At 49.2% G+C, this 57,671-nt stretch carries 47 protein-coding genes, 3 tRNA genes and 2 pseudogenes (1 of these 52 running past the window's edge); 42 read left to right on the top strand and 10 right to left on the bottom strand.

The window, feature by feature from the left end:
- Positions 1-200 precede the first annotated feature (200 nt).
- Positions 201-272, top strand: a tRNA-Asn gene (locus DW915_RS08365).
- Between the two features lie 158 nt (positions 273-430).
- Here DW915_RS08365 and DW915_RS08370 read toward each other — a convergent pair.
- Positions 431-1,288 (bottom strand): AraC family transcriptional regulator, encoded by an 858-nt coding sequence (locus tag DW915_RS08370; RefSeq protein WP_118741937.1) that lies wholly within the window; start codon positions 1,286-1,288, stop codon positions 431-433.
- 245 nt (positions 1,289-1,533) lie between these two features.
- Here DW915_RS08370 and DW915_RS08375 point away from each other — a divergent pair, with 245 nt between their 5' ends.
- Both DW915_RS08375 and DW915_RS08380 read left to right on the top strand, forming a co-directional pair.
- Positions 1,534-3,729 carry an alpha-galactosidase gene (locus tag DW915_RS08375; protein ID WP_118741938.1) on the top strand — a complete coding sequence of 732 codons (2,196 nt, stop codon included), beginning with the start codon at positions 1,534-1,536 and terminating at the stop codon, positions 3,727-3,729.
- Between the two features lie 170 nt (positions 3,730-3,899).
- Positions 3,900-4,784 (top strand): SH3 domain-containing protein, encoded by an 885-nt coding sequence (locus DW915_RS08380; RefSeq protein ID WP_118741939.1) that lies wholly within the window; start codon positions 3,900-3,902, stop codon positions 4,782-4,784.
- A gap of 108 nt (positions 4,785-4,892) precedes the next feature.
- Here the strand turns inward: DW915_RS08380 and DW915_RS08385 are convergent.
- The 3 genes from DW915_RS08385 to DW915_RS08395 form a co-directional block, all read right to left on the bottom strand.
- Positions 4,893-4,964 (bottom strand) — tRNA-Cys (locus DW915_RS08385).
- A 3-nt stretch (positions 4,965-4,967) separates the two neighbouring features.
- Positions 4,968-5,039 (bottom strand) — tRNA-Glu (locus tag DW915_RS08390).
- 150 nt (positions 5,040-5,189) lie between these two features.
- Positions 5,190-6,152, bottom strand: a complete 963-nt coding sequence (locus tag DW915_RS08395; RefSeq protein WP_055220149.1) for an AraC family transcriptional regulator — start codon at positions 6,150-6,152, stop codon at positions 5,190-5,192.
- Between the two features lie 101 nt (positions 6,153-6,253).
- Between DW915_RS08395 and DW915_RS08400 the strand changes: the two genes are divergently transcribed.
- The 7 genes from DW915_RS08400 to DW915_RS08430 all read left to right on the top strand — a co-directional run bounded on the left by DW915_RS08400 (position 6,254) and on the right by DW915_RS08430 (position 16,994).
- Positions 6,254-7,885 carry a glycoside hydrolase family 13 protein gene (locus DW915_RS08400; protein WP_022461722.1) on the top strand — a complete coding sequence of 544 codons (1,632 nt, stop codon included), beginning with the start codon at positions 6,254-6,256 and terminating at the stop codon, positions 7,883-7,885.
- A 66-nt stretch (positions 7,886-7,951) separates the two neighbouring features.
- Positions 7,952-9,448 (top strand): response regulator transcription factor, encoded by a 1,497-nt coding sequence (locus DW915_RS08405; protein ID WP_118741940.1) that lies wholly within the window; start codon positions 7,952-7,954, stop codon positions 9,446-9,448.
- Positions 9,426-11,138, top strand: coding sequence for a sensor histidine kinase (locus DW915_RS08410; protein ID WP_118600998.1), 1,713 nt, complete (start codon positions 9,426-9,428; stop codon positions 11,136-11,138). The genes DW915_RS08405 and DW915_RS08410 overlap by 23 nt, the downstream gene beginning before the upstream one ends.
- Before the next feature lie 253 nt (positions 11,139-11,391).
- Entirely contained in the window at positions 11,392-12,378 is a 987-nt protein-coding gene (locus DW915_RS08415) for an ABC transporter permease (RefSeq protein WP_243004588.1), read from the top strand.
- Positions 12,379-12,389: 11 nt separating this feature from the next.
- Positions 12,390-13,289, top strand: a complete 900-nt coding sequence (locus DW915_RS08420; protein WP_022461726.1) for a carbohydrate ABC transporter permease — start codon at positions 12,390-12,392, stop codon at positions 13,287-13,289.
- 21 nt (positions 13,290-13,310) lie between these two features.
- The gene (locus DW915_RS08425; RefSeq protein ID WP_118741941.1) at positions 13,311-14,933 is read left to right on the top strand and encodes an extracellular solute-binding protein; all 1,623 of its coding nucleotides are present in this window, start codon (positions 13,311-13,313) and stop codon (positions 14,931-14,933) included.
- Between the two features lie 177 nt (positions 14,934-15,110).
- On the top strand, positions 15,111-16,994 hold the full coding sequence (locus DW915_RS08430) for a serine hydrolase domain-containing protein (protein ID WP_158581047.1): 1,884 nt from the start codon (positions 15,111-15,113) through the stop codon (positions 16,992-16,994).
- A gap of 87 nt (positions 16,995-17,081) precedes the next feature.
- On the opposite strand, the gene DW915_RS08435 is transcribed toward DW915_RS08430, so the two are convergent.
- Positions 17,082-18,146, bottom strand: a complete 1,065-nt coding sequence (locus DW915_RS08435; protein WP_117509767.1) for a PTS transporter subunit IIC — start codon at positions 18,144-18,146, stop codon at positions 17,082-17,084.
- Positions 18,147-18,353: 207 nt separating this feature from the next.
- Between DW915_RS08435 and srtB the strand changes: the two genes are divergently transcribed.
- The 10 genes from srtB to DW915_RS08485 all read left to right on the top strand — a co-directional run bounded on the left by srtB (position 18,354) and on the right by DW915_RS08485 (position 26,426).
- Positions 18,354-19,205: a class B sortase gene (gene srtB / locus DW915_RS08440; protein ID WP_118741943.1), complete on the top strand. Its 852-nt coding sequence runs from the start codon at positions 18,354-18,356 to the stop codon at positions 19,203-19,205.
- A 107-nt stretch (positions 19,206-19,312) separates the two neighbouring features.
- On the top strand, positions 19,313-20,044 hold the full coding sequence (locus DW915_RS08445) for an NAD-dependent protein deacylase (protein WP_118741944.1): 732 nt from the start codon (positions 19,313-19,315) through the stop codon (positions 20,042-20,044).
- Positions 20,045-20,151: 107 nt separating this feature from the next.
- Positions 20,152-20,343: a DUF951 domain-containing protein gene (locus DW915_RS08450; RefSeq protein WP_022461609.1), complete on the top strand. Its 192-nt coding sequence runs from the start codon at positions 20,152-20,154 to the stop codon at positions 20,341-20,343.
- A 147-nt stretch (positions 20,344-20,490) separates the two neighbouring features.
- Positions 20,491-20,778 (top strand): 30S ribosomal protein S6, encoded by a 288-nt coding sequence (rpsF, locus tag DW915_RS08455; protein WP_118741945.1) that lies wholly within the window; start codon positions 20,491-20,493, stop codon positions 20,776-20,778.
- Between the two features lie 11 nt (positions 20,779-20,789).
- Positions 20,790-21,251 carry a single-stranded DNA-binding protein gene (locus tag DW915_RS08460; protein ID WP_118741946.1) on the top strand — a complete coding sequence of 154 codons (462 nt, stop codon included), beginning with the start codon at positions 20,790-20,792 and terminating at the stop codon, positions 21,249-21,251.
- Between the two features lie 20 nt (positions 21,252-21,271).
- Positions 21,272-21,520, top strand: a complete 249-nt coding sequence (gene rpsR / locus DW915_RS08465; protein WP_022461611.1) for a 30S ribosomal protein S18 — start codon at positions 21,272-21,274, stop codon at positions 21,518-21,520.
- A 189-nt stretch (positions 21,521-21,709) separates the two neighbouring features.
- Positions 21,710-23,755 (top strand): DHH family phosphoesterase, encoded by a 2,046-nt coding sequence (locus DW915_RS08470; RefSeq protein WP_022461612.1) that lies wholly within the window; start codon positions 21,710-21,712, stop codon positions 23,753-23,755.
- A gap of 1 nt (position 23,756) precedes the next feature.
- Positions 23,757-24,203 (top strand): 50S ribosomal protein L9, encoded by a 447-nt coding sequence (gene rplI, locus DW915_RS08475; RefSeq protein ID WP_022461613.1) that lies wholly within the window; start codon positions 23,757-23,759, stop codon positions 24,201-24,203.
- Positions 24,204-24,207: 4 nt separating this feature from the next.
- Entirely contained in the window at positions 24,208-25,542 is a 1,335-nt protein-coding gene (gene dnaB / locus DW915_RS08480) for a replicative DNA helicase (RefSeq protein ID WP_022461614.1), read from the top strand.
- 299 nt (positions 25,543-25,841) lie between these two features.
- Positions 25,842-26,426, top strand: coding sequence for a MerR family transcriptional regulator (locus tag DW915_RS08485; protein WP_118741947.1), 585 nt, complete (start codon positions 25,842-25,844; stop codon positions 26,424-26,426).
- 75 nt (positions 26,427-26,501) lie between these two features.
- On the opposite strand, the gene DW915_RS08490 is transcribed toward DW915_RS08485, so the two are convergent.
- Positions 26,502-26,705, bottom strand: a complete 204-nt coding sequence (locus DW915_RS08490; RefSeq protein ID WP_022461615.1) for a DUF1858 domain-containing protein — start codon at positions 26,703-26,705, stop codon at positions 26,502-26,504.
- Positions 26,706-26,911: 206 nt separating this feature from the next.
- Here DW915_RS08490 and DW915_RS08495 point away from each other — a divergent pair, with 206 nt between their 5' ends.
- Positions 26,912-27,082, top strand: a complete 171-nt coding sequence (locus DW915_RS08495) for a DUF362 domain-containing protein (protein ID WP_022461616.1) — start codon at positions 26,912-26,914, stop codon at positions 27,080-27,082.
- 68 nt (positions 27,083-27,150) lie between these two features.
- Here the strand turns inward: DW915_RS08495 and DW915_RS08500 are convergent, their stop codons facing one another.
- Entirely contained in the window at positions 27,151-27,900 is a 750-nt protein-coding gene (locus tag DW915_RS08500) for an adaptor protein MecA (RefSeq protein WP_022461617.1), read from the bottom strand.
- Positions 27,901-28,595: 695 nt separating this feature from the next.
- Between DW915_RS08500 and DW915_RS08505 the strand changes: the two genes are divergently transcribed.
- From DW915_RS08505 to DW915_RS08520, 4 genes are all read left to right on the top strand, one after another.
- Entirely contained in the window at positions 28,596-30,296 is a 1,701-nt protein-coding gene (locus DW915_RS08505; RefSeq protein WP_158581048.1) for a glycosyl hydrolase family 18 protein, read from the top strand.
- Between the two features lie 60 nt (positions 30,297-30,356).
- On the top strand, positions 30,357-31,439 hold the full coding sequence (locus tag DW915_RS08510) for a hypothetical protein (RefSeq protein WP_118741949.1): 1,083 nt from the start codon (positions 30,357-30,359) through the stop codon (positions 31,437-31,439).
- Between the two features lie 82 nt (positions 31,440-31,521).
- Positions 31,522-32,313: an N-acetylmuramoyl-L-alanine amidase gene (locus DW915_RS08515; protein WP_330422677.1), complete on the top strand. Its 792-nt coding sequence runs from the start codon at positions 31,522-31,524 to the stop codon at positions 32,311-32,313.
- Positions 32,210-33,484, top strand: a complete 1,275-nt coding sequence (locus DW915_RS08520) for a transglutaminase domain-containing protein (RefSeq protein ID WP_118741950.1) — start codon at positions 32,210-32,212, stop codon at positions 33,482-33,484. The genes DW915_RS08515 and DW915_RS08520 overlap by 104 nt, the downstream gene beginning before the upstream one ends.
- Before the next feature lie 52 nt (positions 33,485-33,536).
- On the opposite strand, the pseudogene DW915_RS16430 reads toward DW915_RS08520, so the two are convergent.
- Positions 33,537-33,728: pseudogene (locus tag DW915_RS16430) on the bottom strand (electron transfer flavoprotein subunit beta); the annotation flags it as partial.
- A 311-nt stretch (positions 33,729-34,039) separates the two neighbouring features.
- On the opposite strand from DW915_RS16430, the gene DW915_RS08530 reads away from it, so the two are divergent.
- The 8 genes from DW915_RS08530 to DW915_RS08565 all read left to right on the top strand — a co-directional run bounded on the left by DW915_RS08530 (position 34,040) and on the right by DW915_RS08565 (position 43,746).
- On the top strand, positions 34,040-36,508 hold the full coding sequence (locus tag DW915_RS08530) for a methyltransferase domain-containing protein (protein WP_118741951.1): 2,469 nt from the start codon (positions 34,040-34,042) through the stop codon (positions 36,506-36,508).
- A gap of 10 nt (positions 36,509-36,518) precedes the next feature.
- A complete protein-coding gene (locus DW915_RS08535; protein WP_118741952.1) occupies positions 36,519-37,460 on the top strand; it encodes an ABC transporter permease in 942 nt (313 codons plus the stop codon).
- Positions 37,457-38,263 (top strand): nickel transporter permease, encoded by an 807-nt coding sequence (gene nikC / locus DW915_RS08540; RefSeq protein ID WP_117761943.1) that lies wholly within the window; start codon positions 37,457-37,459, stop codon positions 38,261-38,263. The genes DW915_RS08535 and nikC overlap by 4 nt, the downstream gene beginning before the upstream one ends.
- Before the next feature lie 36 nt (positions 38,264-38,299).
- Entirely contained in the window at positions 38,300-39,136 is an 837-nt protein-coding gene (locus DW915_RS08545) for an ABC transporter ATP-binding protein (RefSeq protein ID WP_118741953.1), read from the top strand.
- Positions 39,129-39,896: an ABC transporter ATP-binding protein gene (locus DW915_RS08550; protein ID WP_022461627.1), complete on the top strand. Its 768-nt coding sequence runs from the start codon at positions 39,129-39,131 to the stop codon at positions 39,894-39,896. Before DW915_RS08545 ends, DW915_RS08550 begins: the two co-directional genes overlap by 8 nt.
- 71 nt (positions 39,897-39,967) lie before the next feature.
- Positions 39,968-41,530, top strand: a complete 1,563-nt coding sequence (locus DW915_RS08555; protein ID WP_118741954.1) for an ABC transporter substrate-binding protein — start codon at positions 39,968-39,970, stop codon at positions 41,528-41,530.
- A gap of 107 nt (positions 41,531-41,637) precedes the next feature.
- Complete coding sequence (locus DW915_RS08560) at positions 41,638-43,047, top strand: Sapep family Mn(2+)-dependent dipeptidase (protein WP_118741955.1); 1,410 nt, start codon at positions 41,638-41,640, stop codon at positions 43,045-43,047.
- Between the two features lie 423 nt (positions 43,048-43,470).
- Complete coding sequence (locus DW915_RS08565; RefSeq protein ID WP_118741956.1) at positions 43,471-43,746, top strand: hypothetical protein; 276 nt, start codon at positions 43,471-43,473, stop codon at positions 43,744-43,746.
- A gap of 161 nt (positions 43,747-43,907) precedes the next feature.
- On the opposite strand, the gene DW915_RS08570 is transcribed toward DW915_RS08565, so the two are convergent.
- Complete coding sequence (locus DW915_RS08570; protein WP_118741957.1) at positions 43,908-45,608, bottom strand: ABC-ATPase domain-containing protein; 1,701 nt, start codon at positions 45,606-45,608, stop codon at positions 43,908-43,910.
- Positions 45,609-45,749: 141 nt separating this feature from the next.
- Complete coding sequence (locus DW915_RS08575; RefSeq protein ID WP_022462682.1) at positions 45,750-46,763, bottom strand: LacI family DNA-binding transcriptional regulator; 1,014 nt, start codon at positions 46,761-46,763, stop codon at positions 45,750-45,752.
- Positions 46,764-47,114: 351 nt separating this feature from the next.
- Here DW915_RS08575 and DW915_RS08580 point away from each other — a divergent pair, with 351 nt between their 5' ends.
- From DW915_RS08580 to DW915_RS08625, 9 genes and pseudogenes are all read left to right on the top strand, one after another.
- Positions 47,115-48,515 (top strand): L-fucose/L-arabinose isomerase family protein, encoded by a 1,401-nt coding sequence (locus DW915_RS08580; protein ID WP_118741958.1) that lies wholly within the window; start codon positions 47,115-47,117, stop codon positions 48,513-48,515.
- Positions 48,516-48,520: 5 nt separating this feature from the next.
- On the top strand, positions 48,521-49,354 hold the full coding sequence (locus DW915_RS08585) for a transketolase (protein ID WP_118741959.1): 834 nt from the start codon (positions 48,521-48,523) through the stop codon (positions 49,352-49,354).
- Complete coding sequence (locus DW915_RS08590) at positions 49,351-50,283, top strand: transketolase family protein (RefSeq protein WP_118741960.1); 933 nt, start codon at positions 49,351-49,353, stop codon at positions 50,281-50,283. Before DW915_RS08585 ends, DW915_RS08590 begins: the two co-directional genes overlap by 4 nt.
- 319 nt (positions 50,284-50,602) lie before the next feature.
- A pseudogene (locus DW915_RS08595) lies at positions 50,603-52,089 on the top strand (FGGY family carbohydrate kinase).
- A 517-nt stretch (positions 52,090-52,606) separates the two neighbouring features.
- Entirely contained in the window at positions 52,607-53,326 is a 720-nt protein-coding gene (locus tag DW915_RS08600; RefSeq protein ID WP_055220179.1) for a metallophosphoesterase, read from the top strand.
- Between the two features lie 195 nt (positions 53,327-53,521).
- Positions 53,522-54,178: a metallophosphoesterase gene (locus DW915_RS08610; protein WP_055220101.1), complete on the top strand. Its 657-nt coding sequence runs from the start codon at positions 53,522-53,524 to the stop codon at positions 54,176-54,178.
- Positions 54,179-54,196: 18 nt separating this feature from the next.
- Positions 54,197-54,979, top strand: coding sequence for a metallophosphoesterase (locus DW915_RS08615; protein WP_055220098.1), 783 nt, complete (start codon positions 54,197-54,199; stop codon positions 54,977-54,979).
- A gap of 136 nt (positions 54,980-55,115) precedes the next feature.
- Positions 55,116-56,171, top strand: coding sequence for an AAA family ATPase (locus DW915_RS08620; protein ID WP_118741961.1), 1,056 nt, complete (start codon positions 55,116-55,118; stop codon positions 56,169-56,171).
- A 110-nt stretch (positions 56,172-56,281) separates the two neighbouring features.
- Positions 56,282-57,671: the 5' portion of a vWA domain-containing protein gene (locus DW915_RS08625; RefSeq protein ID WP_055220094.1), read on the top strand. It continues 440 nt past the right edge of the window; the window shows 1,390 of its 1,830 coding nt (coding positions 1-1,390); it begins with the start codon at positions 56,282-56,284; the stop codon falls past the right edge of the window.

Genomic DNA, 57,671 nt, shown 5'->3' on the forward strand with positions numbered 1-57,671 from the left:
CTAATCGGTCGAGGGCTTGACCTGAATGGTTGTGTTCACAAAAATGGAATGATAGATGTAAAGTGTATGCGGTTTTGAAGGTATATCGGAAAGCCATCAGAGAAATCTGGTGGTTTTTTATGTTATTTTTTGAAAAAGTATTGTTTTTCGAAAAAGATTGTGCTATAGTAACGATTGTTAGGAAAAAGTTCCTGCGGTATTCCTCGATAGCTCAATGGTAGAGCATTCGGCTGTTAACCGAAGGGTTGTTGGTTCGAGCCCAACTCGGGGAGCTAAGATGAAGAAGCGATACAGAAATGAGAAATCATAGCTGTATCGCTTTTTTGCTGTCTATAGTCATTAAGAAACGCCATCTAACATTTTGACGGTTTTCCATAACATTTCTTCCTGTTCATGGAAGAAAGATTTCGTTATAATAAAATCAGACAGATCACGGAACATGTGCAGAGTCCGGAGTCGTGTCCAGGCGGAACTTTTTCCGATAGGCGCTTGGCGTCATGTCCTGCTTCTGGCGGAAGGCTTTGGTAAAAACTTCGGCATTCCGGTAACCACAGGAAAAAGCGACCGTTTCGATGGAGAGATCCGTATACGATAAAAGCTCGAGCGCACGCGTGATCCGGCAGGAAGAAAGATAGTCCTGCGGTGAGGTATGGAGATATTTTTGAAACAGGGTATAAAGGTAACTTCGGTTGATGCAGACATATCTGGCAATATCCGAGACAAGGATTTCATTGGAATAATTATTTCGGATAAACTCAACGGCTTTTTCTACGTAAAGATTGCCGCTCTCCCGTGCAGAAGGATCGGCAAGCGTGATTTCGCGGGAAAGAATTGAGAAAAACTGGTACAGACAGCCTTCTAGAAGATACTGGTCAGAGGTGTCATATGTATTGTGCTTCTGCATCTGAAACAAGAGGGACTGCAGTTCACCGGAAAAGTTGCACTGGTAGACAGGGTGCTCCTCGGAAAGACCAAGTTCCTGTACATAAGAGGCAGCTTTTTCGCCGTCAAAACCGATCCAGAGATATGTCCAGGGATCATCCGCATCGGCTTCGTAGTAGGTGCGGACATTTGGCATCAGGAAAAAGCCCTGCCCAGCGGTTAAGCGGTAAGTGCGGTTTCCGATGGTAAAAGTGCCTTTCCCGGAAATAATGTAGTGGATCACATAATTGGGGCGTACAGCAGGGCCGTAGCTGTGGAGTGGCTGGCAGGCTTCGTAGCCGCAGAAGCAGAGATAAAGATCCGAAAATTTATGCTTTGGGACGGGAAGTGTCCAGGAAGTTTCCATAAGTATACCTCACAAAATGAATCATCAGAAAAGCCGGAATGTCACAAAAGGATAAGATTCCGAAATGTCAGTAAAATTATATCGTGTTTTGCAGGATACTGCAAGCCGCTGTAGGAAATCAAAGGCCCGGAGTAGCAGCCGTTGCGGTTCACACAGCACCGGAACACTTGCTGTTCGGGTATGTAAGAAAGTGATTTTGGTGTGAGCAGCCCGAAAAAATGCGATAAGATAAAGGAGAAAAAACCATGGCAATCAAAGTAAGTGAAAATGGACGGTTATTTACCCTCCAGACAAAAGACAGCAGTTACCAGATGTTCGCAGATGACAAAAATGTGCTTCTGCATCTCTACTATGGAGAAAAAATCGGTGAGGAAAATCTTTCCGGTCTGATTTTCTGTACGGATATGGGATTTGCAGGAAATCCGGAGGAAGCAGGCCCTAACCGGAAATATTCTCTTGATGCACTTCCGCAGGAAATTCCGGGAAGTGGTGTCGGTGATTTCCGTGATGATATGATTGATATCCGCCACGCGGACGGCAGCTTTGCAGCAGATTTTCGTTTCGATTCGTTCGAAATTCTGGATCATTCCTATGCCATTCCGGGAATGCCGGCGCTGTACGATACAGAGAAAGAAAAAGGCGAGACTCTTGTTATTACAATGACGGAGAAGGCTTCCGATATTGTGCTGAAGCTGTTTTACGGTGTATTTGAAAATGAAAATGTAATTACGAGAGCGGCAAGACTCGAAAATCACGGAGAAACGGCGATTGAGCTGGAAAAAATGCTGTCATTCAGCATGGATCTGATGTATGAAAATTATGAGATGATTTATTTCTCGGGTCGTCATGCGATGGAGCGCACGGCAGAGCGGATTCCGGTGCAGCATGCAAAAGTCGAGATCGGCAGCACCCGCGGTACATCGAGCCATCATTACAATCCGGCTGTGATCCTCTGCGAGGAGGGTGCGGGTGAGACACACGGTTCCTGCATCGGCGCATGCCTCGTTTACAGCGGAAACTTTGTTGCGGCAGCACAGAAGGATCAGAAAAATCAGACCCGTTTTCAGATGGGTATTCATCCGACCAATTTCTGCTTCCATCTGGAAAAAGGAGAGGCGTTCGATACCCCGCAGGCAATCTTAAGCTATTCCGGAACCGGCCTTACCAAACTGTCACAGCAGTATCATGAGATCATCCGCGAGCATATCTGCCGCGGCGCATACAAGCATGCCAAACGACCGATTCTGATCAACAACTGGGAAGCAACCTATTTTGATTTCAACGAAGAAAAAATTCTGAAAATTGCAGAGCAGGCGCAAAAGCTTGGCATTGAGATGCTGGTGCTTGACGATGGCTGGTTTGGAAAACGAGAGGATGATAACAGTGGCCTCGGCGACTGGTTCGTCAACGAGAAAAAGATGAACGGCTCCATGGCGCAGCTTGCAGAAAAAATCCATAGGATGGGCATGAAATTCGGTCTCTGGTTTGAGCCGGAGATGATTTCCGAGGACAGTGATCTTTACCGTGCACATCCGGACTGGGCATTTGCAATTCCTGGCCGTGTGCCGAACCACAGCAGAAATCAGCTTGTACTTGATATGACGCGTGAGGATGTGCGTGAGTATCTGCTGGAGCGTCTGACAACCATTGTTCATGATGCAAAGATCGATTATGTCAAATGGGATATGAACCGCAGCGTCTGCGATGTTTACAGCCATGTGGCAGCTCAGAACAGAAACGGGGAGCTGTATCACCGCTACGTACTCGGCGTTTATGATCTGCTCGAGCGTTTCCTTGCCGCATGCCCGGATCTGCTGCTTGAGGGCTGCAGCGGAGGCGGCGGACGATATGATGCCGGTATGATGTATTACTCCCCGCAGATCTGGTGCAGTGATAATACCGATGCGATCAACCGTCTTTCCATCCAGTACGGAAGCTCGTTCTTCTATCCGATCAGCACCGTCGGCTCCCACGTTTCGGTATGCCCGAACCATCAGACAGGCCGCGTGACACCGTTCTGGACAAGGGGCGATGTAGCGCTGGCAGGAAGCTTCGGCTATGAGATGGATCTGAATAAGATTTCGGATGAAGAGAAAGAGATGGTAAAAGAGCAGGTTGCTGCGATGCATACATATTATGACCTCACACATGAGGGACTGTATTACCGCTTGACCGGACTGAAAAAACAGGATTTCATGGCATGGGAGTTTGTGGCAAAAGATCAGAGCCGTGCACTGCTCACGATCGTAAAAACCGACGCAGAAGGAAATATGCTTCCGGTTCACACGAAAGTGTGCGGACTGGCAGAGAACAAGCTGTATCGCTGCAGTCTGGACGGTGAAATCCGCTCGGGCCGTACCTGGAACCGTGCGGGTCTGACCCTGCATCAGGTGCTGAAAGAGTATGAGAGTATCCGTGTGGAGTTTACAGAAGCAGAATAATAAAAGATAAGAAAAATCTTCAACCGGGTTTGCGGGGGAACCTCAATCTGGTTGGAGATTTTTTATACTAAAAAATCAAAGTAGAAGGGAAGGAACGCACTCTTTACAGTGGAAAAATGGTTATGATATAATAAACGCAAGAAATTTTTTGACAGGAAAGGAAATCGTACATGAGAAACAGAAAAAACTGTTTAGCCGTTCTTCTGATGACAGCTATCGTGATAACGGGATGTGGAAATCAGCAGGCGGAAAAAGAGAATCCATCGGTTGTCGCTCAAAAGACATCCAGTGTTCAGAATGAGTCAGAAGATGGTGAAAAAAATTTTCTTTCTACCTATCAAAACATTGCAGTCACCCTTCCAGAAGGCTGGAATGTAACAAAAGATGAGAAAATCCAGTGTAGTTTTGTATCGGAAGATGGTGAAAGCCTTGAAATATCGTACCGGGAAGGAATGGCAAAAGTGGTGCTGATGGATTTTCCGGAGAATGAAGAGAGTGCTGAAAAACTGCTCTATCCAAATGAAATAACCGGGGAAAACAGCATCAGTGATTTTGTGGTGAAAACAGTTAACGAAGGAAAAAGTAAAGAGAGTTTCTTTTATCGTTTCTGGGTTAAAAATTCCCTGCAGATTCCGATTGCATTTTTCTGCGGGGTGAAAACGGAGAATGAAGGGTATCAGATCATATGGAAAAAAGGAAGCGGCAGCAACGATACACAGCAAATCGTGCCGGAAATACTGGAGTCTCTGCAGTTCCCGGACAATGAGCTGCTGACAGAAACATTTCAGACGGCCTGCCAGGAGCAGAAAAGAGCGCTGGAAGCAGAAAATAATTCGGATGGCGTGAAAAAGCAGAAGGGTAAGAAAACCGTCACCTGTATCTCACCGGTCAATGTACGTACAGAACCCAACGTCAGCACAAGCCAGGTTATCGGAGCTCTGACGACAGGGGAAGAAGTGGAAATGCTCGGAAAAGAGAACGGATGGTACAAGATTTCGTATGAGGGAAAAACGGCGTATGTGTATGAAGACTATGTGAAAGAAAAAGAAAATTAAAAAAATGATATTTTCAAAAAAGCTGCCGAAGCAAACAGAACCGGCAGCTTTTTTGAAATAATTTTGAAAAAGAAAAATCCCGGAAACTATCTGTTTCCGGGAAAGAAGAGGCGTCGACCGGATTTGAACCGGTGGATACTGGTGTTGCAGACCATTGCCTTACCACTTGGCTACGACGCCATATGACTCCGACGGGAATCGAACCCGTGTTACCGCCGTGAAAGGGCGATGTCTTAACCGCTTGACCACGGAGCCGAAGTTTTTGTTTTGTCTGCCGTGATTTTTGCTCAGCGACAAGTAGTATATTATCATAAGAAAACGAGTTTGGCAAGTGTTTTTTGAAAAAAAATCAAAAATTTTTGAGATTTGTGTTGCCGTGCATTCAGAAGGAAAAAATTTGCCGGGTCAGGGCATGGCTTTTCGATATTCTTCCGGTGACATACCAAAAGTCCGGCGGAAAATGCTGGCAAAATAGCTGGGGCTTTCAAATCCGGTATGCAGAGCAATTTCCAAGATAGAAAGCGAGCTGCCGGTAAGAAGATCTGCGGCTTGGGTTACGCGGTACTGGTTGATATAGGAAATAGGCGTTGTGTGAAAGTGCGTTTTGAAGAAACGACAAAAATATTGTGGATTCATATTGAGTATAGCAGCAAGATCTGAAAGACGGATTTTAGAATCATAGTTATCCTGAATATAACGTAAGAGTTTTTTACACTGATCAGATCTTTCTTTTTTACGAGTGCAGAGGGGTTCCGGATGAAGAAAAAGCTGGTATTGCGCCAGAAGTGCAAGAATCCGATACATGTCACTTTTGATCAGAAGAAACCAGCCGATGGGTTTGGTATCGTATGCATACAGGATTTCCTGGAAAAGCTCAGATAATGTCAGTACAAATGTTTTCTGTGTCTGAGAGGAGGCTTCAGCAGCAGAAAGCTCTTCCAATGGAAAAGCCGGAAGAAGCAGTTGATGAGAGAGCAGCGGACGAATCCAGTCTGCTTCACAGGAATCCAGATAGGCACATGAGAGAATTTCTGGAAGAAATACAAGGGCATGGTGAACCGAAGGGGTAGTTCCAATGCTGCAGAGCTGATGCAGTTCGTGACTGTTGATGAAAAGAAAAGTACCTTCGGAAATTGTCCGGGTTTCAGTTTTCAGTGTCAGAGTGAGAGTACCTTTTTCAACCCAGATCCATTCTAATTCTTTATGCCAGTGAAAAGGAACAGAGAGCCCGCCATGCGCATAATCCTGATGATAGATATGGAGCGGAACAGGTTCGGTTCCATGCACGGTAAAATCCCGGATTCCGCCAGAAAGAACAGGGGAACAAGATTCAGGAGAAAAGAGCTCTTTTGAACGTTCTTTTTTCATAAAAGTCAAAATCCTTTCATTAAATACGAAAATCAGGTTAGAAAATATAAGATAATATCATTATACTGCTCTTATAGGAAAAAAGAAAGAGAGGACAGAAAATGAAAAGAGAGTGGTGGCATAGCTTAACCGTATATCAGATTTACACCAGAAGCTTCTGTGACAGCAACGGAGACGGCATCGGCGATTTTGGAGGGATTCTGCAGAAGCTGGACTATCTGCAGGAGCTTGGTGTTGGAGCCATCTGGCTTTCGCCTTTTAACGATTCTCCTAATTACGACAATGGATATGATGTCAGTGACTATTATAAAGTAATGGAAGAAGCGGGCACAATGGAAGAGCTGGAAGAACTGATCGCAGCCTGTGAAAAGCGGGAAATTGTGGTCATGATGGATCTTGTTTTAAATCATAGTTCCCATCTGCACCCATGGTTCCTGGAAGCCAGAAAGGATCGAAACAGTAAATACCATGATTTTTACATCTGGAAGGAAGGAACGAAGGAGCAGCCGCCAGAAGGCGGCGGAGCATTCTTTGGAGGAAGCACCTGGGAATGGGTGCCGGAGGTTCAGGAATATTATTATCACAGTTTCAGTGTAATGCAGCCGGATCTGAACTGGAAAAATCCGTCGCTTCGGAAAGAGCTGTACCGGATGATCCAGTTCTGGATGGATAAAGGGATCCGTGGTTTCCGGCTGGATGCAATTGACAATATTGTAAAAGATGGACATGGAGGAAATGATACTCATTCAGAGCAGATTCATACATACTTAATGGAAATGAATCAGAATACGTATGGAAAATCAGAACAGATCCTGACAGTGGGGGAAACCGGAGGTGCTACGGTAGAAATGGCACAGCAGTATTCTGATCCGGAAAGCCAGGAGCTCAGTATGATTTTTCAGTTTGAACTGATGGGAATCGACGGCATCCGAAGTGGAAACTGGGATCCGAAACCGTATACGCTGCCGCAACTGAAGCAGCTCTTTGAAAAATGGCAGACGGGACTGGAAGAAAAAGGATGGAACAGCCTGTTCTGGGGAAACCATGATTTTCCGCGTGTCGTATCGCGCTTTGGAAATGACAGGGAACCGTATCGGGAAAAATCAGCAAAAATGTTGGCTGTCCTTCTCCATGGGATGAAAGGAACTCCTTATATTTACCAGGGGGAAGAAATCGGTATGACAAATGTGTCAGGGCTTCGGATCGAGGACTATCAGGATATCGAGTCTGTAAATTTTGCCGAAGACCGTAAAAAAGAAGGCTGGGAGGAAGAAAAAATTCGTACCTATCTTGCACGGAACAGCCGGGACCATGCGCGGACGCCAATGCAGTGGAATGCGGAAAAACACGCCGGATTTACAGCGGGAACACCGTGGATGGCGGAAAATCAGAATTACGAGGAGATCAATGTGGAAAACAGCAGAAAAAATCCGGATTCCCTCTTTTATTTCTATCAAAAACTAATTGCGCTGCGTAGGAAAAATGACACTCTTGTTTATGGGGATTTCCGTCTGATTGAGGAAGAAAATCCGGATATTTTTGCTTATGAGAGAAATCTGGGAGAGAAAAAGCTGATTGTGCTCTGTAATTTCCGGGATACCGCGGCAGAGATGAAAGCCCGATATGATTTGACAAAAGGAACGGTTCTGATTCATAATGATACAGAAAGTCTCACAAAAGAAGTGTGGAAGTTACAGCCGTATGAGGCGTATATGATTGAACTTCTGCAGTAAAAAGACAGAAATGAAAAGCAGCAGGAGAAGAAAACTGCAGGAGCAACTGGAAACAGGAGGGAGAAAATGTATCGCGTTCTTCTTGTAGAAGATGAAGAAATTGAACTGGAGACATTGCGGGATTATATTGACTGGAAAAAGAACGGGATTTCCAGAGTATTTACCGCGCGCAATGGCAGAAGGGCACTGGAGTGCCTGGAAGAAAATATGGCAGATATTGTGATTACGGATATTCAGATGCCAGGAATGAGTGGAATTGAACTGGCAGAGACGATCGTACGCCGGGGATATCCATGCAAAATTGTTTTTCTGACAGGATATGATGATTTTTCCTATATCCATTCCGCTTTTCAGGTGAATGCCGTGGATTACCTTTTAAAGCCATTTACGATTGAAGAAGTAGAAGCATGTCTGAAAAAAGTGAGAAGTGAACTGGAGAAAAGTGAGATAGCAGACTGGTCGCGGAAAACGGCGGCGAAGCAGTTGCTGGAAATGGCTTTGCGGGAAAAACAGGAAACAGAGCTTTTACGGAAAAATTTCCGTGGTGTATTTGGAGAAGAACTGGAAGAGTGCAGGTTTGGAATCATAGCGGTTTATGGAAAAACGGAAGAAAACATCTGTAGCCAAATTCAGGAAAAATACAAGGGCATCCGTTACATCAGCAAAACGGAACGGATCAGCATTCTGCTGCTGGCGGGGTATCTGTCGGTGAAAGATACGGCATTTCAGATCTGGAATGATTTGAAAGAAGACGCACCGAGAGCCGTTGGATGGTGCAGTGGAGCATGGACAGCTGACTGCCTGTACGAAAAGGCGGAAAAACTTCGGAACTGTTGTGTTCTGGCATTTCATATGGATCCACCGGAACTTTTCTGTGCAGATGAAAAAGAAACGGAAGAGGAAAAAGCATATCATTTCCGGGAACAGAAGGAGCGGAGAGAAGAAATCTGTCGTCTGGTCAGCAACGGGAAAAAGCAGGAAACGCTGCAGACCATGAAAGATTATTTTCAACAGCTAAAGGGGCTTGCGCCGAAAACATTTGCGGGAGAAGTTTACAATCTCTATATGTATCTATGGAACCGTCTTGTTTTGAGCGATGAACTGCTGGAAAACTGGATGGAAGCAGAAAAAATTTTGAGAGAAAATGAAATTTTTGAAGCAAACAACAGTTATCAGATGCGGGAAAAGATGAAGCAGTATCTGGAACGGATGTTGGCATTTTTTGAAGAACAGAATCAAAATCCAAATTACTATGCCGTTTATCAGGTAAAAACATATCTTCAGGAGCACTGCTCGGAAAGCGCAGATATCGAGAAGCTGGCTACGGAGGTCGGTTTGTCTCCGAATTATCTGAGGAGCCTGTTTAAAGAGGCAACAGGAAAAACGATTTTGGAATACAATACGGAAATGCGTCTGCAGAGGGCGGCGGAACTGTTAAAGAATAAGAAAAATAAAGTACGGGAAGTGAGTCTGGCGGTTGGATATGAAAATGTTTCTTACTTTGGCGTTGTTTTTCAGAAAAGATTTGGAGTGACACCAAATGAATATCGTAAAATGGTATAAAAATCGGAGTTTTCAGTTTAAACTGGTGATCGGCTATCTGGTACTGGCACTGATTCCAATGCTGTGTGTTACCTGGTACAGTTATGGAAAAACAAGGAATGTGCTTCTTACTGAAGCATATCAGAGTGCAGAACAGGAAGCAGAACGAATTGAAAAAAATTTTTCTACGATGGTCGAGCCTTACGAAACAATTCTGGATGTGCTGTATGTGGATCAGATGCTGAGCGGATATTTGTTTCAGGATTACAGCAACGATTCTTATGAAGATATGTTTTACTATATTGATAAGAAGCTCAGCGAAATCTGTCTGATGAATGCAGGAATTTACAAAATCTGTTTTTACAGCAACAATGAAACGCTTCCGCAGGATAATTATTATTTTTATTCCATGCAGGATCTAGATCGGAGGGAATGTGTGCTGACATTTGATGCGATAGGGGAAACGGTATTCTGTGGGACATCTGGAGACGGAAAAGCATTTCATATGAATCGTCTGATGAATTTTTATCCACAGGGCGGGATGAAGGGCGTACTGTCGTTACAGATTGAAAATCAGCAGATACAGCCCCTCCTCGAAACAATAAATTCCACCGATGAAATTTATCTGGTGGATCAAAAAGGATATATTCTGGCTGCTTCCGAACCGGAAATGGCAGGCCTTCCGATCCGGACCAGAATGCCGGAAGAGGATCTGGAGCAGAAAGCGCAGATTGAGTTTGAGCGTGACGGCATTTCAAAAATCGGAAATATCCAGAGCGGAGTTTTCGGAACAAAAATTCTTGTGATTTCGGATAAGGAGACGGTTTTAAAAGACGCAAAAGCTGTTTCAAGAAGGATGATGTTCCTGATCCTCTGCAGCGCGGCTATGGTATTTCTCTGCATTATCTGTTACACAAGATGGATTTCCGCGCGGGTGCAGAAAGTGGTGTATGCAGCAAAACGGATGGGACAGGGAGAATTTGATTACCGTCTGGAAAATATGGGAGAAGACGAGATCGGACAGATCGGGCTGGCGTTTAATCAGCTCAGTGATCAGATTCAGGAGCTAATTCGGGAAAATTACGAAAAGAAAATCCGGATTCAGACGAGCGAACTGAATCTGTTGCAGGAACAGATCAATCCGCACTTTCTTTACAATGCACTTGCGGTTATTTCAGCACTGGCGATGCGGGAAGGTGGAAAACAGACGATGCAGGCGGTCAAAAATTTGTCCAGCTTCTACCGGATTTCCCTGAATAAGGGAAAACAGGTGCTTTCCATCCAGGAAGAAGTGGAACTGCTGCAGAGCTATCTGAAAATCCAGCAGATGCGTTTTCGGGACAGCGTACAGGTGGAGTATGAGATTGCAAGAGAAGTACTGACATATCGAACCATTAAACTTCTTCTGCAGCCGCTGGTTGAAAATGCCATTCACCATGCGAGAAAAGAGGAAGAAGTTCTCCACATTGCGGTCAGAATTCAAAAAGAAGAAAGGGATGTGGTATTCCAGGTGACAGATGATGGATGTGGAATCGAGGCGGAAAAACTGATTAAACTGCGAAGTTCTCTGCGGCGCTCAGAGGAAGGATACGGACTGAGAAATGTTGCAAACAGGGTTCGTCTGGCTTATGGAGAGAATTATGGTGTCCGAATAGAAAGCCAGGAAGGATATGGAACGACAGTTTCTGTCAGAATTCCAGTAAACGAATAAAAAATCAAACAAAGCAGAAATAACTTCGTATTGTTTGCATAGAAGAGGAAACAGAAACCGGCTGATAAAGGTGATTTTGCCCGTCAGCCGGTTTCTGTTTCGTTAGATATTGACAGAAATCGTAAGAAAACAACAGAATAAAAAAGAGAATTATAAAACTCCGTTAAATCGAGATAGAAATCATAAAAAAGTGAGATTGTTGCAGGACAGACTATCCATTAGAATGGAAACATAGACAGCAAGAGTGTACAAGATGAACAAAAAGAAGAAAGAAGGAGAAGGCATGAAAAAAGAAAACGTGCATGCAAAGCACAAAAAAAGCCTCGCGGAACGGTTCTGGAAACAGAAATATCTGTTTTTACTGCTGCTTCCATCGTTGGTATGGGTCATTCTGATCTGCTATGCACCAATGACAGGACTGTATATGTCCTTCATCAACTACACGCCGCAGGGCAGCGGCTATTTTGCGGATATGGTGAATTCGCAGTTTGTCGGTCTTGACTGGTTCAAGTATTTCTTTTCCACAGATTTCACAAAAATCATGAGAAATACACTGGCAACCAGCTTACTGACACTGTTATTCTCATTCCCGCTGCCAATCATTCTGGCGCTTTGCCTGAATGAAGTTCGAAACCAGAAGGCAAAGAAATTTGTACAGACCGCATCTTATATTCCCTATTTTATTTCCTGGGTTATTGCGGCAAACATTTTCCTTACATTCCTTTCTTCAGACGGCGTCATCAACAATCTGTTAAAATTCCTCGGATTAACCGATGAGTCGATTCTGTTTTTCCAGAAAGGACCATATTTCTGGTGGATCATCGCGATCGCAAATGCGTGGAAGGTACTTGGATACAATGCGATTATCTATATGGCGGCAATCTCCGGCATCAGCCAGGATATGTATGAAGCAGCGGATGTGGATGGTGCGACGAGAATGCAGAAGATTCTGCATATCACACTTCCGGCATTAAAGCCGACCATTATGATTCTTCTGATTCTGGCAATCGGAGGTGTTCTGAATACAGGATATGAGCAGCAGCTGTTGATGTCTAATGATGCTATTTTAAATTATTCTGATGTACTTGATACGTATGCATACCGCTATGGTCTGAAAAACGGAATGTATTCTTACGGTACTGCAGTAGGATTCTTTAAATCCGCAGTCTCCTTCATTCTGGTCATCAGTGCAAATGCACTTTCGAAGAAATTCAGTGATGATAATACGGCACTGTTTTAGGAGGAAGGAAAATGAGAGAAAAAGCAATTAAAATCAAAAGAAAACGTTGTGCCAGTGACTGGTTTCTTGATATTTTCAAAGTGGTTTTTCTGGTGTTAGTTACTGTGATCTGTGTGTATCCGTTCTGGAACATTTTTGTGGTATCCATTAACGATGCAACCGATGCACTGCGCGGCGGGCTCTACTTTCTGCCGAGAAAACTGAGTCTGGCAAGTTATAAAGATATTCTGGGACGTGCCACATTTTTGCATGGCATTCTGATCACTGTACTTCGTACTGCAATTGGTACACCGCTGGCGGTCCTTGTCACGACAGCACTTGCCTATGTGCTTTCCAGAAAAGAGCTGCTGTTCCGGAAACAGCTGAACCTGTTCTTTATCTTCACCATGTATTTTGGCGGCGGAATGGTTCCGTATTATATGGTATTAAAGAGCCTTGGAATGCTGAATAATTTCATTGTATTTATTTTCCCGAACCTGGTAAGTGTTTATAATATGATTCTGGTAAAGAATTATATAGAGGGAATGCCGGCAGAGATTTTTGAATCGGCGAAAATTGACGGAGCAAACGATCTGACAGTTTTCTTTAAAATGGTAATTCCATTGTCCAAGCCGATTATTATGACCATTGCACTGTTTGTTGCAATTACACATTGGAATTCTTGGTTCGATGCATATTTGTTTACGAATGCACAGTCTTTAAAAACAATGCAGTCCATTTTGGTTGAAATTCTGAATCAGTATCAGACTTCATCAGCGAACCAGGCGGCAAATCAGGCGTCACAGACCATTACACCGGACAGCATTCGAATGGCTGCTACGATGATTGCGACCATTCCGATTATCATGGTTTATCCGTTTATTCAGAAATATTTTGTTAAAGGAATCATGCTCGGATCTGTAAAGAGCTGATGATAGAAGGAGGAAAAGAAAATGAAGTTCAAAAAAAGTATCGCAATGGCGATGAGTGTCCTGATGGCAGCGGGAATGCTTGCAGGATGCGGATCAAATGGCAGTACATCATCAAGTACTGCATCCGGCAGTGCATCATCTGCATCGGGCGAGGTATCAACAGACGGAGTTACGATTTCTATCTTTGACAAAAACTCCGGAAGCAATACCTTTGATGATCCAGTTGCAAAAGCAATTGAGGAAAAAACAGGTGTCAAAATTCAGGTAGAAAATCCAACCGGAGATCCGCTGGAAAAATTGAACCTGATGCTGACCGGTCAGAATTACCCGGATATCGTCCTGATGGATCGTGGAAATGATATTGTAAACCGTTACATTGAGGCAGGCGCACTGCTTCCGTTGAATGATCTGATCGATGAGTATGGCCCGGATGTAAAAGAGATGTACGGGGAAACCTTAAACAAGAGTCGTTATACCGATGGAAAAAATTACTATCTGAATAACTGGTACGGAGAAGATCCGGATCCGGTAGCCGGTGTTCTGATGCGCTATGATTATCTGTGCGAAATCGTTGGAAAAGACCGCGCAGACAGCGATGAGCCATTTACACAGGAAGAGTATATTGACATTTGTAAGAAATTCAAAGAACTTCATCCGACCATTGACGGAAAAGAGAGTATTGCCATTACCTTTGATGCAGAATCCAAAAACTACGATGGAACATTAAAAGGAATGTATGGTCTGAAAACATATTATCAGGATGGGGACAATCTGGAACATGTTGCCAAAGCACCAAACTTCAAAGAGATGATGTCCTTTGCCAATGAACTGTATACCGAAGGCCTTCTGGACAAAGAGTGGGTTGTCAACAAGAAAAATCAGTGGACGCAGAAACTGTCTGCAGGCAACGTATTCAGTACCTTTGCTTCCTACTGGGATACCGATGCAGCAAATACAGCACTTGCTTCTTCGGTAGGAGAAGATGCAAAATTCTATTCCTATAAAATCCTTGGAAACGGAATCAGTGCAGATGAAACTACTTACTGCGGAAGAAGTACACTTGGCTGGGATGCAATCGCGATCACCAAGAATTGTAAAAATCCGGAAGCAGCCATGAAGATGATCAACTACCTTGCAAGCGAAGAAGGACAGTATCTTCTGATGTGGGGTATTGAGGGAACCAACTGGAATATGGAAGATGGAAAACACGTTCCGAACGATGATCTGATTGAAGGATTCCAGACGGATTTTGACAAAACAAAACTGGATACCGGCGTCCGCAAATGGACCTGGTTTGTAAAGAACGGAAATGGTACAGACGGAACTCCATACGATGTAACACAGTATAAAGTAAAAGAGACCCGGCAGGTGGCTATGAATCACTTTGGTGAGAACGACAGATGGGATACCGCAGAGTTTACAGGCCTTACCCCGGCAGGAAGCACTCCGGATGGCTTGAAATGGCAGAAAATCCAGGATATCTACGATCAGGAATATCCGAAGATTGTGAATGCAGACAGCCACGATGCGGCAATGGAAGAGTACGACAAGATGATTTCCGAAATGAATGACGCAGGACTGGAAGATGTAGAAAAAGTTATCACACAGAATTATCAGGAGCGTATGAAACTCTGGAATGAGTAAGCTAAAGTAAAATAAAAAAATCACACACGGAAAAGAACCGGCAGAAATTGAAATACAGATTTCTATGTCGGTTCTTTTTTATCAGAAGAAGCATTGCGATTTTCAAGGAATCTGGATATAATGAGGAAAACTGGAAAAACAGGGAAATCCAACCGCATGAGACAGGAGGCATCGTACATGGCAGCGAAAGAACAGTTAACCGCAATGGAAATGATCTGGGGATTTATGAGTGGGACGACAGGACATATGGGAAAGACGGACTTTGCGCCGCAGAAGGAAGCGTTCGGGGATTTTGCCTCTCCGGAAACGTATTTTCCGCGCGTGGTGCCGGAGAGCGAGGGCATCTCATCGGAAAAGCTGACGCAGATGCTTCGTGAGCTCGCCGCTGCGCGCCATACGGACATGCATCATCTGCTGGTCCTGCGGAATGGACATGTCATCTGCGAATGCAATTTCGCCCCATACCGCAGCGGCATCTGGCATGCGACGTATTCTATGTGTAAGAGCATCACTGGCATGGCGGCTGGTTTTCTGATCAGTGAAGGAAAACTTTCCCTGGACGAGAACGTCTATGATATTTTTGAAAAACGAAACGGTCTGCTGCAGAAGATCCTGCGCCCGAATCTGACCGTGAAGCATCTTCTGACGATGAAGAGCGGCGTACAGTTCAACGAGATGGGCGTTGTTTCCGGCAACGACTGGGTGGACAGCTTCTTAAATGCGCCGGTCAAGGGAACGCCGGGCGAAGCGTTTGAGTACAACAGTATGAACACGTATCTGCTGTCTGCAATCATACAGGAGCGCGCCGGCATGAAAATGGTAGATTACCTGCGGCCGCGTCTGTTTGAGCCTCTCGGCATCCGGAAAGTTTTCTGGGAGAGCTGCCCGGCAGGGATTACGAAAGGCGGCTGGGGCCTCTTCCTGTGCCCGGAGGACGCGGCCAAGCTCGGGGTGATGTACGTGAACGGCGGAAAATTCGAAGGAAAACAGATCGTCCCGGCGGAATGGGTCGCAGCGTCCACCTCCGTTCATGCGACACCGCCGGAAAAGATGGGAAAATATGGCTATGGTTACCAGGTCTGGATGGAGGAGCGGCCGGGCAGCTTTGCGTTCAATGGCATGCTGGGGCAGAACGTGCTCGGTTATCCGGATACCGGCGTGGTGATTGTGACGAATGCTGGCAGCAATGAGCTGTTCCAGACGTGTGAGATGCTTGACATTGTGCGGAAGTATTTCGGTGCGGAATTTGGTGCAGAGCTGAAATCCGGCGAGGCGGAAAGCCCGATGGCATATCAGAAGCTGGTGCAGACCTGCCGTGATCTGGAGGGCGCGAAAGAGACACCGGGAAGAATCCTGCGCGGCGGCTGGAAGCGGAGAACACCGGGGCCGCGGAACAGCGGAACACCGCGTCAGATCGACATGGCGCAGCTTCTGCACGGAAAAGAATATAAAATGGAGGACACGCATGTCGGCATGTTTCCGCTGACGCTGCAGGTCTTCCACAACAACTTTTCCGACGGCATCCGCCGCATCGGTTTCTTCTATGAAAAAGGCCGTTTCTTTGTCGAGCTGACCGAGGGAGAAAAAACACAGCGCATTGAGATCGGTCTTACGGGGTCCAAAGTTGTAGAATGGGTGGAAAACGAGGAATCGTATCTGCTCGGAACGATGGGACAGTTTGCGGAGAATGAAGACGGCGAACTGGTGCTGAAGCTTGAGTTTGCATTTCTGGAAGAGGCCGCAAGACGGAGGGTCAAAATCATTTTCCAGCGTGATTTCGAGCGGATCAGACTGGAGTGGGATGAGACGCCGGGCAAGGATCTGATTATCGAGGGCCTTGAATCCCTCGTGACGGATGTGGCGATCGCACCGCTTCTGCCGTCGCGGTTCCGCGAGCGGAGCCTTGACATGATCCATCTGCTGATGGCACAGACCATTGAGCCAATGGTAGAGGCACACCGTGTGCGGCCGGGGGAAGAAACGGGGACAGAAGAAGCGGCAGCGGAAGCTGAATCGGCCGCGGCAGTGGAAAATGCGGAAAACGCAGAAGAAACGGTGTAAAAACAGAAAAAATCAGAAGAGAAATGTGGATAAAAAAGGGAATGGAGCTGCCGGATGCGCAGTTCCATTCCCTTTTAAAAATACAGATTACAGATTCAAAGCCATATCGCCGGATTTGATCAGGTTTGCCTTGCGGAATACCTCTGAGAAGAACAAGGTGATCACAGCCGGAAGCACGAAGTGGAGCAGAATGATTTTGATGATGACGAGCTTCGGATCATCGTAAGCGATCATCGTCTGATACGTTGTGATCTGTCCGACAAGACCTGCGGAACCCATGCCGCTTCCCGTTGCATTATTCTGCATATTGGCGAGGATTGTGGAGACGGGTCCTAAAATCGCACTCGAGAAGATGACGGGCAGCCAGATCAGCGGATGACGCATGATGTTCGGCACCTGAAGCATCGAGGTTCCAAGACCCTGTGCGACAAGGCCGCCGAATTTGTTTTCCCGATAACTTGCAACCGCGAATCCGACCATGTTGCAGCAGCAGCCGATCGTTGCGGCACCGGCGGCAAGACCGGAAAGATTCAGAATGATGCCGAGTGCAGCGGAGCTGATCGGCAGTGTCAGAACCATACCCATGACGACCGAAACAACGATGCCCATGATGAACGGCCGCTGTTCCGTTGCCCAGTTGATGATGCTTCCAAGGCCTGTCATCATCTGGGAGATCGGCGGTCCGACGAGCAGTCCGACAACGGAACCGGCTCCGATGGTGATGACCGGTGTCACGATGATATCAACCTTGGTCTTGCCGGAAACCAGATGGCCGCAGGTGATGCCTGCGAAAGCTGCGATGAAAGCGCCGAGCGGTTCGCCAGGTCCTGCCAGAACGGCATTTCCGTCCACAAAGAATGTGCCGCCGGTGATCTTGCCGGCATAACCGCCGACCATGGCGGCGACGGCTGCAGAAACCGTGACAAGCGGGCTTTCCCCATATTTCACTGCCACGCCGACACCGATACCGGCACTTGTCAGGGCTGCGGCAGCTTTTCCAAGCAGATAGATCACATTTCCAGTCGAACCGCCGATCAGAAGACCGATCTGCTGAATCATTGTACCGATAATCAGGGTTGCAAAAAGACCCTGCGTCATGCCGCCGAAGCCATCAATGAAGATGTGCGAGGCGACTTTTTTGATTGTTCGCATATGGAATTCCTCCTCATGTATGTGGTGTGTTACTGTATTCACAAGTGACTTGTCAGTCGACTTTTAGTCTATCATAAGATGGGGGCGGGTGCAATCCTTTTCCGGGGGCATAAGTTGACAAAAGAAAGGGGCACGCTTATAATTGAGACAAATTCAGAGCGCTTCCAGAAAACAGCGCAGACAGTAAAAAAGTGATAAAGGAGACGCATGGGAAAACAGAAAAAGAAACAGAAAAAACGCGGCAATCCGCTTTGGACTCTGGTATTTTTAGCGGCACTTGCTGTTTTCTGCTTTTCCGGGTATAAGCTGATCGGCATTTACCTGGATTACAAGACCGGTACGGATGAATACCGGGATCTGCAGCAGTATACGACGGAAATTACAAAAACACCGGAGACACCGGCACCGACGAAAACAGAGGAGCCGCAGGCGGAATCCGAACCGGCGGAGCCTTCCGAACCGGAGCCGGAACCACTGTCGTATCCGACAGAACCGCCGCTTGCCGTCGATTTTGAATCCTTAAAAGCGATTAACCCGGATGTGAAGGGATGGCTTTATATCGAAGCTCTCGACATCAGTTACCCGGTCGTACAGGGGCCGGACAACGATGCGTATCTTCATACGACGTACGAGGGAACGAGCAACTTTGCGGGTTCCATTTTCCTCGATTACCAGAATCAGGGTGATTTCAGTGATGGAAACACAATCGTTTATGGTCATAATATGAAGAATCTCTCCATGTTCGGAAAATTGAAACAGATGAAGGAGCAGGAAAAATATAGGGACAGCGTCTATTTCTGGATGCTGACGCCGGAATCAAACGATGTGTACCAGATTTTTTCTGCTTTCTATACCGAGGCAGACAGTGATGTCTACACATTGTATTCCGGCGGAGGCGAAGCGTTTGTACAGTATTTGAATACGATGGCGGCGCGTTCGGAGATCCCGGTGGAGCAGCTGCCGATGGATGAAAACAGCCATATCATTGTGCTGTCTACCTGTGCGGCGAGTGATACGACCGGCCGATTTGTTGTACTGGGAGTACGACGGAACCGGTAAAGTTGTGAAAAAGCTTTTTTGAAGGCTGCATACAGGCCGCAGGTTTTAATCTGCGGAAAGAATTCGGCAACGATTTTCTGATCTTACTATAGAAGGAGGAAGGCCAGATGGAAGAGGAAAGAAAAATCGAAACATTGCAGAGAATGATTGACACGCATGAAAACATCGTATTTTTTGGCGGCGCGGGTGTATCTACGGAGAGCGGAATCCCGGATTTCCGGAGCGTGGATGGTCTTTACCATCAGAAATACGATGTTCCGCCGGAGACGATTTTAAGCCACAGCTATTTCCTTCGCTATCCGGAAAAGTTTTATGCTTTTTACCGCGACAAAATGCTTCCGGTCGGCGCGAAACCGAACGCGGCGCACAAAAAGCTTGCAGAGCTGGAAGCGGCGGGAAAATTAAAAGCGATTGTGACGCAGAACATTGACGGACTGCATCAGGCGGCGGGAAGTAAAGTAGTGTATGAACTGCATGGAAGCACACATCGCAATTATTGTATGAAATGCGGGGCATCCTGCGATGCAGAGCTGGTGAGAAGGAGCAGCGGAGTTCCAAGATGTGAAAAATGCGGAGGCATGATCAAACCGGATGTCGTACTCTACGAGGAGAGTCTGAATGAGAAAGTGCTCGACGGTGCGATCCGCGCGATTGCGGCCGCCGATCTTCTGATCGTCGGCGGAACGTCGCTTGCTGTGTATCCGGCAGCAGGTCTTCTCCAGTATTTTCGGGGCGATGCACTGGTCCTGATTAATAAAGGTGCAACACCGATGGACAACAACGCAGATCTTCTGATCCAGCAGCCGATCGGACAGGTGCTCGGCAGTATCCGGGTGTGAAAATTCAGAGCTGTGAAAAATGGAGGTGCGGCTCTGATGATACAGAGAGAACCTTGAGAAAAAATCTCGGAAAGTGTCAGGAAATATAAAAATAAGGCGGAAAAAACATGGCAGAACATTACGAAGTAGGCGATATTGTAAAACTGAAAAAGCCGCATCCGTGCGGCAGCAGCGAGTGGGAAATCCTGCGTGTCGGCGCAGATTTCCGTCTCAAATGCACCGGCTGCGGCCACCAGATCATGGTAGCACGCAAGCTGGTCGAGAAAAACACCCGCGGATTACGAAAAAAAGATGCGTAATATCGTGAAAAAAACAAGAAAACACGCGAAAAAGGGCTTGCTATAAGCCCTTTTTTATGTTAAAATAACAAATTGTGACGTATAAAAATAATTCCTTGCTCCCCATAATGAAAATGGGGTGCCAAAAAGTCCAAAAGGAGGTAAAGCATGAACAAGTACGAATTAGCACTGGTTGTGAATGCAAAACTTGAAGAAGAGGAACGCGCAGCTGTAGTTGAGAAAGCCAAAGGTTATGTAACCCGTTACGGCGGAACAGTTGGCGAAGTAGAAGAGTGGGGCAAAAAACGCCTTGCATACGAAATTCAGCATATGCGTGAAGCATATTACTACTTTATTCAGTTTGAAGCAGACGCAGCAGCTCCGGCAGAGATCGAGAGCCATATGCGTATTATGGATAACGTACTGAGATACTTAGTCGTTAAAAAGGAAGCTTAAGAGGTAAGCGAATGAATAAAGTTATATTGATGGGAAGATTGACCCGAGATCCCGATGTCAGATACTCTGCTGGAGAGAACTCCACAGCGGTAGCCCGTTATACACTGGCTGTTGACCGCAGATTCCGCAGAGACGGCGATTCCGCAACCGCAGACTTTATCGGATGCGTTGCTTTCGGCCGCCAGGCAGAATTTGCAGAGAAATATCTGCGTCAGGGAACGAAGATCGCCATCACCGGCCGCATTCAGACCGGAAGCTACACCAACCGTGAAGGCCAGAAGGTCTACACGACAGACGTAGTTGTAGAAGAGCAGGAGTTTGCAGAGAGCAAAAATGCAGGCGGAAACAACGGAGGATACTCCGCACCGCAGCATAACAATCCGGCTCCGTCCGCAAATGCATCTGACCTGGGCAGCGCCGATGGTTTTATGAATATTCCCGATGGCATTGACGAAGAATTGCCATTTAATTGATAGAAAAGGAGAGATTGATCATGGCTTATAATAATAGTGAAAGACCAGCTTCCAGAAGACCGGCCCGCAGAAGAAGAAAAGTTTGTGTTTTCTGTGGTGGAGAAGAGATCAGCTACAAGGATGCAGCTAAACTGAAAAAATATGTATCCGAGCGTGGTAAAATCCTGCCGAGACGTGTAACTGGAACCTGCGCAAAACATCAGAGAGCAGTAACAGTAGCCGTTAAGAGAGCAAGACATATGGCTATTATGCCGTACGTAGATGATTGATTCTGACTTGCGCTAAGCACTGTCCGAACGTTCATTTTGAATCGGTAAATAAATGGAGGTATCTGCCCGAAAAGGGCGGGTACCTTTTTTGTATCCAGAAGTATCTTGTTGCCAAAGTACAGGTCAAAGTGGTATAATCGGAAGGACAGGAGCGAAATACAACACGCAACGTTGGAAAGGTGTTAGGAAATGAAAAGCAAAATGAAGTTGAGCGGCCAATTGCGGAGCTATCTTCGATGGCCGCTGATTTTGTCCATCCTGATGCTTGTGATGAATATCGGCATGTATTTTGTGGATGTGATGGCAGGAATGTGGTTCACGCTGTTTTTTGCAGTCTATGTGATCGCAGCCGCAGTTCTCTATTACAGACAGCGTCCGCAGGTGATCAACGAGCTGATTACCTTTGCGACCGAATACGGCCAGGTTCAGAAGCATCTGATCCAGGAACTGGCGCTGCCCTATGCCGTTATGGATTCGCAGGGAAAACTTCTCTGGGTCAATAAAGAGTTTACAAAAATCACAGGGAAGGATACACAGTATCATAAATGTATCGCCACCATTTTTCCGGAGCTGACGGTCGAGCGGCTGCCGAAAAATGAGGAGGAGACCGACATCGACGTGGCTTACGGCGAAAAGAATTTCCGTGCCCATGTAAAAAGCGTCTGCATCGACGAGCTGATCCAGAATTCGGAGATGATCAATACAGATATCAAAGGCTATTTTATTCAGGCACTGTATCTGTTCGATGAGACGGAGCTCCGCAAGTATATGCGGAAATTCGAGGACGAAACGATGGTCACCGGTCTTCTGTATCTGGACAACTACGACGAGGCGCTGGAGAGCGTCGAGGAGGTCCGCCGTTCCCTTCTGACCGCACTGGTCGAGCGGAAGATCAACAAATATTTCAACGATCTTGACGGACTGGTGAAGCGGTATGAGAACGACAAATACATCGTGGTCATGCGCCGGAGTTCGTTAAATGAACTGAAAGAGAAAAAGTTCGATATCCTCGAGGACGTCAAGACCATCAACATCGGAAACGAGATGGCGGTCACAATCAGTATGGGTATCGGAGCAGATGCTGGATCGTTTGCGAAAAACTCCGAGTATGCGAAAATCGCGATCGACCTGGCTCTTGGCCGGGGCGGCGATCAGGTCGTTTTAAAGGACGGTTCGAAGATTCAGTATTTCGGCGGAAAAACGCAGGCTGTGGAAAAGAATACGAGAGTCAAAGCCCGCGTCAAGGCGCACGCGCTGAAAGAATTTATGAACACGAAAGAGAAGGTCGTTGTCATGGGACACCGCCTGCCGGATGCCGATTCGTTCGGTGCGGCCATCGGTATCTACCGTGCGGCGAAAACGCTGAATAAAAAAGCGTACATCGTCATCGACAACCCGACCAGCTCGATCATTCCGCTGATGAATACGTTCCGCGACAACCAGGATTATGAGGCGGACATGTTTGTCAACAACCATGAGGCGAAAGAGATCATGGACGACAACACGCTGCTCGTTGTGGTCGATACGAACAAGCCGAGCATCACACAGTGTGAGGATCTGCTGTACATGGCGAAAATGATCGTCGTGCTGGATCATCACCGGCAGGGAAGCGATACGATCCGCAACTCGGTGCTTTCCTATATTGAGCCGTATGCATCATCCGCGAGCGAGATGGTTGCCGAGATTCTCCAGTATTTTACCGAGGGAATCCGCATCCGGAACGTGGAGGCGGACAGCATCTATGCCGGCATCATGATCGATACCGACAACTTTATGCAGAAAACAGGTGTCCGCACGTTCGAGGCGGCAGCGTTCCTGCGCCGCTGCGGTGCGGATGTGACGCGTGTGCGCAAGCTGTTCCGTGAGGATATGAACGATTACAAGGCAAGAGGAGAGACGATCCGCAATGCGGAGCTGTTCCGCGGCCAGTTCGCGATTTCCGAATGCCCGAGCGACTATGTGGACAGCCCTACGGTGGTCGGAGCACAAGCGGCGAACGAGCTGCTGAACATTGTCGGTGTCAAGGCGTCCTTTGTACTGACCGAGTATAAAGGCGTGATCTATATCAGCGCCCGCGCGATCGATGAGGTCAATGTACAGATCATCATGGAGCGGATGGGCGGCGGCGGTCATCTGAATATGGCGGGATGCCAGCTCGAGACCGTCAACATGGAGGGGGCGAGAAACCTTCTGAAATCAACCTTAACAGAAATGCAGGATGGAGGAGAAATCTGATATGAAAGTTATCTTACTGGAAGACGTAAAAGCACTTGGTAAAAAAGGACAGACTGTAAACGTAAGTGACGGATATGCAAGAAACATGCTTCTGCCGAAAAAACTCGGCATCGAGGCAACCGCAAAAAACCTGAATGAGCTGAAACTCCAGAAAGCACACGAGGACAAAGTGGCAGCAGAGCAGCTCGCTGAGGCACAGGCTTTCGCGAAAGAGATTGAGGACAAACAGGTTACCGTAGCAATCAAAGTCGGCGAGGGCGGAAAAGTATTCGGAAGCGTATCGGCAAAAGAGATCGCTGAGGCAGCAAAAGAGCAGCTCGGATACGACATCGACAAAAAGAAAATGCAGCTTCCGAACCCGATCAAGGTTCTTGGAACGACAGAAGTGCCGATCCGCCTGCATACCAAAGTAACTGCAAAGCTGAAAGTTATCGTAAAAGAAGCATAATTCTATGGAAGAAGCACTGATTAAACGAATCCTTCCGCACAGCATCGAGGCGGAGCAGTCGGTCATCGGTTCCATGCTGATGGGGCGCGAAGCCATCATGGCGGCATCGGAAATCCTGACGAGCGACGATTTTTACCAGCACCAGTACGGCGTCATTTTTGATGCCATGGTGGAGCTGTTCAATGAGGGAAAACCGGTCGATCTGGTCACCCTGCAGAACCGCCTGCGTGAAAAGGATGTTCCGCCGGAGATCAGTTCGATGGAGTTTGTCCGCGATCTTTTAAATGCGGTGCCGACTTCGGCGAATGTGCGCCATTATGCGAACATCGTCAGCGAGAAAGCGGTGCTGCGCCGTCTCATTAAGCTGACAGAAGAGATAGAGAATGACTGCTATCTGAACAAAGAGCCGGTGGAAGTCATCATGGAGGAGACGGAAAAGAAGATGTTCCAGTTATTGGGCCAGCGGAATTCCGGAGACTTCATGCCGATCCGCCAGGTTGTCATCAATACGCTGGAGAACATCGAGCGTGCATCGAAGACGAAGGGAAATGTCACGGGTATTCCGACCGGATTCACGGATCTGGACTACAAGACATCGGGTCTGCAGAACTCTGACTTTATCCTGATTGCGGCACGTCCGTCTATGGGTAAAACGGCGTTTGTCCTCAATATTGCGCAGTATATGGCGTTTAAGAAAGACAAAGCCGTTGCGATTTTCAGTCTCGAGATGTCGCGGGAGCAGCTGATGAACCGTCTGCTCTCGATGGAGTCGAAAGTAGATTCCCAGCATCTGAGAACCGGAAACCTGAAAGACGACGAATGGAGCAAGCTGATCGAGAGCGCCGGCATGATCGGTGAATCCCGACTGATGATCGACGATACACCTGGTATCTCGATCGGAGAGATGCGGTCGAAATGCCGCAAATACAAGCTGGAGCACGGTCTTGATATCATCATCATTGACTACCTGCAGCTGATGTCGGGAAGCGGAAAGAGCTCCTCGGAATCGCGTCAGCAGGAGATTTCGGATATCAGCCGTTCCTTAAAAGCACTCGCGAGAGAGCTGAATGTGCCGGTTGTTGCACTGTCCCAGCTTTCCCGGGCTGTTGAGCAGCGTACCGACCACCGTCCGATGCTTTCCGACCTGCGTGAGTCGGGAGCGATCGAGCAGGATGCCGACGTTGTTATGTTTATCTATCGAGATGATTACTATAATAAGGATTCCGAGAATAAGGGAATCGCGGAAATCATCATCGCAAAACAGCGAAACGGCCCGATCGGAACCGTCAATCTGGTCTGGCTGCCGGATTATACGAAATTTGCGAATGCAGAGAGATAAAAGAAAATATTTGTAACTATTCAGAGCCATGCGAAATTGAGGGGAAAAGTGCGACTCATGCTTGCATGAATGAGCACTTTTCCCCTCAATTTCATATGGCGAGAAGCCACATCGAGATGTAGCGTAGCGGAATCGAGATGGGGCTCTGAATAGTATGGTGTCAGAACGTGTCGTGGGATAGTCCTGCGGCACGTTTTTTGTGTATAATTGTATAAAATTGTCGGAATATTACGATGAGATTTTCTTGCGGCGGGGTGGGGACGCTCTTATAATAAAGGGAAGAAGGGAGTGGCTGCCGTATGGAAAATAGAACGTATCTGGTCACGGAGGCGGAGAAGCTGACCGGGGAGAAAGCGCATGTGCTCCGGTACTGGGAGGACGAGCTCGGCATGGAAATTCACCGCAATTCGCTGGGACACCGCTGCTATACTGCGCAGGACATTCAGATTTTTCTGGGAATCCGGGAACTGAAGAAAAAGGGGCTTCACCTGAAAGCGATCCGCGAGCTGATGCCGAAGCTGGTGCAGGCAACGGCGGAGATCAAAGCGTTTCCGGCGGAAGCGGCAGAGACGGCAAAGGAGAAGCCGGATCCGGCAATACCGGGAAAAGCGGACGAAGTGCCGGAGGTGGTTGTCGATCTTCTGCCCGAGCGGGAAGCAGAACAGCTGGCGGACACCGTGATGCGGCAGGAAGAGGAGGAGCGTCAGACGGAATTTTACCGCGTGCTCGGCCGTCTGCTTGACCAGATGATACAGAAGAGGCGTCAGGAGGAACGGAGCCGCCGCGTAGACGAGGCGATCCGCCGCCACCAGCAGAGCCGGAGAGAAGCAGCGGCGACGCTGGAGCAGAAAGGAAAACGGACGAAAGCAAAACGGAGCCATTGAACCAAAGGGTAAATTGGACAGAAAAAAAGAACGCCTGCGAGAGGCGTTCTTTTTGGATCCACGCGGAAATCCGACTTATTTTGCAGCCAGATAATCGTTGATCTGGTCTTCCAGAACCTGAGCGTCCAGGCCGTGAACCATAGCTGCTTCTTCCAGGGACTCACCCTGTGCAGAAGGGCAGCCGATGCAGTGCATGCCGGCTCCCATCAGGATTCCGATGATATTTGTATCCATTGCGATTAACTCGCCGATTGTCATGTCTTTCGAGATCTTTGCCATCTTAAAGTTCCTCCTTTAAATGTGTATATACCCGTCGTTCCGATTTTGACGGCTATTTTGATTATAGCGTACCCCCGGGGGGAATGCAAGAACAAATTCATAAGATTATAGAATGTTTATAATTTTGTACTTGTATTTCAGGGGGCAATCGTTTACAATGTGGATAGTACCGAAAGGGCCAAAAAATCTACAAGGAGGATAAGATCATGGCATATGTAATCACAGACGAATGTGTAAGCTGCGGAACCTGCGCTGGAGAATGTCCAGTAGAGGCTATCGCTGAGGGAGATTCCCATTACGAAATCAACCCGGATGTATGCGTTGAGTGCGGAACATGCGCAAGCGTATGTCCAACCGAGGCTATCACAGAAGAGTAATTTGTACGGAACGTACAAAAAAGGAAGTCTTTCACAGACTTCCTTTTTTTATGCATACGTTTCAAAACTTACAGAGAAGCCAGCTCCTGCAGAGCATTCTCTTTTACCATTGCATTTCCATGTTCCAGCAGAAATGCTTCAGCGGCCAGGGAGAAGGATTCCTGTCTGCCGTACTCGGAAAGAATGTTGCAGACCTTGTTGAATTCCTCCGGTTTGCAGCCGGACTGGTGCAGAACGAGCTGATAGTTGGCATCTGCCGTGTTCTTATAGAGGGAATTGCTGCCGGTAAAATACTGGTTCAGCGCTTTTGCGGAGCTGATGACATCGTCGAGGGTTGAGAAGTGGAAGGTGCGTACCAGATCCACATTCTTTTCCTCGGATGCTGCAGGCTCTTTTTCGTTTTCCTTCTGTGCCGCTTTCTTTGCGATTTCCTGTGCCTTGTTCTTCACATCGCAGAGCTTGTGGAACAGGTCGATGATGTCGTCCGCGCCGGAATACTGTACCGGTTCCGGTCCGTCCGTATCGTCGCCGGATGGAGCAAATTTGGCGAAGCGGGTGTCGAGCTCCTGTGGATCCTCGACTCTGGTGATAATGAGGACAATGCTGTCCGGAGCCACCGGAACGGCCTCGACCATGAGCGGGGCATTATCCACATTGAAGCCGAACTGCTGGTTGGCTTCAAGCATCATATCCTGAAACAGGCTGCGGGCCTTTTCCGTGCCGTAAGCCAGTTCGCTGAGCTTTAAATTTCTTTCGGCAAGATCGGCGCTGGTCAGTGTGCAGCGGATCTTGTTATCATTGATTTTTTCTATTTTCATAACTCTCACGTCCTTAATTACTCTTTACTTATATAAATAGGGCTGCTTACGATATAGTATAACACATCACGGAAAGAAGTAAAGAACTTAAGATTTTTTTTACATTTCGCATAATTTTTTCAGAAATGAAGGGACAAACTTTATTTGTAATTCCCCCGGTTTGAAGTATAATGGGAGTTGGGGAAACCTTTGCTTCTGCCCGGAGGGTGCATACTCCGGCCGGAAGCAGGCACAGAAAAAACGGATCGGATAAGAAGGCGTCCCCGCGAAACATGATCATTGAAACTAAAAACAAAAGTATTTCATACGGATCGATGGGGCTTTCTTTTTTGTACGTCACAACTGCAAATAAGCCATGAAACAAACAATCGACAAAACTTTTTAAACAGATTTTCTGAAAAATACCCAATAGCAAAAAGCAACGATACTTTCGTTACTGTTCAATCAGCAGTGAAACACCTGCTGTTTCGCTGCGTAAGAACATGATTCAGGTGTGAGCAGCCCTCCTTTTGCGAAGCAAAACTTTAAATGAGGGCTGCGAATGTTACAGTTCGCTGAGAACCAGTGAACTGTAACGATACTTTCTGACTCGCATGCGGTTCCCTTGCGCATAACGGTTGCTATTGGGTATTTTTTTTGTTATAATGGGCGCAAGTGGGGAGATCTTCAGAGCGAAGAAAAGGGGAAAAGAACACATGAAGGAGCAACAGAAGAAAAAAGCAGCGCCGGTACTGGTCGTACTGATTCTGATCGTGCTAGTCGGTGCAGCAGGCGTTGGTTCATTTTTGATAAACCGATATAAACCCGGAACCGAATACATGGCCGGGAACGAATATTTTAACCTGACAGACGAAAACAGCGTTGCGCTGATCCAGAACGGAGAACTTCTGGAAGAGCAGGCCGTCCTTATCGGAGGAGAGCCGTATGCGGCGTACACATATGTAGAATCCCAGCTGAACAGCTGCTTCTACTGGGATGAAGAAACAAAAGGAATCCTGCTTACAACGAGCGGCGGCGTGCAGACACTGCTTCCGGGCGATGCGGCCGTTGCCAAAACACCGGGCGGACAGCCTGCCGTACAGCAGGAGAGCGACGGAAATGTTTACATTTCGCTGGATGTCGTAAAAGAATACACAGATCTCGACTATGCATATTACAGCGATCCCAACCGTGTTGTAATCCGGAATGAATGGGACGGCGTGGAGCAGGCGACGGTACAGTCAGACACCGCGCAGGTGCGCCAGAAAGGCGGCATCAAGAGTCTGATTCTTGCGGATGTACAGAAGGGAGACACCCTGCTGTATCTGGAAAATCTGGACAACTGGTGCAAAGTCATGACGGCGGACGGCTATACCGGCTACATCCGGACAGAGGATATCTCCGAGCCGGAGGCCATCGAAGCGCGGACGGCAAAGAAAGATTCCTATGAAAGAATTACACGGGATCACAAAATCAATCTGGTCTGGCATCAGAGCACATCGACCGAGTCGAACGACGCGATGGCAGAGATGACAGCAGAAATGACCGGCGTGAACGTGATTTCACCGACCTGGTTTTCCGTGACAGACGAAACCGGTACGATTTCCAGCCTTGCGAGCGCCGATTACGTGAAACTGGCGCATGAAGCGGGACGGGAAGTCTGGGGATTGATTGATAACTTTAATGAAGCATTCGACGAAACAACCGATCTTGCCTACGCATCCGTGCGCAGCAGAATCATTGAGCAGCTGCTCGCCGAGGCAGCATCGTGCGGCATGGACGGCATCAACGTGGATTTCGAGAATCTGAAAGAGGCCGGAATCCCGCATTACCTGCAGTTTCTGCGGGAACTGACGAGCGCGGCGCATGCACAGAATCTTGTGGTGTCGGTCGATACGCCGGTACCGCAGGCTTACACGATGTATTATCAGCGCGGCGAGCAGGCAAGATTTGTGGACTATATGATTGTCATGGCCTATGACGAGCATTTCGCGGGAAGCGAGGAGGCAGGCTCTGTTTCATCCCTCCCGTTCGTACAGCAGGCCGTGGAGGAGATGACGCGGGTGATGCCTGCCGATCAGGTGATCTGCGGAATCCCGTTTTATACCCGTGTCTGGACGGAAAAGTTCGGACAGAGCGCCATTACCAGCGAGGTGCTGGGCATGGATGGCGCCAAAAACTATGCCAAAGAGAATCAGATGACAGAAACCTGGGATGCATCCCTTGGCCAGAATGTGGCAACGGTAGAAACTTCCGATGCCAGATACACGATCTGGATGGAGGATGAGCAGTCCATGGAGGAAAAACTGAAAGTGATCCAAAGCGCCGATCTCGCCGGAGTGGCAGAGTGGAAGCTCGGATTTGAGTGCGCAGACGTCTGGAGTCTGATTTCAGAATATATTGAAACAAACAGTTGACGAGGAGTCCGGGAAGGATAAGGGGAATGATAAAAGCCCGGGCACGAAGGAGGAGTATACATGTCAGAAAACAATCACGAAGAATTATTTAAAACAACGCTGATGGGCGGTTTCGATAAGGACGATGTCATGACGAAAGTGCAGAACCTGAAAGATCAGGCGTATGCCGCTCAGAAGAAACTGGAAGCGAAGATCGAGGAAAAAGAGCAGGAAATCGAGAAGCTGAACCGCAAGATCCGCGAGCGTGAGGATAAAATCGAGGAGCTCGAAAAAAATATTCATGAGAAATACCAGAGCTATATCGACAATTATGACAGCATCAGCGGCCTTGTGTTTGAGGCACAGGTGAAAGCGAAAAAACTGACACAGGAAACAGAAGATGCCTGCCGCGAGAAAACCGAAGAGACCGATGCAGCGTGCAGAAAGCTGACGGAGGAAACGGAGGAGAGCTGCAGAAAGCTAAAAGAAGAGACCGAGGAAGCCTGCCGCCGGAAAACCGAAGAAACGGACGAGTCCTGCCGCGAGAAAACGGAGGAAACGGATGAGGCGTGCTGCAAAAAGAGAGAGGAGACAAACGAGTCCTGCCGGAAACAGAGGGAGGAGACAAAGGAATCCTGTGCAAAGCAGCGCCGCGAGACGAAGGAACAGTGCGAATACATGGTAGAGAGCGCACGTCAGAAGGGCGAGGAACTGGCTGCTGTTTATGAAGAAAAACTGCAGGCCGAAGCAGAAGAAATCCAGAGCCATATGGACGCGGAGCTGCAGAAAGCCAACACCAGATACCAGAAGATTTACGCCGAGATGGAAACCATGACAAGTGTACTCGAGAAGAACCGCAGAATTTTTGAGGAGACTTTTGCCGGCATCGAAAAAATGCGTGAGGAGATGAAACGTTCTGCGTCGGAAGTGGAAACCTTCATGAAAGATCCGGTAAAAAGTATCTTTCCCGGAGAGGCAAAAGAAACAGCCGCAGAGCCAGACCGTGAAGATACCGCAGAAGAAGCAGAGGAAGAAGACGAAATCGTCGAAAATTCCGCAGTCATCGATCTCGAAAATGAGCCGGATTATCTCGATGATGACAACGACGAAGAAGAGGATGAAATCCCGAATCGCGCGCATGATGAAGAAGATGAGGAAGAGTAACCGGAAGCAATAAGAGTTGTAACCTGCCCCGCTGCTGCATAAAATGACCAAGAAAGGAAATTTGCAGCAGGGGGCTTTTCATTTGGAAAAAGGGAAAAAACTGGAATGGCTGATGGCGGTGATTCTGCTTTCGGCGGCGTATGTTCTGTCCCGCGAGGGCGCACGGCTGGTGGCAGCACAGAAGGCAGCCACAAAAGTAGTGGTGCTGGACAGCGGCCACGGCGGCGACGATCCCGGCAAAATCGGGGCAAACGGTGTCAAAGAAAAGGACATCAACCTTGCGATTGCCCGTCTGCTGAAAAAGAAGCTGGAAAAGCAGGGAATCCTTGTGGTGATGACGCGGGAAGGGGAGGATGATCTCTCCGATCCGGGAGCCGTGAATGCGAAAGTGCAGGATCTGCAGCGGCGCGTGCAGCTGATTCATGAAAAAAAGCCGGACTGTGTGATCAGCATTCACCAGAACAGCTACCCGGATGCGGCGGTCAAAGGGGCGCAGGTGTTTTATTATACGGATTCAAAAGAAGGCGAAAAACTGGCGCTCTGCATGCAGGCTGCACTGGTTGCGGGGCTCGATCCGGCGAATCACAGGAAAGCCAAGGGAAACAAAACGTATTACATGCTGAAGAAGACAGACGCAGTGCTGGTGATCTGCGAGTGCGGATTCCTCTCAAATCCGGAGGAGGAAGCGCTCCTGAACACAAAGGAGTACCAGAAAAAGGTGGCGGATGCACTGTGTGACGGCGTTTTAACGTATCTGGGAGAAAAGAAGAATGGCAAAGAGAAGACACAGACGAAGACGGAAGAGACCGCTGCGGGCGCTGCTTCCGCTTATGCTTGCCCTGCTGGCGGCTTATCTGGTATTTGGAGAATTTGATGAGAGCGATCCCGCGCAGAACGGAAGCGGAGCGGACAGCAGCACTGCTTCACAGACGGCAGACGAAAACAATGGTCTGTCAGAGAATGGCGCAACACAGTTTCAGGCGGAAAATACAGATGAGGAGGAGCTGGCGAAGCGGTATTATTACAGCCAGCTCGATGAAAACAGACAGATGATTTACCGCGAACTGGTGCAGGGAATCGCGGAACACCAGGAAACCATCATCACAAAAGGCGGCGATCCCGATGTGACGGCGGAGGTTTACGGATGGGTCTATATGGATTACCCGGAGTACTGCTGGATCAACGGAGCATCACATGTCACGGGATACGGTGAGCCGAAAAACTACTGTGAGGTAGTTCCGGAATACACGATTTCTGCGGAGGAGATCACAGGCCGCCAGACCCAGATCAAAGGGGCGGGAAATGATTTCTTAAGTGATATCGACCGTTCGATGGATGACTATGGGAAGATCAAGGCTGTCTTTGAAAAATGTATCCGGCAGATTGATTATGTGAAAGATGCGCCGGAGAATCAGACACTCTACAGCGGACTTGTGAACGGACAGACGGTCTGCGCAGGCTATGCCAGAACGTTCCAGTATCTGATGAACCGCCTGGACATCCCGGTCATTTATGTGACGGGAACGACAGACACTGGCGAGGCGCACGGCTGGAATATCGTAAAGTGCGGAGACAATTATTACAACGTCGATGTAACCTGGGGCGATCCGGTATTCGCAGAGGGCGAGAGCGGCGAGTACAATCTGCCGGACGACCTGATCTACTACGATTTTCTCTGCGTTTCCGATGCGGAATTTTCGGACACGCATCAGGCGGATGCGAATCTGCCGCTTCCGGCGTGCAATGCAGATGACCTCGAGTATTACCGCCAGATTGGCCGGTACATGGATACATTTGATGCGACGCAGATTCTGTGGGAAATGGAGACGGATATTGAAGAGACGAAAGAGTATTCCGAATTTAAATTTGCCACCGACGATCTGATGGCGCAGGTCATGAAAGCCCGACCGGAGCTTCTCGATAAGGCTTCCGGCTATCTTTGCAGCTATTACGGACTCGGGTCCGTAAAATATACATACAGCGAGGATACGGCGACAAGAAAGCTGATGGTATTCTGGCAATATAAAGGAGAACCGAGTGAATGACGGCATCATCGGCACCGCATGCGTAGGCATCGCGCATCATGGTTTCCGCCTGCGGAGGCCCCATGGTCAGCACGGTCACGGTTCCGCCAAGTTTTTCATGGAGAGAAATTGCGGTTTCGAGTGCAAAAAGATCATATGGATTCGTCCGTGTATCGCCGGACATCCGCTTCATGGCGCCGGTTTCCGGATCGATATCCACTTTCGTGCCGGCCGGCACCTGTTTCATACATACAATTATCTTCATTTCTTTTTCCTCTTGTACTTTTGACTTTGACGCGTTAAAACACTGTGTTGTTACAGCACGAAAGTATAGGGGTGTCGAGAAAAAATATCAAATTTGCCGATGGAGAGGGAAGAAAGAAACCCGGGATTGGACAAAATGCCAAAGGAAAAGGGACAGGAACCTGCGCCGGCGTTAAGGATATCCCCCGTGGGGGCTTGTGAAAACGGCCAATTTTTGGTAGAGTAAAGGAATATTTGAGCGGTTGGAAAACGGCCGCGCCGGTCTGCGGATGAAAACCGGAAAATGGAAGAAAAAAGAAAGAAGCGGAAGATATGAAACAGGAATTATTACAGGAAATTGCCTCCTACTGGAGAACCCGTGCGGAGGGGTATTCTGAGGTCAATGAAAAAGAACTGGCGGGAAGCCAGAGAGAAGCGTGGCTGCATGTATTAGAGGAGCAATTTCCAGAGAAAAAGAAAGAAGAGATGAAGATTCTCGATATCGGAACCGGCCCAGGATTCTTCCCGATGATTTTGTCGGAGGCAGGTTATACGGTGACGGCTGTTGACTACACGGAGGAGATGCTGGAAAAGGCGAAAGAGAATCTGGGAAAATATACGAAATACGGTCTGGAGCGCGTGACGCTGCAGCGGATGGATGCACAGAATCTGGAGTTTGCGGATGAGACCTTTGATGTTGTCATTTCCAGAAATCTGACCTGGAATCTGGAAAAGCCGGAGCAGGCATACCAAGAGTGGATGCGTGTCCTGAAACCGGGCGGCGTGTTGCTCAATTTTGATGCGAACTGGTACGGTTATCTCTATGACGAGGAGAAAAAAGAAGCGTACGAGGCAGACCGGAAGAAAGTGGAAGAGCAGCAGCTCGACGACCATTATCTGTGCACGGACATTGACCGCATGGAAAACATTGCGCGCCAGGTGCCGCTCTCTGCGATGGAACGGCCGACGTGGGATACGAAGGTGCTCGAATCCCTCGGCGTCTGTTCCATTCAGACCGATTCCGAAATCTGGAAGCGCGTCTGGAGCGAGGAAGAGAGACTGAACTATGCATCGACACCGATGTTTCTGGTGCGCGCGGAAAAAAGTGCAGAGCAGTCCTTCCAGCTTGGTGATGTGACCGTCCGCCGCGGCGAAAAATATCAGGGGGATATCTCCTTTGCGAATGGGGATATCGTGCTTCCGGGAACGATTATCTGTGGAAAACTTCCGGGAAAAACAATGCTGATCACCGGCGGCGTTCATTCCGGTGAATACGTCGGCATTCAGGCGTGTGTGGAACTGGGAGCGGAGCTTCAGCCGGAAAAAACGGTTGGAACGATCGTGATTTTAAAGGTCTTAAACCGTCCTGCTTTTGAAAACCGTGCGGGCAGTCTCGGACTTTCCGATGGCAAAAACCTGAACCGTGTATTTCCGGGCAATCCAAACGGAACCGAGATGGAGCGGCTGGCGTGGGCCATTACGAAAGAAGTTTATCCGAAGGTGGATTATTATATCGATCTCCACAGCGGCGATGATTTTGAAGCATTGACGCCGTATGTCTATTACGCCGGAAAAGCGGCGCAGGAGGTGACAGAAGTTTCGCGGAAAATGGCGGAGCAGGTGGATGTTCCGTACATGGTGCGTTCCATGGTGTCATCAGGCGGAGCGTACAACTACGCGGCGTCCAAGGGCATCGCGAGCATCCTCTTAGAGCGCGGCGGCATGGGAGCCTGGACTTCCGAGGAGGTCAATTCCGACAAGCGTGATGTGCGCAATATCTTAAGCAGCCTCGGCATGTATCAGATCCGCCGCGATGTGCGGAACTACGTGCCGATGGAGGTGACGGATGTCCGCTATCAGGCGGCTTCCGAAGACGGCCTCTGGTATCCGGCGGCAAAACCGGGCGATATGGTTGCAGAGGGCGCACTGCTCGGAACGGTCCGTGATTATAATGGAAAACTCCGTGAGACGTGCCGTGCCGAGTACACCGGTGTGGTGCTGTACCAGACGGGCAGTCTGCAGGTAACAGAAGGGGGCCCTGTCGTTGCTTACGGAAGAATTGTGCGCGAGCCGGAGTACGACGACCGCAAAGAGCAGATTGTCCATTACTGGGAGAAACGGAGCGAGAGCTTTTTAGAGCAGAGACGCTCCGAACTTGCAAACCCGATTGCGAAGCGCTGGATGAAAGAGATTGAAAAACAGATCCCGGCGGGAAGACGGTTAAAGATCCTTGATGTGGGCTGCGGAGCCGGATTTTTCTCGATCCTGCTGGCAAAAGAGGGCCACGAGGTCTTCGGCATCGACCTGACACCGGAGATGATTGAGAATGCAATCCAGCTTGCCGAAGAAGAGAATGCCGACTGCTGCTTCCAGGTCATGGACGCGGAAAATCCGATGTTTGCGGATGAAACGTTCGATGTTGTCATTTCCCGAAACCTGACGTGGACGCTGCCGAATGCGGAGCATGCTTACGGCGAGTGGATGCGTGTGCTGAAAACGGACGGTGTGCTGCTGAACTTCGATGCCAATTACGGAAAAGAAGATGTTGCCGATACGAAGGGACTTCCGGAGGCGCATGCCCATTTCAAGGTTGGAAACGAGATGCTCGAAGAGTGCGAACGGATCAAATCACAGCTCCCGATCAGCCGCAAAAACCGGCCGGCGTACGATGTGGCGGTGCTGTGCGAAAACACAGCGGGAGAAATCCGCATTGATACGAGCCTTGGAAAACGCATTTATCTGGAAAAAGACGAGTTCTATAACCCGGCACCGATGTTTTCGATTTGTGCCGTGAAGCAGTAAAGGAGTATTTGTGAAAAAATATCTGTTAAAACGACTGCTTCGCCTGATTCCGGTATTCCTCGGCGTGACGATTCTCGCTTTTCTGCTGACGGGACTTTCCTCGGTCGATGCGGTGGATTTAAAAGAGAGCAGCAGCGGCGGCGTGATGTCGGAGGCGGAAAAAGAAGCGATGCGGGAGGAGCTGGGACTGAATGAGCCGAAAGCTGTCCAGTACCTGCAATGGCTGAAAAACGCCCTGCGCGGTGACTTCGGGGAGTCGTACGTTTCCGGCAAACCGGTGCTTGTAAGCTTCTGCGAAAAACTGCCCGCAACGATTGCACTTGCGGCGCTGGCGCTTGCCATGACGGTCTGTCTTTCGTTTCCGCTCGGTATCTTAAGTGCAAAATATCAGAATACGTGGGCGGACCGCAGTATCAGCCTGTTCTGCTTTGCAGGTAATTCGTTTCCGGGGTTTTTCACTGCACTTCTTCTCTTGTATTTCTTTTCGCTGAAATGGAATTTTTTTCCGGTTCTCAGTATGGGAAAGGGATGGAAAAGCTGTGTGCTTCCGGCGGCGACGCTTGCGGTTTCGATGACGGCAAAATACACCCGTCAGGTGCGTTCTGCCGTGCTTGCAGAGCTGGAGCAGGAGTACGTGGCGGGTGCACGGGCACGTGGGTTAAGTGAAAACCGGATTCTGTTCGGAAATATATTAAAATCCGTGCTGCTTCGGATGGTCACGCTGCTATTCTTATCCGCCGGTTCGCTGCTTGGAGGAACCGCCATCGTTGAGACGATTTTCATGTGGAATGGTGTCGGAAAAATGGCCGTGGATGCCGTTTCCATGCATGATATTCCCGTGATCCAGGCATATCTGGTGTGGATGGCGGCAATCTATCTGCTGCTGCATCTCATTGCTGATCTGATGATGGGTGCACTGGACCCGCGGGCGAAGCTGGAGGGAATGCGATGAAAAAAGAACAGAAAAGAAAGATCCTTTTTTATGGCATCCTCGCCGGTGCGCTGCTGCTGTTTGCCGCGTGTGCGGCCCATCTGGCACCGTACGATCCGTATGAGCAGAATCTGGAACTGTCCCTTCTTCCGCCGTCCGCGGCGCACTGGATGGGGACGGACCGCTATGGAAGAGATCTGTTTTCAAGGATTCTCTCCGGCGCGCGGGTCAGTATTTTTTCAGCACTTCTTGTCGTTGCGGCAAGCGCTCTGATCGGAACACTCGCCGGAATTTTCAGCGGCTGGCTGGAAGGTAAAACGGATACGGTTCTGATGCAGATCTCCGATATTTTTCTGGCCTTTCCGGGTATGGTATTTGCAATCGCATTTTCCGGCGTTCTGCAGAGCGGCATGACGGGAGCCGTTGTGTCGCTGATCCTTGTTTCCTGGCCGAAATATGCACGGCTTGCGCGGAACCGTGTGCTGGCATTGAAACACATGCCGTTCATCGCGGCGGCGCGCCTTACAGGAAACGGAACATGGAAGATGATCAGACGCCATATTCTGCCGAATCTTGCGGGGCAGACGATTGTCACAGCGGTGCTTGATATCGGAACGATGATGCTGGAAATCGCGGGTCTGTCCTTCCTCGGCCTTGGTGCGGAAGCGCCGTCGGCGGAGTGGGGAGCGATGATGAGCAACGGAAGAAGTATGCTGCAGACCGCGCCCTGGGTCATTCTGGCGCCGGGACTGGCGATTTTTCTGACCGTTCTTGTCTGCAATCTGCTTGGTGAGGCGGTACGGAAAACGGTGGATCAGGGATAAGGGGCAAACGAAAATGGAAACAAAGGGAGCAAAAACATGAGCGAAAAACTGCTGGAAATCAGCGGTCTTTCTGTCTGTTATGAGGGGGAGCAAATTTTAAATAACATCTGTTTTTCCGTCAAAAAAGGAGAAACCGTCGGCATCGCCGGGGAGTCGGGCAGTGGAAAAAGTACCTTGCTGCGAGCGATCCTGCGGCTGATGGGAAAGAATGGTTCCATCACCGGCGGGCAGATCACATTTCGCGGAGAGGAGCTGACGGGCATGTCCGAAAAGAAGCTGCGGAGTCTGTGCGGTTCAGAAATTGGTATGATTTTCCAGAATACAGGGGCATCACTCTGTCCGACCCGGAAAATCGGAGCACAGATCTGTGAAAGCGTGCGCGCCCATGAGAAACGCTGCGGATTCATCACCCCGATTTCTGGGGGAATGTCTGGCAGAAAAAGCCGCAGAGAAATCAAAGATATGACGCTCCAGCGATTTGCGGATATGGGGCTTTCGGATGGCGAGACGATCTGGAACAGCTATCCATCGTCGCTCTCCGGCGGCATGAACCAGCGCGTCGGGATTGCGCTCGCAATGCTGCTGCATCCGTCGCTTCTTCTGGCGGACGAGCCGACGAGTGCACTCGATGTGGTTTCGCAGGCGCAGGTGCTGCGGGAGCTTCAGGCGTTGCAGCAGAAAGAGCAGACGGGGATGGTGCTGGTGACGCACAATCTTGCGGTTCTCGAGCAGATGGCAGACCGGGTTGCTGTTTTGAAGGATGGAAACATCGTGGAGCAGGGGGAGACAAGGACGGTTTTCGATCACCCAAAGGACGAATATACAAAAAATCTCCTTGCGGCTGTGCCGGGAAGAGGGAAGAACGATGCATAATCATAACATGCTGGAAGTAAACAACTTAAGCAAAAACTTTGCTGGAACCGGCCGGGAAACGGAATTTGCCGCCGTGGACGGCATCAGCTTCACACTGGATGCGGGGGAATGTCTTGGCCTGATCGGGGAGAGCGGATGCGGAAAAAGCACGACGGCCCGTCTGATCACCGGATTGGTTCAGGCGGATGCAGGCAGCGTTCTGTTGGAAGGCGAGGAAATCCTCGGAAGAAAAGGCAGGCGGCAGCGCGAAGTTTACCGGAAAATACAGATGGTCTTCCAGACCCCGCAGGATTCCTTCGATCCAATGCAGACGCTCGAAACCGGGATTCTGGAAGCTTTTCGGAATCAGGGAATGAGCCGGAAAGAGGCGTGTCTTCATCTGCCGGAGCTGCTGAAAAAAGTGGAACTTAGTTCGGAAACGGCGATGCGCTATCCCCGCGAGACGAGCGGCGGAGAGTGCCAGAGAGCCGCAATTGCGCGGGCTCTTGCTGTGCAGCCGTCTCTTCTGATCTGCGACGAGGCAACGAGTGCGCTCGATGCGGCGGTACAGGCGCAGATCGTTCAACTGCTGAAAAAACTGCAGCGGGAAGAAGGACTTGCGATGCTGTGGATCGGCCACGACCTTGCGCTGGTGCGGGAACTCTGCAGCCGTGTGATTGTCATGCGGCAGGGAAAAATCGTGGAGCAGGGGGAGACGCGGGAGGTATTGGAGTACCCGAAAGAGGAATACACGAAACTGTTGATGGAGTATAGTCTGTGAGAAAACTGTTGAAACAGAAAATCAGACAGCGGAAATGGTGGTGCCATTTGCGAAAACAGGAGAAGTACAGAATGCAGAGAAAGAACGGCAGAAGGAAAAAAATTGCATATGTTTTGTGCGGCATTCTGGCGGTGGTACTGTTTTCCGGTTGTCAGAGCACAGCGGCAGATGGTACAGATGAAAAAGTTTTCGTATACGGCGACACGACATTCAACGCCGAAAACGACGAGTCCGATGTCAACCCGCACAACGGCTATTCCGGCTGGGCGTGTATCCGCTATGGGATCGGTGAGACGCTGTTTCATTATTCCGATTCTATGGAGATCGAGCCATGGCTGGCAGAAAGCTATGAGCTTGTGGACGATACAACATGGCGGATTACACTGCATGAAGGCATCTCCTTTACGAGCGGGCGCACTCTCGACGCGGAGGCGGTCAAAGAATGTCTCGAGGATCTGATCGCAGTACATGACCGTGCACGCGGGGATCTGAAAATTGAGAGCATCGAGGCAGACGGCCTGATCGTAACGATTCACACCGAACAGCCTGTCCCGGCGCTTCTGAATTATCTGTCTGACCCATATGGATGCATCATTGATATGCAGGCAGGTGTGACGGATGACGGCAATGTCGCCGGAACCGGCCCGTACCGCGCAGTACAGGTGGAGACGGATCAGGGACTGACGCTCGTGAAAAATGACAATTACTGGAACGGAACGCCAAAGCTCGACCGGATCGAAGTAAAAACGATCCGCGACGGCGATACGATGACGATGGCGTTACAGTCAGGCGAGCTCGACGCGGCGTACGGTCTGCCGTATTCCAATCTGATCCTGTTCCGCGATGAACCATACACGATTTCTTCGGCGGATACGTCGCGTACCTTCTTCGGACAGTTCAACGGATCATCCGGGGTGCTGCAGGACGACCGCGTGCGCGAGGCAGTCATCGGAGCGATCGACCGGGAGGGCTTTGTGAATACGCTGATGGAAGGAAACGGAAGCGTGGCGGAAGGCCCGTTCCCCTCTTACTTTGCATTCGGCGACAGCAAAGTGCAGGAGGAGTCCTATGATCTTGAGTATTCCAGAGAACTGCTGGCTGAAGCAGGCTGGACCGATGAGGACGGCGACGGCTACGTGGAAAAAGACGGAAAACGCCTGACCATCTGCTGGCTCACGTATCCGAGCCGCCAGGAACTGCCGCTTCTCGCGGAGAGTGCACAGGCATCGCTGAAGAAAATCGGAATCGAAGTACAGATCCAGTGCACGGCAAATCATCTGGAACTGCTGAAAAAAGGAAACTGGGATGTTTATGTCAGCGCATTTGTCAGCGCACCGACGGGCGATCCCGAGTATTTCTTTACAACGCACTGCCTGCAGGATTCCTCCAAGAACCGCGGCGGTTATTACAGTGAGACACTCGAGATGCTGGAGCAGCAGTTAAGCGGCGAGTTTGATACCGAAAAACGAACCGAACTGGCCATCGAGATGACGCAGACGCTGCTGGATGACCACATGTTTTTCTTCGCATCACACCTCAAGATGTCGATGGTATCCGGCGAGGGTGTGACGGGGCTTACGGCGCATCCGTGTGATTATTATGAAATTACAGTCAATTTGGACAAAAACAAATGATTATTTGGCAAAAGAGCAGAAAATGTGGATTTTCTGCTCTTTCTGCGTTATGATAGGAAAAGAACAGCACTGCGACGGTGCCAGAGAAGAGAAAAGGAGAAGTTACGATGCGGAAAGAAGAATTAAGAACATATATTGAAAACCACGAATCCGAAATGATCGAGGATCTGAAAAGCCTGATCCGGATTCCAAGCGAAAAACAGGCGGCAGAGCCAGGCAAACCATTCGGCACACCGGCGGCAGAAGCACTGGCGCAGGGAATCGAAATTCTGGAAAAATACGGCTTTGCCGTAACCAACTACGACAACTACGCGATTGCATCTGACTTTAATCAGGAAGAAAAGGGCCTTGATATTCTCGCCCATCTCGATGTCGTACCGGCAGGCGAAGGCTGGCAGGAGACCGATCCATTCACCCCGCTCATCAAAGAAGGAAAAATGTTCGGCCGCGGAACCGCAGACGACAAAGGACCGGCGATCGCAGCTATCTACGCAATGCGCGCTGTCAAAGAACTCGGTTACCCATTAAAGAAAAACGTCCGTCTTGTCCTCGGTTCCGACGAGGAGTGCGGAAGCTCTGACCTCGAATATTATTATAAGAAAGAAGTGGAAGCACCATGCACCTTCTCACCGGATGCCGAATTCCCGGTCATCAATATTGAAAAAGGCGGCATGCGCGGCCACTTCGAAAAAACCTCCGATGCCGGAACGACAGGCGTGCGCCTCGTATCCTTACAGGCCGGCACCAAACTGAACGTTGTACCAGGCAAAGCATATGCAGAGCTTGCCGGCATGGCAAAAGAAGACCTGAAAACCTGCGCTGACGAGACTGAGCAGAAGACCGGCGTTTCCTTCGTTCTGGAAGACACCGAAAACGGCAATATAAAAATCACCGCCTGCGGTGCCTTCGCCCACGCATCCACCCCGGAAATGGGTAACAACGCACTGACTGCACTGCTGCAGCTTCTCGCATCCGTTCCGATGGAAGAGAGTGAACTGAAAAACGACATCAGTTTCCTTGCAAAAGTTTACCCGCACGGCGACGGCAAAGGCGCAGGCCTCGGTGTCATCATGTCAGATGAAGAGTCCGGCGAGCTCACCTTAAGCCTCGACCTTATGAACTACGACGGCAAAACCTTGACCGGTTCCTACGACTGCCGCGCCCCGATCTGCGCGACAAAAGAAAACCTGTACGATACCGCCGGGCAGAACATGAAAAAAGGCGGCTTCTCCATGGAAGGCAGCGGAATGTTCCCACCACACCACGTCCCGGCCGACAGCCCGTTCGTCCAGACCCTGCTGCAGTGCTATACGGATGTCACTGGAAAACCAGGCAAACCATTTGCGATCGGCGGCGGAACGTATGTGCATCATCTGAAAAACGGCGTTGCGTTTGGATGCGCAGACCTTGAAGTCGACAACCGTATGCACGGAGCAGACGAGTTCGTGGAAATCGAATGCCTGAAAGAATGCGTTGTGATCTTTGCGGAGGCGATTGTGCGGATCTGTGGGGAATAAAATCCTGCAAATAAAGAGGAAAGAAGAGTCCCAATGCCGTAAACTATTTTAAACGGCGTGGGACTCTCTTACGCAACGGAGAAAGAACAGATGAGGGCGGGAACATGAGAGAAATATTGGGAATTTTGCTGGGATTTTTGCGGCCAAAAATAAATTTCATTTTCATAGAAAAAAGGATCCCTCGCAAGAGAAAAAGCTAACAAGCCTCGTCCTTGCTGGGATCCTTTTAATTACTGCTGGGGATGTCGAAATGTGGTATTAACCGACATCCCCTTTTTTATTGAATTTATGTTTAAATGTTAAACTTCCGAGCAGTAACGAGCGCGGTAACAAATTGTTGCAGAATACAAGGAATGCTTGCATTTTTGAGACGCGATGGGTAAAATAGAGAACATATGATGGCACAAAAGAGTGGAGATTAAAATGAAGAAAAAAACAGGAAAACGGATCCGGTGTGGCAGTCCTGCCGGAGCGATTTTTGTTCTGGGAGTGCTGATCCTTGTCGTGGGCGGAAGCTTCGCGGCGTACACTAATTTTCAGAGTGTAAAGCGTGTCGTATCGACAGGAACACAGAGCGATACAATGTTTGGTTCGAATTATCTGTCACTGATAAGCCTGACGGATGAAAATCCTCCGGTGAAACGGATTTCACTCGCAGAAAGTGACAATTATTACACCATTACGGTAAGCGTGTTATAGCAAAAATTGAAACGATTCAGAGCCACATCTTGATGCCGTTGTGTTGCATCTCGATGTGGCTTTTTGATATAAAAAATGGAAGAAAAGAATACCCATTCATGCGCACATGATTCGTATTCTTTTCTTCCATTTTTTATTGCTCTGAATTGTTACAAATTTTCTCAGAACCGCAGTTCCCTGCACCGGTTCAGGCATGCAAAGATTTCCTGCCGTCTCGGCCGTGCCAGGTCGCTGGGTCTTCCAGGAGCGAGAAGCGAAGAGAGGCCTTTTTCATCCATCTGTTTTTCCAGCAGATCCACCACCTGCACCAGTGTTTTCTTACCGTCCATTTTGTGCCCGGCGGCTTCTAAAAGGAGCGCAGCCAGCCCGTTCAGCTGTTCACTGTCCGTGAGCTGTTCCACGGCGCGCAGATCGGTCAGAGACTTGTTGATAAGGATGGATTCCCGTCCCATTACTTTGACTTTCGTGCGGTCACTTCCCGTCAGGCCTTTGCCCGGCTGCGGGCAGCGATGGAAGGCTGGAACGGAAAAAGGGCGCACGGAGGCAGTAAACGGCGGAAATTCCGCGGCTGTGGTTTTCGCGCGATCCGTAATGTCATAAGGAACGTATTCTTTCATCTGAATGACAGTGTCTGCCACGTGGAAGTAAGAACCAGAGCTTCCGGCAACGAGAATCGACGAGATGCCGAGCTTCTCATACAGATCCCGCACGCGGCTGATAAACGGTGTGATCGGTTCTTCGCTGTCGGCAACGACGCGCTGCATCAGCTCATCGCGCACCATAAAGTTGGTGGCGGACGTATCCTCATCGATCAGAAAGAGGCTCGTGCCGGATTCGATGCCCTCGATCACGTTGGCAGCCTGCGAGGTGCTTCCGCTGGCATCGGCGGTCGAGAATGAAGTCGTATCACTCTTTCCGGGAAGATTGTGGATGAAGAGGGAGATATCGACGTTGCTGATGCTTCTGGAGTCCTCGGAGCGGAGCTTTCCGGCGCTTGCATCGGTGATGACATATTCACGGCCGTCCCCGGCGATGTGGTTGTATACGCCGCGCTCAAGCGCCTGCAGCAGGGTGGATTTTCCGTGGAAGCCTCCGCCTACGATCAGTGTGACACCGAGTGGAATTCCCATGCCGGAAACAGGTCCGCGGTTTGGAAGATCGAGGGTAACGCGCAGGGATTCCGGTGAGGTAAACGGAACGGCGTGCTTCATCGGCAGATCGGAAACACCGGTCTCGCGCGGGAGAATGGAGCCGTCGGCGATGAAGGCAGTGAGTCCTTTTTCTTTTAATGCGGCGCGGATCGCCTGCTGGTCCTCACAGAGATAGGCGACATTGGCGCATGCTTTCGGATCCAGAGCACGGTAGAACAGCGATTTTTCCACGCAGCCGGGCAAAAAGTCGAAAAGAATGCAGATCAGCTCCTGCGAGGCGATGGTGCGGCCGTTAGCCGGAAAGCCGATTTCCATGTTGACGATAAGACTGCCGTCGGAAGGATTCAGAACACAGGCAGTACGCTCCAGAATTTCCTGCCCGCAGCGGCTTATCCCCAGCAGACCACTTTTGCCGGAGCCCTTTGCGCGGAACGAATACGGTGCGATAGCGCGCGCAAACTGGCGCAGCAGGTAATCCTGGAGGGCGACGCGCTTTTCGTATGTGTCGTAGAGAAAAGCCGGAAACGCAGCGGTTTTGCCGCTGACATGAACGCTGACCCGGGACGGAGCGGCGAACGGATCGCCCTGAACGTGGTCGATGGAGAGTGTGTAGCGCGGAAACTGATAGGCGCCACGGGTGGATTTATAGGCGGGATAGCTTTTGTGATTGATACTGAGTAAAAGCTGTTTCAGATCATTTGCAGATTGCATGAAAAAAACTCCTTTCAAAATAAAAAAGGTGAGGCTGCCGTACAGAGCGTGTCTGAGAAAGGCTTTTCGCAAGCTGCGAGTTCCGGTTTGCGGAAATGATTTTTCAGACACGCGCTAGATGACAGCCTCATCCCAAAAGCTTTAACGTCTGGAAACACTCTGGCGCTTCACCAGCTTGGTTGCCATGCACATTTTCAGACATTCGCGTTTCGGATCGGCCACGCGGTCAAGCAGGCGCTGGACAGCGGTGGCTCCAAGCTCGCGTTTTCGGACCTTCATGGTGGAAAGCGGCGGAACCATCATATCGCACATCGGAACGTCATCAAAGCCGATGATGGAGACATCCTCCGGGATGCGGTAGCCGTTTTCACGCAGTGCACGCATGGCGGCCGCCGCGATGATGTCATTGTCGGCAAAGTAGGCATCCGCGATCGGTGCTTTCGACTCGAGAAGGCGCAGCATGTCGCGGTAGCCCTCGTCCGAGGTCGGGGAAACCGGGTGGACATATGGATGTGAGGTGCTGATACCGTTTGCACGGAGCGCTTTGTAGTAGCCGTCGGCGCGTTCGGAGAAGTTGCTGATGTCGAGGCTCGAGTGAAAGTAGCCCACGTTTTTGTGTCCGCACTGAATCAGATAATTCGTGGCGTTGAACGCCCCCTGGATGTTGTTGATCAGAACGCAGTCGTAATCGAGCTCATCGTAATAGCAGTCCACGACAACGATCGGAACAGAAAAATCGCGGAACTTGCGGAAATCGGACGGAGCCATTTCGGTTGCAAGAAGAAGAATGCCCTCACAGTCCACAGCGCGGAGTGCATCGAGCTGGCTGTCAATATCCATGGTCTCATAAAAATAGGAGATATGAAGCGCACAGCCCTGGCGGGTGCATTCGGTGGAGATTCCTTCGGTCAGCTGGGAGAAAAACGGCGTGTCGGCAGCAACCTTTCCGTGCTTCTTATAATTGACCAGCTGAATAATGCGGGAGGAAGCGCCGGAGGCTTCATTTTTTTTCGGCGCATAGCCATACTCGGCTGCAGTTTTTAAAACCAGCTCTCTTGTGGCATCACTGATGCCGGGTTTGTTATTGAAAACCATAGAAACCGTGGCAGGTGATACGTTGATCAGCTTTGCCAGTTCTTTCGCAGAAATATTCATAAGAGTTCAGCTCCTGTTCGATAAAATCAGCCCGCACGGTGCTTTCAGGCGTTTTGCGCATGCGGGGTGTTGAAATTTATTTCAGTATTTATTTGAAAAATATTAAACTTATGCATTGATTTTAATATGAATTAAAAAAGAAGTCAACTTCTGAGCTGTAAAAAGTTGAGATACGAAGAAATGCATAAGAGCAGCCATTCTTTTTTGTATAAATTACTAAAAAAGATTTAATAAAACTGAATTGATGTTGACAAATTCAAAGAAATTTAGTAATATAAGGACCATAAAGAACAGAGAAATTCAAAATATAATTTAGCAAAGTTTAAAGAAAATTAAATGGAGGAAATGAATATGAAATCTGTTAAGATCGGATTTGCACCTACGAGAAGAAGTATTTTCAGCGCTCCGGATGCCGTAAAATATGCCAACCTGACGAGAGAGCGTTTAAAAGAGCTCGGCGTTGAATTTGTTGATATCACAGACATCAATGAGGAGGGTCTGTTTTACGATGAGGCGGACCGTGAGAAAATCCAGGAGAAATTCCGCCGTGAGAACGTAAAGGGAATTTTTTTCCCGCACGGAAACTTCGGAACGGAATATGTCTGTGCAAGGCTGGCAAAGGAAATGGGGCTTCCGGTACTCCTCTGGGGACCGCGCGATGAGAGACCGGATGAGAACGGTGTGCGTCTCCGTGACAGCCAGTGCGGTCTGTTCGCAACCGGAAAAGTGCTGCGCCGTTTTGGTGTTCCGTTCACCTACATGACGAACTGCCGTCTGACCGATCCGGAATTTGAGCGTGGCATTCAGGATTTCCTTGCTGTATGTAATGTGGTAGATACCTTCCGCCACACCAGAATCCTTCAGATCGGACCGCGTCCGTTCGACTTCTGGTCCACCATGTGCAATGAGGGCGAGCTGCTGGAAAAATTCAACATTCAGCTTTCCCCGATTCCGCTTCCGGAACTGACTGCGGAGATGAAAAAAGTAAAAGCAGAGGGCAGCGAGGTAGAAAAAGTCGTTGCATACTGCAACACCAATATGTGTGTAAAGATCAAACCGGAAGAACTGGAAAATGTAGCAGCTCTGAAGGTTGCAATGAAGAACCTGGCTGCAAAATATTCCTGCAATGCCATTGCGATCCAGTGCTGGAACGCACTGCAGGGTGAAATCGGCATCATGCCGTGTGCGGCAAACTCTCTGCTGAACGAAGAGGGAATTCCGGTTGTCTGTGAGACCGATATCCATGGCGCCATCACCGCTCTGTTGGTAGAGGCTGCCGGCAGAAACGATAAGAGAAGCTTCTTTGCTGACTGGACCGTACGCCACCCGGACAACGAGAACGGCGAGCTGCTGCAGCACTGCGGACCGTGGCCGATTTCTGTTGCACAGGAAAAACCGACGATCGGTTATCCTCTGGCATTCAGCCATCCGGGCGCTGTAGAGGCACAGGCAAAATTAGGCGAAATGACACTGGCGCGTTTTGACGGAGACAACGGAGAGTACTCCCTGCTGCTTGGAAATGCAAAAGGTGTCGAGGGACCTTACACGAAGGGAACCTACGTATGGGTTGAGGTACAGAACCTGAAACGCCTGGAGGCAAAAATCGTGGAAGGACCGTACATCCACCACTGTGTCGGTATCCACGAGAACGTTGTGCCAGTTCTGTATGAAGCATGCAAATACATCGGTATTGCCCCGGATTTATATGATCCGATCGAGGAAGATGTCAAAGCATATTTAAGAGGAGAATGAAAATCATGAGTGAATACAAGGAATTGAGTTGTCTGGCGTATGATCTGCGGAAGAAAGTAGTGGAAATGGTAGTTTCCGGCAAGGGCGGCCACATCGGCGGCGACATGAGTGTCATCGATGTGCTTGTAGCGCTGTATTTTAAAGAGATGAACATCAGCCCTAAGAACATGGACGACCCGGACCGCGACCGTTTTGTGATGAGTAAAGGTCATTCCGTTGAGGCATATTATGCAGTACTTGCAGCAAAGGGATTCTTCCCGATGGAAGAGGTCATCGAAAAATTCTCCAAATTCGGCAGCCCGTACATCGGCCATCCGAACAATAAACTGCCGGGCATCGAGATGAACTCCGGTTCTCTCGGCCACGGACTTCCGGTCTGCGTGGGAATGGCGCTGGCAGGAAAAATGGATAAAAAAGATTATCGTGTTTACACCGTTATGGGTGACGGCGAGCTGGCAGAAGGCTCTGTCTGGGAGGGCGCAATGTCCGCAGGAAACTACAAGCTGGACAACCTCTGTGCGATCGTAGACCGCAACCGTCTGCAGATCTCCGGAAATACCGAGGATGTCATGAAACAGGACAGCCAGGAGGAGAGATGGGCAGCGTTCGGATGGAATGTTATTTCCGTACCGGGCAACGATATGGACGCGCTCGTTCATGCGTTTGAGCTGGCGAAACACTGCAAGGGAAAACCGACGGTTATTATTGCAAACACAACGAAGGGCTGTGGTTCTTCCGTGATGGAAAATAAGGCGGAGTGGCATCATAAAGTGCCGACACCGGAGGAAGTAGAACAGATCATGAAGGATCTGGATGAGAGAAAGGAGGCACTGTCATGAATAAAATTCCAAACAGACAGGCCATTTGCGAGGTTTTAATGAAACATGCCGAGACGGATAAAGATATCGTGGTGCTCTGCAGCGATTCCAGGGGAAGTGCTTCCCTGACACCGTTTGCAAATGCGTATCCGGAGCAGTTTGTGGAGATGGGTATTGCGGAGCAGGATCTGGTCAGCGTTTCTGCCGGTCTTGCAAAATGCGGCAAGAAAGCATTTGCGGCATCTCCGGCGTGCTTCCTTTCTACAAGAAGCTATGAGCAGGCGAAAATTGACTGTGCATACTCCAACACCAATGTAAAGCTGATCGGCATCAGCGGCGGTGTGAGCTACGGCGCACTCGGCATGAGCCATCATTCTGCACAGGACATCGCAGCAATGGCAGCTATTCCGAACATGCGCGTTTATCTGCCAAGCGACCGCTTCCAGACAGCAAAACTGGTTGAGGCGCTTCTTACCGATGAAAAACCGGCTTATATCCGAGTGGGAAGAAATGCCGTTGCAGATATTTACAGCGAAGAAAATACCCCGTTTGAGATGGATAAGGCGACGGTTCTCTCGGAAGGCACCGATGTTTTACTGGTAGCCTGCGGCGAGATGGTCCGCCCGGCGCTCGATGCAGCTGCTATGCTGAAAGAAGAGGGAATCAGCGCAGGACTGCTCGATATGTACTGTGTGAAACCGCTGGACAAAGAGGGCCTGGTAGAAGCTGCAAAGAAGGCAAAAGTTGTCATTTCGATCGAAGAGCACGCTCCATTCGGCGGTCTTGGATCGATGGTGAGCCAGGTGGTCGGTGCGGAATGCCCGCGCAAAGTCGTTCATATGTCTCTGCCGGATGCGCCGGTGATCACGGGAACTTCCCAAGAAGTCTTTGACTATTATGGATTGAATGCCGAGGGCATTGCAAAAAAAGCGAAAGAATTACTGGCTTGACCAGAAATGGAATCAGCGGTGAATGTGATAGCCCGCAGGGAACTGTAAACTGCCGCAGGTCTGCGTATGCCATGTTCCTGCGTACCCGGGCGGAAGAAAATCCGGGAACGCAGGAACTTTTTCTATATAATCAGGAATAAATCGTTCTGCGGAAGATGTTGGAATGTGTGGCAATCGCCAAAGATCTTGCCTATAGGGGCAGGGTGAATGCCGCGACAATAGAAAATGACGCATGGTGTGTTGAAAAACAGGGTGTATTCAGCGTTATTCGAGATGGGGATCTGGATATTTATAAAATTTTAGGAATGGAGCTGGACAAATGGAGAAAAGGTATATTATCGGAATTGACCAGAGCACGCAGGGAACGAAAGCGCTGCTCTTTGATGGGGAGGGACATTTACTCCGCCGTGCCGACCTGCCGCACCGGCAGATCGTCAATGAAAAGGGATGGGTGTCCCATGATCTGAATGAGATTTACCGGAATACCGTACAGACGGTAAAAACGCTGGTGGCAGAGTCCGGTGTTGCACCGGAAGAAATCGCCGGAATCGGCATCAGCAATCAGCGTGAGACGACGGCGATCTGGGACAAGGCGACCGGGGAACCGCTGGAATAGGCAATTGTATGGCAGTGCGGCCGCGCAAGCGGCATTGCGCAGAAAATTGCGGAGCAGGGGCACGCAGAGGAGATCCGCGAGGCAACGGGTCTGCAGCTTTCGGCTTATTTTCCTGCTGCAAAGATGGCATGGCTGCTTCGAAACGGCGGAGAAGAAAGACAGAAGCGTGCGGAAAACGGCGAGCTGTGTCTGGGAACGATTGACAGCTGGCTGATTTACAAGCTGACGGGGGATCATGCATTTAAGACGGATTTTTCAAATGCGTCAAGAACGCAGTTGTTTAATTTGAAAACGCTGGCGTGGGATGAGAAGATCTGTGAGATGTTCGGGATTCTGGTCTGTGCGCTGGCCAGGGTGTGCGATTCCGATGCGGTGTATGGAACCACGACGATGGAAGGATTGTTTTCCGAGACGGTTCCGATCTGCGGTGTATTAGGCGACTCTCATGCGGCTCTGTTCGGACAGGGCTGCTTAAAACCGGGTATGATCAAGGCAACGTACGGAACGGGTTCTTCGCTGATGATGAACATTGGAGACAGGCCGATTCAGAGCAGCCACGGCGTTGTGACTTCGCTTGCGTGGGGAAGAGGCGGCAAGGTGGACTATGTGCTGGAAGGCAACCTGAACTACACTGGAGCGGTGATTACCTGGCTGAAGGATGATCTGAAGCTGATTTCTTCGGCAAAAGAGACGGAAGGACTGGCGAGGGAGGCAAATCCGGCAGACCGCACGTATCTGGTTCCGCATTTACCGGGCTTGGTGCGCCGTACTGGGATGAGAAAGCAACGGCATCGATCAGCGGAATTACCCGTACCACAGGAAAAGCGGAGGTGGTAAAAGCGGCACTCGACTGCATTGCCTACCAGATCACCGACCTCGTCCGTGCGATGGAGCAGGATACAGGCATGCGGATTGAAGAACTCCGCGTGGACGGAGGCCCGACACGGAATGGATATCTGATGCAGTTCCAGAGTGATATTACGAATAAACGCGTGAAGATTCCGGACGCGGAGGAGCTTTCCGGTATCGGGGCGGCTTATATGGCCGGTATTTCAGCCGGGGTCTACGATCTGGAAAAACTCGCGGGAAATATGAAACGAAGTGTGTATGAACCGAAGATGGACGATGAAATCCGGGAGAAGAAGTATGCCGGATGGAAAAAGGCTGTCGACGGGGTGTTAAGTAAATAGGGGACTTGTGCTCTGTGCGGCGGGAGGCTTTTTGCGCTTGAAGGTGGGATGACGAAGGGGGGACGCGGGCATTACTGTACACTCGGCAAATACACGTTTATGATAAGAAAACGAAGACGCATACGTGCGTGATTGAGAAATTTGAAAAATAAAATAATCTACAAACAAAAAGGAACGATTTGGATAGAACGTTCCTTTTTTGCATATAGGGAATAAATTGTACAGAAATAAAAGGCGCTGTATAAACAGCGCGTAGTGCTGATAGAATGCGAGAAAACAGCAAGAAAAAGAGGATTAAACTTGTAGTTCAATGAAGAAAAGAATAGATGTGGTATAGTATCAAGAAAAGGGGATTTCGCATGAATGAAAGTTCAATAGAAGATGTATTAGAGTGTACATTATGCAAAAAGAGGAGGGACAAGAGTTTGTCCGGTAAAAAACAGGAAGTATGGTAAGATAAGCTGGTAATGGAGAACGTATGCAGATTCGTATGGATGAAAAAGGGAGGATTCTGTTTATGGCTACTTACGTTATTTCTGATATTCACGGTGAGTATGAGAGATTTATGGAGCTGCTGGAAGAAATCGAGTTGAAAGATACAGATACGCTCTATGTTCTGGGTGATGTTTTAGACCGGGGTGAGCATCCGATTAAGGTGATATTGAAACTGATGGAAATGCCGAATGCGTTCTGTATCGTGGGGAACCATGAGGTGATGGCGCTGGAATGTCTGCGGTTTCTCTGTCAGGAAATCACAGATCTTGCCATCGAGGAAGTGGATGCTGAACTGCTGGACAATCTTGTTCTCTGGAAGTATAACGGCGGTGATGCTACGATCCGGGAATTTCGGGCGCTGGATCCCGAGATGCGGGAGGAAGTACTGAATTTTCTGGAGGATTTCAGTCTGTATGAGGAGCTTACAGTGGGAGAAAAACAGTATCTGCTGGTGCATGGAGGGCTGGGTGGATTCACACCGGAAAAGAGGATCGAGGAATATTCCCTGCACGATCTTGTATGGGCCAGACCAGATTATCAGAAGGAATACTTTGCGGATACAAATCTGGTAACAGGACATACACCGACGCAGACGATTCCGGAAAATGATAATCCTGGGTATATTTATAAAAAATATCACCACATTGCGATCGACTGCGGCGCATGCTTCCCGGGAGGGCGGCTGGCGGCAATCTGTCTGGAAACGGGGGAAGAGTTTTACAGTTCGGACAACAATGGGTGAACGATTTTAGACGTTCCATGATGCCAGAATCAGAAGACCGGGATTCGGAACCAGCAGAACAAGCGGGAAGACTTTTGAAACAGGACATGCCAAAACACAAGCAGGAAAGCCGTTTTGGGAAAAATGAGCGGATTACGGAAGCTTTGATGATTGCAGGAACAGACACGAAAGCTGCGAAAGAAAAGGAGATTTTGGATGCACTATATTATTACCGATATACATAACGACAGCTGGCGGTTCATGAAATTGCTGGAAAAAATGGATCTCAAAGAGGACGATCACCTGTACCTGCTTGGTGATTTGTTTGATCGCTGCATGGATCATCCAGACCCGGCGGGCGTGTATTTTCAGGTATTGAAGCTGGGGAAAAAATGTACTGTGATCCGCGGCAACCACGATCATTGGCTTGCCAATTACATTTTCCGCTATTACGGAATGGATGAGAGAGACCGCGCCCTCCTGCAGCCGTATCCGTACAATTCCTTCCATCTTCTGCAGGAGCGCCTGACAGAAGTAGATCTGAAAGAGCTTGCGGAGTATATCCTTTCCTGGCCGGTGCAGGTGGAAATCGAGGTGGACGGTCAGCCGTATCTGCTTGCCCATGCCTGTACGGCAGAACCGGGAAAATGGAAACTGGACAACTATTATCTGATGGGGGATTTGTGGTACAAGGTTTTTCTTCATGAGGGAGTGCATGGATATATTTCCGTCTGCGGCCATCAGAACATGGGAAATGGATCCATCTGGAAGAATAAAAAAGGAAACGTTTATCTGTGTGACTGCGGCTGCGGCTTCGAGAATGGAAGACTGGGATGCCTTTGCTTGGAAACGAAAGAAACTTTCTATGTATAAACAAACAGAGGAAAAGCAATGAAGCGATATATGATGTCGGATATTCACGGATTTCTGGAGGCATTCGAGGCAGCTCTGAAAAAAACAGACCTTTCGGGGAAAAACCAGCTGATTCTGTTGGGCGATTACATAGATTATGGGCCAGATGGCCGGGCGGTGCTGGAAAAAGTCAGGGCATTGCAGGAAAAATATGGTTCGGAAAAAGTCATTGCCCTGATGGGAAACCATGAAAAAGCACTGCTGGACTGGCTGGAAGAATATGCGGATGTCAACCGGCATATCGGCAGTGTGGAGCAATATCGCAGCCGGGAATGGCTGGCATCGGATGCAGATGGAGACTATGAAACGCTACACAGCTTTCTGAAAGAAGAACATTTTCAAGAGTTTCTGGAAAAAGAAGCACACCTCTCAGAGGATTCTAGAAATGCAGAAGCAGTACGGCTGATGTTCGAAGATGCGGGGGATCTGATCACCTGGATGCGCCATTTTCCTTACTTTTATGAAACAGAACGCCAGATTCTGGTGCACGCCGGAATTGCCGAATGGGGCGGTAAAAACTGGCTGTGCGTGACCAGCGAGGAGCTGATGGTGGGGAAAAGAACGGTAAGCCGCGGAGCATTCTATAAGGATGTGATTGCAGGTCACATCTCCACGGCAAAAATCAGTGGAAACAGAATATATGACGGTATCTGGCATGACGGTCAGAGTCATTATTATCTCGATGGAACCACCTGGCAGAGCGAAAAAATTCCGGTGCTGGAATATGACAGTGAAATTGGAAAATACAGAGAAATATGGTGAGACACGTTGTAATGCAGCACAGTAAGATCACGGCAGGGCAGAAAAAGTGATTTAGTCAAATCAAGCAAGTGGTAAAGTGGATTGCGAATATCCGCTTTGAAAAGATACAGGATCGAAACAGAAGGGAGTACATCAGATGCATTTACCAATCAGTGTGACACAGGATGAATTATTAGAAGTATTGCTTCAGGTTGCGCCGGTGCGGCCGGTTTTTATCTGGGGTGCGCCCGGCATCGGAAAATCCGCGTTAGTGGAAAAATTCGCAGACGAAGTCGGCCTGCCGTGCGTGTCGCTCCTCGGAAGCCAGCTCGCGCCGGAGGACATTATCGGCATTCCGCAGATCCGGGGCGAAACCTCGGAATTTCTTCCGCCGAAAATGATCGCCAGAAAAGAGCCATATGTCCTGTTCCTGGACGAACTCAACGCCTGTACGCAGGAAGTGCAGAAAGCCTTCTATTCCCTGATCCATGAGCGGCGGATCGGAGAATACCATCTTCCGGAGGGAAGCATTGTGATCGGAGCAGGAAACCGTGCCGAGGACAGTGCGATCGTAAAAACGATGTCGTCCGCCCTTTTAAACCGTATGTTCCATGTGCAGCTAAAAGCGGATGCAGGACAGTGGATCAAGTGGGCGCAGGCAGAAGGACTCCATCCGTGGGTCATTGACTATATCATCCAGCGGCCGGATCACCTCTTTTCCGAACCGCCGAAAACCGAAGAACCGTTTTCCACCCCGCGTTCCTGGCACATGCTGAGCGATGCGTTGAAGGAATACCGGGCCGGGGAGCAGGATATTTCGCAGGAAACATTAAAAATGATGGCGTACGCCTGCCTCTTGGAACAGCATGCGGGGATGTTTCTTGCTTACACAAAAACACTGCGCAACACACATCTCCTGGATGACATTATCGCGCAGAAAGCAAAATGGCCGGACAAGCCGGAAAACCGGGATGTGCTGTATTTTCTCGCACAGTCCTTCCGCGCCAGACTGCTTGCAGAACTGCCGAAAAGCAAACAGGGAATTTCCGGCGGCATGCTTTCCTTTGCGTACCGCGCCAAGGGCATGATCAAAGAACTCGCAGTCATCAATTTCGAAATCGCCCAGATGACCGTCGCAGCTGATGGAGCGGAGGCACTGCCGGACTGGTTTATGATGGAAATCATCCGTGATCTGCCGCGGCTCGTCGGCTGAAAAAAGCCCGGTTATTATTGAAACACATGACTGGGGGAGTGATTCATGAGCTTCAAATGGAAGCACTAAAATAAATTGACACGGATCTGAAAAACAGGAAGGAGAAACAGATGCCATACGTTCGAAGCCGGTATTACCGCGAAGAAGAAAAGCCGGCCGGGTACCGCAGAGTGGAGGCCGGCTTTGGTTTGCTGGAAAAAAATACACTGTTCCATCAACTGGATGGGTACATCACTGCAAAGCCCTCCCATCTGAATGCAAAAGGAAGTCTGGCCTGTGTTACGAAAGATGGAGATATCTACGTCAACATGCGGGCGAACCTGTCGCCGGAACAATGGTGCTATGTGATGGCACACAACCTTCTGCACCTGGCGTTCGGCCACTTTGACAAAGCGAGCATCCCTTCCGACTGCGAATTTGTCCCGGCACTCTGGAACAAAGCCTGTGATATCTACATTACCAGATTCCTTTATGACATCCGCCTCGGCGAGCCGATCTGCGCAGATCCGGCGGAAGCATATCCGATCAAACTGAACAGCGAGCAGAAAATTTATGAATATCTGTTGAAGCACCAGGATAATGGTGCGCAGATCTGCGGGACAAACTCTGAAAAATTAAAGGATATGATCGGGGTAGAACGGCCGATCGTTTATAAAAAGGGAGAAAGAAATGCATATGCTGAAAAATTTTCCTATGCAGTCACTCATTCCATCAAATCTGCACTCTGCGATGCGGGAGGATACGATCTTAAAACGAAAAAGAATACCGTCATTTCCAGAGCAGCAGAATGGTTCCTGTCCCATTATCCGCTGCTCGGAGGTCTTGCGGCTGCATTTAAAATTGTGGAGGACATTGAAATGTGCCATCGGTATGAAATCCATATTGCAGCGGTTGACGCAGAGCAGGGAATCATTTATGCCAATCCGTCGTGCGGATTTTCGGAGGAAGAGTGGATTTTTGTTCTCGCGCATGAATATCTCCATGCCGGACTGCAGCACCAGAAACGGTGCAATGGGCGTGACTTCTTTCTGTGGAACATCGCCTGCGACTACGTCATCAACGACTGGCTGCACGAAATGGAGATCGGCAGAATGCCGCCGGATGGGCTGTTGTATGATGAAACACTTCACAACAAATCGGCAGAAAGTATCTATGATCTGATCGTGAAAGAGATCCGAAAGTACAAAAAACTAAACACCTTCCGGGGCTTTGGCAGAGGTGATATGTTTAACGGAAACAGACCGCATTTTACTGGAAGAGAAAACGGGGTCAGCCTGGATGAACTGCTGAAAAACGCACTGCGGGAGGGACTGGATTACCATCAGGAGCACAATCGTGGTTTCCTGCCGGCCGGGCTGGTACAGGAAATCAGGGCGCTTGCGATGCCGGCCATTCCCTGGGATGCCGCGCTGGCGAAGTGGTTTGACGTACAGTTTCCACCGCTGGAAAAACACCGCACCTATGCGCGGCCGAGCAGACGGCAGGGTGCCACGCCGGATA

Origin of the sequence: Blautia sp. AM42-2, assembly GCF_003480245.1 — a bacterium.
In the GTDB taxonomy this organism is placed as follows: Bacteria; Bacillota; Clostridia; order Lachnospirales; family Lachnospiraceae; genus Fusicatenibacter; species Fusicatenibacter saccharivorans.

Bases quoted from the DNA above. Each gene is read 5' to 3' on its own strand.
- DW915_RS08370 (WP_118741937.1), bottom strand. From the start codon at position 1,288: ATGGAAACTTCCTGGACACTTCCCGTCCCAAAGCATAAATTTTCGGAT.
- DW915_RS08375 (WP_118741938.1), top strand. From the start codon at position 1,534: ATGGCAATCAAAGTAAGTGAAAATGGACGGTTATTTACCCTCCAGACA.
- DW915_RS08380 (WP_118741939.1), top strand. From the start codon at position 3,900: ATGAGAAACAGAAAAAACTGTTTAGCCGTTCTTCTGATGACAGCTATC.
- DW915_RS08395 (WP_055220149.1), bottom strand. From the start codon at position 6,152: ATGAAAAAAGAACGTTCAAAAGAGCTCTTTTCTCCTGAATCTTGTTCC.
- DW915_RS08400 (WP_022461722.1), top strand. From the start codon at position 6,254: ATGAAAAGAGAGTGGTGGCATAGCTTAACCGTATATCAGATTTACACC.
- DW915_RS08405 (WP_118741940.1), top strand. From the start codon at position 7,952: ATGTATCGCGTTCTTCTTGTAGAAGATGAAGAAATTGAACTGGAGACA.
- DW915_RS08410 (WP_118600998.1), top strand. From the start codon at position 9,426: ATGAATATCGTAAAATGGTATAAAAATCGGAGTTTTCAGTTTAAACTG.
- DW915_RS08415 (WP_243004588.1), top strand. From the start codon at position 11,392: ATGAACAAAAAGAAGAAAGAAGGAGAAGGCATGAAAAAAGAAAACGTG.
- DW915_RS08420 (WP_022461726.1), top strand. From the start codon at position 12,390: ATGAGAGAAAAAGCAATTAAAATCAAAAGAAAACGTTGTGCCAGTGAC.
- DW915_RS08425 (WP_118741941.1), top strand. From the start codon at position 13,311: ATGAAGTTCAAAAAAAGTATCGCAATGGCGATGAGTGTCCTGATGGCA.
- DW915_RS08430 (WP_158581047.1), top strand. From the start codon at position 15,111: ATGGCAGCGAAAGAACAGTTAACCGCAATGGAAATGATCTGGGGATTT.
- DW915_RS08435 (WP_117509767.1), bottom strand. From the start codon at position 18,146: ATGCGAACAATCAAAAAAGTCGCCTCGCACATCTTCATTGATGGCTTC.
- srtB (WP_118741943.1), top strand. From the start codon at position 18,354: ATGGGAAAACAGAAAAAGAAACAGAAAAAACGCGGCAATCCGCTTTGG.
- DW915_RS08445 (WP_118741944.1), top strand. From the start codon at position 19,313: ATGGAAGAGGAAAGAAAAATCGAAACATTGCAGAGAATGATTGACACG.
- DW915_RS08450 (WP_022461609.1), top strand. From the start codon at position 20,152: ATGGCAGAACATTACGAAGTAGGCGATATTGTAAAACTGAAAAAGCCG.
- rpsF (WP_118741945.1), top strand. From the start codon at position 20,491: ATGAACAAGTACGAATTAGCACTGGTTGTGAATGCAAAACTTGAAGAA.
- DW915_RS08460 (WP_118741946.1), top strand. From the start codon at position 20,790: ATGAATAAAGTTATATTGATGGGAAGATTGACCCGAGATCCCGATGTC.
- rpsR (WP_022461611.1), top strand. From the start codon at position 21,272: ATGGCTTATAATAATAGTGAAAGACCAGCTTCCAGAAGACCGGCCCGC.
- DW915_RS08470 (WP_022461612.1), top strand. From the start codon at position 21,710: ATGAAAAGCAAAATGAAGTTGAGCGGCCAATTGCGGAGCTATCTTCGA.
- rplI (WP_022461613.1), top strand. From the start codon at position 23,757: ATGAAAGTTATCTTACTGGAAGACGTAAAAGCACTTGGTAAAAAAGGA.
- dnaB (WP_022461614.1), top strand. From the start codon at position 24,208: ATGGAAGAAGCACTGATTAAACGAATCCTTCCGCACAGCATCGAGGCG.
- DW915_RS08485 (WP_118741947.1), top strand. From the start codon at position 25,842: ATGGAAAATAGAACGTATCTGGTCACGGAGGCGGAGAAGCTGACCGGG.
- DW915_RS08490 (WP_022461615.1), bottom strand. From the start codon at position 26,705: ATGGCAAAGATCTCGAAAGACATGACAATCGGCGAGTTAATCGCAATG.
- DW915_RS08495 (WP_022461616.1), top strand. From the start codon at position 26,912: ATGGCATATGTAATCACAGACGAATGTGTAAGCTGCGGAACCTGCGCT.
- DW915_RS08500 (WP_022461617.1), bottom strand. From the start codon at position 27,900: ATGAAAATAGAAAAAATCAATGATAACAAGATCCGCTGCACACTGACC.
- DW915_RS08505 (WP_158581048.1), top strand. From the start codon at position 28,596: ATGAAGGAGCAACAGAAGAAAAAAGCAGCGCCGGTACTGGTCGTACTG.
- DW915_RS08510 (WP_118741949.1), top strand. From the start codon at position 30,357: ATGTCAGAAAACAATCACGAAGAATTATTTAAAACAACGCTGATGGGC.
- DW915_RS08520 (WP_118741950.1), top strand. From the start codon at position 32,210: ATGGCAAAGAGAAGACACAGACGAAGACGGAAGAGACCGCTGCGGGCG.
- DW915_RS08530 (WP_118741951.1), top strand. From the start codon at position 34,040: ATGAAACAGGAATTATTACAGGAAATTGCCTCCTACTGGAGAACCCGT.
- nikC (WP_117761943.1), top strand. From the start codon at position 37,457: ATGAAAAAAGAACAGAAAAGAAAGATCCTTTTTTATGGCATCCTCGCC.
- DW915_RS08545 (WP_118741953.1), top strand. From the start codon at position 38,300: ATGAGCGAAAAACTGCTGGAAATCAGCGGTCTTTCTGTCTGTTATGAG.
- DW915_RS08550 (WP_022461627.1), top strand. From the start codon at position 39,129: ATGCATAATCATAACATGCTGGAAGTAAACAACTTAAGCAAAAACTTT.
- DW915_RS08555 (WP_118741954.1), top strand. From the start codon at position 39,968: ATGCAGAGAAAGAACGGCAGAAGGAAAAAAATTGCATATGTTTTGTGC.
- DW915_RS08560 (WP_118741955.1), top strand. From the start codon at position 41,638: ATGCGGAAAGAAGAATTAAGAACATATATTGAAAACCACGAATCCGAA.
- DW915_RS08565 (WP_118741956.1), top strand. From the start codon at position 43,471: ATGAAGAAAAAAACAGGAAAACGGATCCGGTGTGGCAGTCCTGCCGGA.
- DW915_RS08570 (WP_118741957.1), bottom strand. From the start codon at position 45,608: ATGCAATCTGCAAATGATCTGAAACAGCTTTTACTCAGTATCAATCAC.
- DW915_RS08575 (WP_022462682.1), bottom strand. From the start codon at position 46,763: ATGAATATTTCTGCGAAAGAACTGGCAAAGCTGATCAACGTATCACCT.
- DW915_RS08580 (WP_118741958.1), top strand. From the start codon at position 47,115: ATGAAATCTGTTAAGATCGGATTTGCACCTACGAGAAGAAGTATTTTC.
- DW915_RS08585 (WP_118741959.1), top strand. From the start codon at position 48,521: ATGAGTGAATACAAGGAATTGAGTTGTCTGGCGTATGATCTGCGGAAG.
- DW915_RS08590 (WP_118741960.1), top strand. From the start codon at position 49,351: ATGAATAAAATTCCAAACAGACAGGCCATTTGCGAGGTTTTAATGAAA.
- DW915_RS08600 (WP_055220179.1), top strand. From the start codon at position 52,607: ATGGCTACTTACGTTATTTCTGATATTCACGGTGAGTATGAGAGATTT.
- DW915_RS08610 (WP_055220101.1), top strand. From the start codon at position 53,522: ATGCACTATATTATTACCGATATACATAACGACAGCTGGCGGTTCATG.
- DW915_RS08615 (WP_055220098.1), top strand. From the start codon at position 54,197: ATGAAGCGATATATGATGTCGGATATTCACGGATTTCTGGAGGCATTC.
- DW915_RS08620 (WP_118741961.1), top strand. From the start codon at position 55,116: ATGCATTTACCAATCAGTGTGACACAGGATGAATTATTAGAAGTATTG.